The organism is Methanosarcina sp. 2.H.T.1A.6, from assembly GCF_000979455.1.
Lineage (GTDB): Archaea > Halobacteriota > Methanosarcinia > Methanosarcinales > Methanosarcinaceae > Methanosarcina.
Window position 1 is genome coordinate 114,787 of sequence record NZ_JJOY01000049.1, and the last position, 57,671, is coordinate 172,457.

Sequence of the window (57,671 nt, forward strand, 5' to 3'; positions counted from 1 at the left end):
ACCCCTGATATTTCGGGGAAATTATAAGAGAAACTAAAGCTTCGGCATCCAAATGAGGCTTAAGAATCAGAGGCAAGGCAATGTTACCTGAAGAAGACCTGAAGATCATTAAAAAAGAACTTGGGAGAGAGCCTACCCTGGTAGAGCAGGGCTGTTTTTTGAATATGTGGAGTGAACACTGTTCCTACCGCTCAAGCGCCCATCTCCTGAAAACCTTCACAACCACGGGCGAAAACGTTCTTATCGGTCCCGGAGATGATGCTGCAATCATTAAATTCGATGACGGATATGTGCTTGCCATAGGCATGGAAAGCCACAACCATCCTTCATATGTAGATCCATATAACGGGGCAGCTACCGGTGTGGGAGGGATCGTGAGGGATATTATATCCATGGGAGCCCGTCCGATAGCCCTTATGGACCCGCTTTATTTCGGGCCTCTGGACACTCCGAAAAACCTCTTCCTTTTCGAGCAGATCATTAAAGGAATCGCAGGGTACGGGAACTGCATAGGAGTGCCCGTTATCAATGGCGAGACGTTTTTTGACCGAAGATACAGCGGAAACCCGCTGGTAAATGTTGTTGCAGTCGGGCTCTGTAAGGAAGAAGAAGTAATGACCGCCCGCTCCCAGAAAGCCGGAAACAAGCTCGTGCTTGCAGGTTCTGGCACTGGAAAAGATGGACTTGGTGGAGCTTCCTTTGCTTCCAGAGACCTTTCCGAATCAGCTGAAGCCGACGACCGCCCGAGCGTTCAGGTCGGGGACCCATACACCGAAAAGCTTGTCATGGAAATGACCCTGGAAGCCATAAGAAAAGGATATGTAAAATCCTGCAAAGACCTTGGTGCTGCCGGTCTTGGGGGAGCAAGCTCGGAACTGGCTGTAAAGGGCGGACTGGGAGCACGCATTATTGCAGATGCGGTTCCGCAGCGCGAACCTAACATGAATGCATATGAAATCCTGCTTGCCGAGTCCCAGGAGCGCATGCTCTTCGAAGTAGCTCCTGAAGATGTCGATGCAATACTTGCCCTGGTCCAGAAATATGACCTGAATGGGGCTGTGATCGGACACCTTACAGAAGAGCCCACATATACAGTTGAGTTCAGAGGGGAAATCGTTGCCGACATTCCAATTGGTTTTCTGACCGGAGGAGCTCCGACCTGCGCGAGTCTCGTAGAAGCCCCCACACGAAGGGAAGAAGGCAAAAAACCGGAAACTCCAGAAGACCTTAAAGCGGTTTTCCTGAAGGTCCTGTCTTCCTACAACATTGCCTCAAAGGAATGGATCTACAGGCAGTATGACCACGAGGTCCAGCTAAGAACCGTTGTCAAGCCCGGAGAAGATTCCGGAGTGCTCAGGATTACCGATACAAAAGGAATTGCACTTTCCTGTGGTTGCCAGCCCAGAGCCACTCTTCTTGACCCCTATACCGGAGGAAAGACTGCAATTCTTGAAAACGCCATGAATCTTGCAGTAAAAGGTGCAGAGGGCCTGGCTATTGTAAACTGCCTTAACTTTGGAAATCCGGAGCGCCCTGAAATCTACTGGCAGTTCAAAAACGCCGTACTCGGGCTTGGAGACGAAGCCAGAAGGTTTTCAATCCCGGTGGTCGGAGGGAACGTTTCTCTCTATAACGAGAGCGATGAGTTCAAAACTGCAATACCTCCTACTCCCTCGATAGGTATGATAGGGAAAGTGGATCTCGAAACGCCTCTCCCTTCAAGTTTCTTTGCGAAGACCGGAGACAGCATTATCCTTGTAGGAGAGACAACCCCTGAAATGGGAGGCTCCGAATACTATGCCTGCATGGGGTCTGAAAATGCCGGAAAGGTCCCTGCAGTCCCGGAGAACGCCCCTGACGTTATAAAAGCCATAATCGAAACTGTTAAAAGCGGAAAACTAAGTTCTGCACATGACCTTTCCCTTGGAGGGATCGGTGCAGGGCTTGCAAAGATGTGCAGAAATCTGGGCGGAAAAGTAGACCTCAGCGAAGCTGCAGGAGAAACGCAGGCGGAAGAATTCCTGTTCTCAGAAGCTCCCGCAAGGGCACTGCTTGCAACGCCTGAACCTGAAGCTGTACAGGAACTTCTTAAAGGCGTGCCCCACGCAGTAATCGGCAAAGTGGGAGGCGAAACCCTTGAAATCAAAGGCAAGAATTTCGAGCTTTCCCTTTCCTTAAATGAAATCGCAGAAGCTTACGGCAGCCTTACCAGATTCATGATGGGATGATTACTTCATCCCCTCTTTCTTTTTAGTCCGGTGCTTTTATTGATTTGTTTTATGCTGTTTTTAGCCTATTGTCTGTATATTGCTACGATCTACGCAGGAATTCCTTCAATATACCATCTCTCTTAATTGCTTTACTGGCTTGTAAGTTGTTTTTTATCTGGTTGGCAGGCAGGCCCTAACCCCCGTACGGCGCAGGAAGAGAAAACTGAGAAATTCCTTCTCCGGGTTCCGGCTTAGATCCCCCAATTAACCAGGAATCAGCTTTTTTGAATCTGATCAATAATTCCGTTATTAGGCAAAAGACTGAAAGAAACAATAGTTTTTAGTAGGTTTCCGCACAAGATTCTTTTGTTATGAAAGCCGTGTGCATGTGTCTGGGAGTACATCTGCCTTACAGTCCCAAATGGTACTGGCCTGTGGAGGGTTTTTCCGGAGTGCCTGAAATGGACAGGTATTTTGACCGAAATCAAATTTTTTCAAGGCTCTTGAAAACAGGGAGAGAATTTCTGCGCCTTAATGATTTTTTTCTAGAATCCATTGAAAGGGGGGGAAGCTATGCCTTTGACCTTTCAGGTCCTTTCCTGGAACAGTGCAGGTGGGACCCTGAACTTCTTGAATCTTTAAGGGAACTTTCGGAGAGTAGAAGGGTAGAGTTTACAGGAAGCTGCAGTTACCATTCCCTGAGTGCCCTTTATCCTGACCTTTCCTGGTTTAAAGAGGAAGTAATGAGTTACAGGGAAATGCTCAGGGAACTGTTAGGAGTAAACCCCAGGACTTTCGTGAACACAGAACTTCTGTACACGGAAAGAGTAGGAAGTATACTTGCAGATATGGGTTTCAGGTGCCTTATTGCCGAAGGGTCGAGAAACATTCTGGATGGATGTGATCCTGTCCGTGTTTTTGAAAAACACCTTCCGACTCTTCTCAGGCATATAAACCTCAGTGAAGACCTTGAACTGCGCTTTTCTGAACAAAACTGGGAAGGTTATCCTCTGATCCCGGAAAAGTTCGCAGACTGGATTGCAGGCATGGAAGGGGATGTCCTTACCCTTTATTTAAATTACACAAGCCTCTGCCTTCACCACAGGAGCAAGAGCATGATAGCCGATTTTATACGGGCTTTTCCGGAAGCTCTGAAGAGCCGGGGCATTGAAATGATTACACCTTCGGAAGCAGTAAGCAGGTTCAGTCCTTTGAGACTTTCTACTCTTGGGACCGAACAGACAATCCGTTACGGAATGCACAATGCTGTCGGAAACCATGCGCAGCAACTCTACCTGAGAGAACTGGTAAGGGTAGGGGAAGAACTTGCAGAAATTAAAGAAAAACCGAATTATCAAAAGCTGAAGCATCTTTTCGGCTACCTCCAGCAGAGTGAAATCCTTTTTTCAATGAATGCGGGAAACGCCCGGGAAGGGTCTGAAAGGGCTGTGAACTATTTTTCCATTCTCTCGGATTTAAGAAGAGCCGTTCTGGAGGAAGGGGCATGACCTCTCTCTGCATGTACTTTCAGGTGCATCAGCCTTTCAGGCTGCGCAGGTTCTGGCCTGATGACAGGTCTGGCTTTTTCCGCTACTTTGATGAAAGAAGCAACAGGGAGATTTTTGAAAGAGTGGCCCATAAATGCTACATCCCTACAAACAGGGCTCTTCTGGATTCTCTCGACGAGCATAAAGGGGAGTTCAGGTTTTCCCTTTCGATTACTGGCACACTGCTCGAACAATGCGAACTCTGGGGAAAGGAGGTGCTTGAGAGTTTCCGGCAAATGGCAGAAACAGGGGCTGTGGAGTTTCTGGATGAGACCTGTTATCATTCTCTCTCAAGCCTTTTTGATGACAAAACCGAATTTATTGAAGAAGTGAAGGAACACCGAAAAATGGTTTTCGACCTCCTTGGGGTTAAACCTCAGGTATTCCGCAACACAGAACTTCTTTACAATAACACCATAGCAAAGGTAGCTTCCGAGCTGGGTTATAAGGCAATTCTTACGGAAGGTGCGGACCATATGCTTGAGGGGAGGTCTCCTAACGTACTTTATAAGGCAAAAGACTCAGGGTTACCCATTCTCTTCAGGAACTACAAGCTGAGTGACGATATAGGGTACCGTTTTTCGGCAAGGTGGTGGGAAGGATATCCACTTACTGCGGAGAAATGGGCATCGTGGGCTTCAGGGGTTAAGGAGGATTGTATCAATGTTTTTATGGACTACGAGACGTTCGGAGAACACCAGTGGGAAGAAACCGGAATTTTTAATTTCCTGGAAAAACTGCCTGCAGAAGTCCTCAAAAACGGTCTGGAATTCAGCACTCCTGTAGAGGTTGCCAGAAAATATTCCCCTGTAGCCGAGATCGATATTGGAGACTTTTCGACGATTTCCTGGGCTGATATGGAACGCGATACCAGCGCATGGCTTGGAAACGATATGCAAAGGCGTTGTTTTGAAGAGATGAAACTGCTTGAGCCTTTTGTGAAAAAAACAGGAGACCCCGAAATCCTGCGTATATGGAAGCACCTGTTGACTTCGGATCACTATTACTATATGTGCACCAAGTGGTTAGGGGATGGAGACGTGCATTCTTATTTCAGTGTTCACTCCACACCTTTCGAGGCAGCAGTAAACTTTATGGCAGTACTTATGGACTTTAAGGCTCGTGTATTCAGGAGCTTAACGCAATAACTTAATGAAATGTATACATATAGGTTCATGGGAGTTTGAGTCACATGGTTAGGGACTTATGCATGTTTGCAGGATTTAATGAAGATTCGCAGATTGTATGGTTCAAGGTTACTTATTCGAAAGAGCCTGGTTCTTTATCTATAATAACTGATTTTTTTGAAAAAGAGAATGCCTTCATTATGTTCGGGCATATTGACAATATTACACAGACGACCGGAGAATACTCCATATTTACAGAGCTTAAGAAAGATGTGGATATGGCGAATCTTGCTCAAAAAATAGGAGAATTGGAGGTTGTAAATGCAGTTGAATTTGGGATTTCAGAATTTGGGATGATTTACTCTGTTGATTTCCCCCTGAATGTCATAGGTGTCAGGGGAGTTATGGCAAGGGCACTCACAATTGTTGATATCATCAAAACTCTTAATCAGAGTGTGCCACATGCAGAAGGGCTTCTTACCCTATCCGGACTGCGGGGAGGAAGTCATGCTGCAAAATATTTCAAGAGTATAATGCCTATTAATAACAGCAATTTCGCAAGCATGCTTGCAGAGTTGTACAGAGCTGTGGGCTGGGGAATCCTGGAAATTGACTGTAACCCCGAAACCTACGAAGGAAAAATCATTGTAAAAGACTCGTTTATAGCCGATGTTTACGGAGCTTCGGACCAGCCGGTATGTGCCTTCATGAGCGGCTACTTTGCGGGTTACCTGACCGAGTATTTTGGGAAGAACATAAGTGTGAGGGAAGTCAGCTGTAAAGCCACAGGCAAGAATTTCTGCGAACATGTAATCTCACTGGCTCCCTCCAGCGCAAGCCAGGAATACCAGCTCAGAGGGGACACACGGTGATCAGACAACCGAATGTCATTCTCGGAAATGACGAACTGCTTGTGACAATGGGCAGAAAGGGAGATATTTTAGGCTTATTTTATCCCCGCAGAGACCATGCCCAGCACGTAGAAGAATCCCTTGCCTGTATCCATACAGGAGAAAGGCTTCTCTGGACAAACGATAACGACTGGCATTCTATTCAGAACTATATCGAGGACACCAATATCGTATCCACGAAACTCTATCACGACTCAGGGATAAGGATCTCGATTCTTGATCTTGTGCATCCTGAAGTGCCTGTCCTTATCCGCAGGTTTAAGGTTCAGTCCCAGCAAAAGATGTCTGGAAAATTCTTTTACTATTCTAATTTTAACGTAGGGGAAACCTCCAAGAAAAACTCCGCATTTTGCGATACGGAAGCTCGCCTGCTTGCACAGTACTGGCAAAATTACTATATAGGAATCTACGCCCTGCCGGAGTTTACGGAATGGCAGATCGGAAAGGCAATGGATACCATATGGTGGACAAATTCCAAATACGATATGGAAGACGGAAAGCTGCAGCGTAACAAGGAAGATATAGGGAATATCAACAACGCTGTTGGCTGGGACCTTGAACTGGAAGCTGACGGGGCAAATGAGTTTGTAATCTTTATTGGAGCTGCATCTTCCCGGAGCCTCCTGTATAAGAGGATGCATGAGTTATCCAAAATGCCCCTGGAACACATCTTTGAAAAGACGCGGGAACACTGGGTGATGTGGCTATCAAAAAAACACGTGCTCAAGATGCCAGGACTTGAAGGGCATAATAACCTGCGCCAGGAGTTATTCAATGCATATAACCGGGCTCTTCTCATGCTTTATCTCCTGAACGACCGTGAATATGGGTCTTTCGTGGCTGCTCCGGAGTTTGACTCCAATTTCGAGAAATGCGGAGGATACGGGTTTTGCTGGAACAGGGATACCTCGGAGGTTGTGCTTGCTCTCAAGCATTCCGGATATCCCGAGTATTGTGATAGATTTTTCAAGTGGTGTATCCGGGCCCAGCTCCCCGATGGTTCATGGTTCCAGCGTTACTGGCTCAACGGAGACATAGCTCCTTCCTGGGGTAATTTTGACTATTCAACCCAGATAGACGAGACCGGGTCCACACTTCATGCCATGGATGTGTATTACAGGATTCTCGAAGGCCTCAAAAAGGTTGAATTTCTGGAAGAGGTCTGGGTCTCCGTGCTCAGGGCTGCCGAATACCTGATGAAGAGGACCAAGTCCGGGCTGCATGAAAGCTGTATGGACCTGTGGGAGACTTATTACGGAGTTTTCACCTATACCAATGCCTCGATCTATGCAGGGCTCATGGGCGCCTCTCACCTTGCGGAAGAAAACGGTGAGTCTGGCATGGCAAGACGCTGGAAGAAAAGGGCGGAGTTCATCAAGCAGGCTACAATTGACCGGTTCTGGCTTCAGGAAGGCTATTTTGCAAAAGGAATCATTAATGAAAAACTGGATAAAACGATTGATGCAAGCGTCCTTGGAGCTTATATGCCCTTTGGAATGCTCTCCCCGAAAGACCCTGTGGAAAGGGATATGATTCTTTTCCTGATAGAAAATATCCAGAAAAAGCTCTCAATTCCTATCAATGCGGGTAATGGAATCAAACGTTACGAAAATGACAGTTACATCGACGGAAATCCCTGGATAATAACCACTCTCTGGCTTTCGGAGGCTATGTTTGCCTTTGTCCTCGATCTCCCCAATGGAAAAGAGGGACCTTATGCCGAAGATGTGAAAAAATTGACCGATGAAGGGGTTAAATGCCTGAGATGGGCTCTGGCCGGAGCAACAAGCACAGGGCTTCTCCCTGAACAGGTGGACAAGTCTACAGGAAAACCAGCATGGGCAATTCCTCTTGGCTGGAGCGGTTCTCTCATGCTTGACAATATCCTTCTCCTTGATAAGATTTGCAGAAGAAACGCAGGAAATCATGAATAAGGCTGAATATATGAAAAAATAAGTACTGGAAAAAAAGAAAGTAAGGGAGCCCGTTAATTACTTTATACAGGCAAGGATTTGCTCATAAGAGCGTTCCTCAAAGTAATTGACGAGCTGCCGGCTTTCTCATCGAATTCCGGATTATATGGTTTTTTAAAAGTAATCCACAAGTTCAAACTTTGCTGATTTCTTCGGCCCCTCTCATGTACGGCCTGAGGACTTCCGGAATCTCTACGCTGCCGTCCTCACGCTGGTAGTTCTCCAGTATCGCAACGACGGTCCTGCCGACAGCAAGGCCTGAACCGTTAAGCGTGTGGACGAACTGAGGACCTTCAGGGGTTCTGAAACGGATATTGGCTCTTCTGGCCTGGAAGTTCTCAAAATTCGAGCACGAGGAGATCTCCCGGTACTTTTTCTGTGCGGGTACCCATACCTCTATGTCGTAAGTCCTGGCCGCCGAGAACCCTATGTCGCCAGTGCAAAGGCTTATGACACGATATGGTATCTTCAGGAGTTTGAGAATCTCCTCAGCATCGAGGGTGAGTTTTTCGAGTTCTTCATAGGATGTTTCCGGCTTCACGAATTTGACAAGCTCAACCTTGTTGAACTGGTGCTGGCGGATGATGCCTCTTGTGTCCTGACCATGTTTCCCCGCCTCACGCCTGAAGCAGGCGGTATATGCTGTAAGTAATACCGGCAGATTTTCCACATACTCGTCCATGAAGAGGTTGGTCACCGGGACTTCCGCGGTCGGTGCAAGATAATAGCCGTCAGCGCTGCATACATACATGTCATCTTTGAACTTTGGCAGCTGCCCTGTGCCGGTCATGGCTTTTTCATTGATAAGCACAGGCGGCAGAACTTCGAGATAACCCTGATCGGTGTGTACATCAAGCATGAAGTTTATGAGAGCTCTTTCAAGTTTCGCGCCCATGCCTTTATAGACTGTAAAGCCCTGGCCTGCTATCTTTGTTCCTCTCTCAAAGTCGAGTATATCCAGCGCCTCCCCTATCTCCCAGTGAGGCTTTGGAGTGAACGTAAATTCTCTTGGCTCTCCAACTACCCTTACAACCGGATTGTCATTTTCATCCTTGCCTATAGGCGTCATGTCAGAAGGGATATTGGGGATACTGAGCATTATTTCATTTATTTTTAACTTATAGTCGCGTATCTTATCATCTATTTCTTTAATACGATCATTGATGCCCTGCATTTCGTTTATTTTTGATAAAGCATCTTTATTTTCCTTCTTAAATTGCGCTATCTCGCGGGTGACCACATTGCGTTTATGCTTCAGGCTATCACCCTCGGTGATACAGTCCCTCCAGGCCGCGTCATATTCAAGAAGGCTATCTATAAGCTCGGTGCCCATATTCCTGTTAATAAGAGCACGCCCAACTATGTCGGGGTTATTACGTACAAATTTGAGTTCCAGCATGTTAAGCCCGAGATATCCTGCATGTTAGCTAATATATATTTTGCTATTTTCAGGGTGTAAACCTGTCTAAAAAACAGAAAACTGAATTAATTAAGAAAAATGAATAACGGAAAAAAAGGAAATAGAGGGAATCCGATAATTAACTTGTACAGGCAAGAATCTTCCCATAAGGGCTTTTCTCAAAGTAATTGACAAGTTGCCTGGTTTCCTCATTGGAATCCCTGGACTCCGAACCGAGAAGTAACCTTGAAATGCTTGCCCTGTTCATATATACAACTCTTGGTTCACCCTGAATGCCTCCAAGTTCCGCAGCTTTATCAATTGCGTCATAGAGGTTTCCAAAGTCGTCCACAAGCCCAAGTTCCTTTGCTCTGGATCCGGTATATACGCGTCCGTCGGCAAGGTCTTTTACTTCACCCCGGCTCATATTACGCCCTTCCGCGACCTGAGTTACAAAGTTTTCATAACTCTCCATGACAACGGTATCAGCGTATTCTTTTTCGTCGTCCGTAAGCCCTCTCCAGGACCCTCCCATATCTTTGAACTCTCCGGACTTTGAAATGTAATAATCTATACCTTCCTTTTCGTTGAAAGAAGACATATTCTCAAAGACCCAGATAACTCCTATGGATCCCGTACTTGTGGAGGGATTTGCAAATATGTAATCTGCAGGCGCAGAGATATAATATGCAGCGCTGGCCGCAAGATCTCCCATGGAAACAATAACAGGGATGCCCTGTTCCTGAGCTTTCTCAATCTCTATTGCAATCTCCTGGGCGGCTGCAGGAGACCCTCCAGGACTGTTTATCCTGAGCACGATTGCCCTGACGTTTTCATCTGCTACAGCGGTGTGGATGTTTTCAGAAATCTCTTCTGAGGTTGCATAGCCGAACCCTGAGGGAACGTTTCCAGTGAGCATGGAGCCCTGTACATAAATTACCGCTATCTTCTCGGAGGTCCCTAAATTTCCTCCGAAACCGAGGCCGTAGAATATAGCAGCCATACTGACTGCAATAACAGTAATCAGAGCCAGTAAGACCACAACATAGGACGTACCGCTGCGTTTCTTTTTATGTACGGAAGGAGAAGAGCCTGAATTCATGCTTAAACTCTCATTTTTAATTATTTTTTTCTCAGGAATTTTCTTCTCAGGGTCCCGGGGAGGAAGTCCCTGATCATCCGTTTTTGCCGATCCCTGTTTTTCAGGAGCAGAATCGGAATCTGAGGAATTTTCCTTGATGGTAATATCTGAAATATCCTCCTCAGGGATAATAGTCTCTTTTTTATTGAATGTACTACTTCCCGAAAGGTCGTCTCCGGATGCCTCTTCCGGATTCATGCTTTCTGAATCCGTACCTTCTGAGTTTACATTTTCATCATTCATATCTGACAGGACCGCACTTCCTGGATTTGTTTCTTTAATTTCCGGTCTATGTTTATTTTCTGCTGAAAACTCCAGTTAAGGGGACAGGCAAATTCTCCTGGTAGGGGGAACTGCCAGAAACATCTTTTTCAAAAGCCCGCAAATAAAAGGGTCAATTCAACAGGTCTGAATTGTCAGAGCAACTATTTATGTTTCTCTGCGTTCCACCCCTCTTTTATATATGATTATCAACTATCCCTCAAATAAGTTCCCTTGTAAATACAATAAGCGAAATATATTTCAGAATTGCAGTCATCCAGAAGAGATACACTTATAAAAATATATGGAGATAAGAATGTCAAAATCATCCAGTAAACCCGTACTTGTCACCTGTGGCTTACCTTATGCCAACGGCAAGGCACATGTCGGGCATCTCCGGACCTATGTGCCCGCTGATATTTTTGCCCGCTCCTTGCGGAAGGAAGGAAGGGAGGTTACCTTTGTTTGTGGTTCGGATACCCACGGTACCCCAATTGTCGTAAACGCCGAGGAGCTCGGAATCACCCCTAAAGAACTTGTAGAGGTCTATCATAAACACTTTGATGAAACTTTCAAGCAGCTTGGTGTTTACTTTGATGCTTTTGGGACAACCGATGACCCTGAAAATCATAACCGGACCCTTAATATTGTAACCAGGCTGATTGAAAAGGGCTATGTGTACCCGAAAATCATAGAAATCGCTTACTGCCCAAAGTGCAATCGCTTCCTTCCTGACCGTTATGTGGAAGGAGCCTGCCCTCACTGTGGAGAAACAGCCAGAGGTGATGAATGTGATCAGGGCTGCGGAAAACACCTTGAGCCCGGGGAGCTTCAGGACCCTGTATGTACTATCTGCGGAGGGCCTGCAGAGTACCGTCAGCAGGAACACTTCTTTTTCAAACTTTCCGAGTTTAGCGACTACCTGCTGAATTACCTCTCAAATGACCTGGGAGGCACCACCAATGCTATCAATTACGCACTTGGCTGGGTAAAGCAGGGGCTTACGGACTGGTGTATCACAAGAAACCTTGAATGGGGAGTTAAATTCCCGGGGCATGAAGATCTTGTGGTTTACGTCTGGGTGGATGCCCCCATAGGATACATGGCTTTCACCGAGGAATGGGCCGCAAAGACAGGGGATTCCTGGGAAAAATTCTGGAAAGAGGACGGGGAGATAGTCCACTTCATTGGAGGGGACATTACCTACCACCACTGCATTTTCTGGCCTGCCATGCTTAAAGGTGCAGACTATTCCGTGCCTACAGCTGTTGTAGCATCAGGCATGGTCAAAATAGAAGATAAAAAGTTTTCCAAGACCAGAGGTTATGTGGTCTGGGTAGGGGAAGATTATCTTGACCACGGCTTCCATCCAGACCTCCTCAGGTATTACCTTGCAAGCTACACTTCCCATACTAAGGAACTGAACTTCTCCTGGCGCGTGCTTCAGGAAAAGATCAATACCGAACTGGTGGCTGTATTAGGAAACTTCCTGTACAGGACCATGCTCTTTGCTTTCAAGAACTATGGAGAAGTCCCTGAAGGGAAACTCGAACCTGAAGTAAGCGCAGAAATAGAAAAGGCTCTAAAAGAAATAAAAGCTGCAATGGCTGAGTACGAGTTCAAAAAAGCTGTCGATTCTGCCATGACTCTTGCGTCTTTCGGGAACATTTACTTCCAGTCCCACGAGCCCTGGAAACTTCTTAAAGAAGATCGGGCCGCTTGCGGACAGGTCCTCTACAACTGCCTCCACCTGGCAAAAGCCCTGAGCATTATATTTGAACCCGTGCTCCCGCTGACCATGGAAACAGCCTGGAAAGGACTCGGACAGGAAAGCGATATACATGCCGTGCAGTATGAAGAAGCCCTCGTGCCCCTGAAGGCAGGCACAAAACTTGCAAAGCCTGAGCTCCTCTTTACCAAGCTCGAAGATGACAGGATAGTAGAGATGGACGAGATTGCAAACCAGAGGGTAAAAGCTGCAGATGCAAAGAAAAACGCGGCAAAGGGGGGTGAAAAGGAGCCTGCCAAATCTGATGGAATGGGCCCTGTAGAAGAGGCAAAACCAGCCGAAAAAGCCGGAGATGCAGCAAAAACAGAAGAAACAGAGCAAATAGAAACCCTTCCCCAGATAGATTACGAGGACTTTGCAAAACTTGACATCAGGGTAGGAAAAGTTATCTTTGCTGAACCTGTAAAGAAGTCAAAAAAGCTCCTGCGGGTTGAAGTGGATATAGGAGAGGAAAAGCCAAGACAGCTTGTAGCAGGCCTATCTTCATATTATACTCCTGAAGAACTCACAGGTAAATCCGTAATTGTACTCGCCAACCTGAAACCCGCCAAACTCTGCGGAGTTGAGTCAAACGGCATGATACTTGCAGCCGATGACGGCGGAGCGATTGTATCAGCCCTTATGCCGGATAAAGATCTAAAGCCCGGCTCCAGAATAAGGTAAAAATAGAGTAAATTAAAATCGAAATTAAATCTAAATTAAATCAAAATTTGACAGTTGTTTTCATGTCCGTGCATGATGCGGGCATGAACAACTTATTGAGCCAATCCCAGGGCTCATTTTAGTATCAATAAAAAATAGTCGGGAAAATTATTGAAATTGAACCGGTAAATTAATCATTGCTTTTATCCAGTACCATTTCAAGGTAAGAAGTCCGAATAGAGTCTTTTTCCTCGGCGCCAAACTGTTTTAGCAACTCAAATAATTTTTTCCTTGAAATTTCAAGATCTTTTTCATCTCCAGCTACGATTTCGACTTCCAGGAATTCTCCGAGCCCTTCGACTGCGTCAAGACAGACAGTTATCTCTCCTGCCCTGAAGACTTCCCTTTTTTTGCGGACGATTCCGGCTTCCGAGAATCCAAGGGCACGTAGTATTCCTGTGGTAGTGGCCTCATCCACAGAAGTTTCGAGCTCTTCTCTGGTTTTGGATACTTTATCGAGTTTGGGACCTTTATAGGTCAGCACGGCTTGACCGTCCAGGGAACGAATCCTGAGCGCCTCGTCAGTTTTTGTAAAATCCCTATAAGGAGCTGCAAAATAGGTATCTGACTGATTCTCAACCCCGATTCTACTTGCCCCGATTTTCTCAAGGATAGGGCGGACCTTTGAATGATCCGCTCTGACCTTTACTTCCACTTCAATCATAGTTTAAAGACATCTCCAATTTGATCCGGGAGGCCCCGGAAAATCCTCACTTTAGAATCATTAACGGAATCCGGAAGAATCCGGATCCGATCATGTATCTGCAGGGACGAATTTGGTACCGTAGTAGATCATACCGTGCTCGCCGTCTTCCCCGAGCTTCCTGAACACGGATTTAACCCGTGTTCCAATCTGGATTTTTTCAGGGTCTCCAATCACCTGGGAGGTTAGACGGGGCCCTTCATCCAGTTTAATAATTGCAAGGGTATAGGGAGTCTGGTTTTCAAAACCTTCCGCAGGCGTGTGAATCAATGTATAGCTTACGATTTCGCCGGTGCCTTTGAATTTGAATGATTCGAGCTCACCCATGCGCCTGCAGTTTACGCAAACATTGCGCGGGGGATAGAAATATTCCCCACATTCCTTGCAGCGGGTCCCTTCAAGGTTATACCTGCTGCCCAGGTTTCTCCAGAATCTTGGTACAGAAGACATCGAATATCACCTCTCCCTCGAGAAAATGTGTATTACTGCGGTCGCTCCTGACCCTCCTACGTTGTGGGTCATTCCATACTCGGCTCCTGCTACCTGACGCTTTCCTGCATCCCCGCGAAGCTGGGTTACAATTTCCACAGCCTGTTTTATGCCTGTTGCTCCAACTGGATGTCCGCAGGCTTTCAGGCCGCCGGAGGTGTTGACAGGGATCCTTCCGCCTATCGCAGTTTCCCCATTTGCTGTGACAATTCCGCCTTTCCCTTTTTCTGCAAATCCCAGGTCTTCAATTGCGCAGATCTCAGCAATGGTAAAGCAGTCATGTACCTCGACAAGGTCGATATCTTCAGGTTTCAATTTTGCCATGGAATATGCTCTCTTTGCAGCCATCACGGTTGCGTCCAGGGTTGTGATATCCCTTCTGTCATGCAGGGCAATTGTGTCACTTGCCTGGGCTGTTGCCTTAATGTAAATGGGCGTATCAGTATATTTGTGGGCAACGTCCGCAGGAGCCAGAACAAGTGCAGATGCCCCGTCTGTTATGGGGGAGCAGTCAAAGATATGTAACGGGTCGGCTACCATTATTGAATTCAGTACGTCGTCCACGCTAATTTCATTCTTGTACTGGGCAATGGGGTTAAAACACCCGTTTTTGTGGTTTTTTACGGCTACTTCTGCAAGCTGTTCGCTTGTAGTTCCGTACCTGTGCATGTGCAGCTTTGCAATCATTGCATAAAGCCCGGGGAAGGTTGCTCCTGCCATGCCTTCCCATTCCCGGTCAGCAGCTGCTGCAAGAGCGGAAGATGCCTCTTCAGACCCGACATCAGTCATCTTTTCTGCTCCTGCTGCTACTACGATGTCGCTGTAGCCTGAAGCCACAGACATTATAGCCTGGCGCAGGGCAAGCCCTCCGGATGCACAGGCAGCTTCTACTCTGGTAGCCGGGACATGAAGGTTTCTCGAAAGACCGGAATAGTCTGCGATAAGGGCACCTATGTGCTCCTGATCAATAAAGCGGCCTCCACTCATGTTTCCTATATACAGAGCGTCAATCTCTTTTCCACTTACGCCTGCGTCCTGGATTGCTCCGATCCCGGCTTCTACGACGATGTCTCTCAGGGAACGCTCCCAGAGTTCCCCGAATTTTGTATTCTTTATTCCGATAATTGCTACGTCTCTCATGTATTCACCCCGTTTTCAGGCCAGACGGATTTTACCTTTATGTCTGGCATACTTTGCGTAGTCGATGTATATAGGATCCTTGATAAGTTCGGAAACCGTCGGAGCCAGGTTTCTGATTTCCTCAATCCTGTCAGTAACTGTTATGCTGAATGAATCGGACCCTGCTCCGGACCCGAAAGCGGTTGCAAAAATCCGGTCCCCGGGTTTTGCCTGGTCAAGGGTTGCGGCGATTCCCATAAGGCAGGACCCTGAATATGTATTCCCTATTTTTGGAACTACAAGTCCCGGAGTTATCTGGGCTTTTGTGAACCCCAGCATCTTTGCAGCTTTGGTAGGGAACTTCCCATTTGGCTGGTGGAAGACTGCATAATCATAATCTTCAGGCTTTGTCCCGAGTTTTTTAAGCAGACCTTTTGCGCCGTTTGTCACATGTTTGAAGTACCCCGGCTCTCCTGTAAAGCGGCCACCATGTTCGGGGTAAGGCATCCCTTCCCTTCTCCAGAAGTCAGGAGTATCTGTTGTAAAAGAGTAAGTATCTTCAATGATTGCTGCAAGTTCGGATTCTTTTCTCCCGATGAGGCAGGCGACTCCTCCTGCTGCGGCAGTGTACTCAAGGGCATCACTGGGGGCTCCCTGGGAAACGTCTGCTCCTATAGCCATGCCAAGGTCAATCATTCCGGAACCCACCAGTCCCATACATGCCTGAACTGCAGCTGTTCCTGCCTTACATGCAAACTCAAAGTCTGCTGCAGTCATTTCAGGGGTTGCGCTGATAGCCTGAGCTACGATAGTGCTTGTTGGTTTTACAGCATAGGGATGACTTTCTGAACCTGTATATACCGCCCCAATTCTTGAGGGATCGACGCCGCTTCTTGCTATTGCGTATCTTGCCGCTTCAACTGCAATCGTTGCTGCGTCTTCATCTACATCAGGTACGGATTTTTCGTACACCATGAGGCCATTTTTGAGAGCCTCTGCGTCATCACCCCAGAGCCGGGCGATTTCTTCAATTTTTATACGGTATCTCGGAACATAAGCACCGTATGATACAATTCCAATAGTCATGTGTTCACCTGTTTTTGAGTGTTTAGGGCATCTTCCAGGGGGTCATTCCCTTGCATAGTATTGACTGTATTTTTTCAGTAACTGCACAATCTGGTCGAGGTCCATTGTAGTTGCGACCAGGGGTACACGGTCTACTTCCGCCATCTTGACTGCAACAGGTTCGACCTCTTCTTTACAGAGCCCGTGAAGCACAACGGCTCCGGGTTTCAGGTTGGTGACTCGGATAGCTACCATGGGGGATTTCCCGGTACTGACCTTTGTAAAGATCATGGCTCTGTCCGTACTCCAGCCGTAGAGCTTCTGGAATTCGTGGGAGGAAAGTTCCAGAACTGCCCGCTGGCTGTCGATGACAGAAAAACCATATAGAGGTCTTTCAGCTCCTTTGTAGACAATCTCGCCTTCAATAAGGTTTACCAGTTTAGCAAGCTGTATCGGGATAGTATACTCGTATGTTGAGTAGATTGATTTTGAGCCACATTCGGCGTTAAGTATCGATTCGTAAGTGTGAATCTTTTTGCCTCCCCGCTCTATATCAACTTCAAGCAGGGATTCTACGATCTTCCGGACGATCATTGTCCCTGGAGACTTTCGCCTCCCGCTTTCATAATCACTGATAACAGAGGGAGAAACCTTCAGGTAATTTGCAATATCGGTCTGGGATATCTCAAAGTTTAACCTCCACTTTTTCAGTGACTCTCCGGGTTTTTCTGAGAGTGTGATATCTCCAGCCATTTTTTCTGCAAGGCGGTTGCGCAGATTTTCTGAGGAATCGTTGGATGTCATGACTTACTTAATCTAAGAGGAAACGTTCCCTTATATATTTAACGAATGCGAGTTCGGCAATCGTCGCAGAAGCTTAACTATCGTGTAAGGGCGAGATCTTATACAAAAAATTTATATCAATTGTAAGAGAAATTGTAATGTGATGCCTGCAGATTCCCGGAATCCTGAGATAAGCGTTTCTGATCTTCTCCTATATATCAACTGCCCGCGGCGCGTATACTTTGTCAGCCGGGGTTTTGAACTGTTCCCGGAAATAAACGCTTCAAGGCTTGAAAGAATGCTCCTGAAAGAGTTTTCTCTGACTTTTCCTGAAATTGTGAGGGAATGTTCGTTAAACGCCGATAACTTGTGCAAAGAACTTGAAACTGCTTTTCTCCAGGCATGTGAAGATCTTCCTCTTATGTTTCCAACAGAATTCGCATGCATTGAAAAGGAAGTCCTTGAAGAAGGGCAGGCGCGGGCAAGAGCTAAAATTCCGGAAATTGCCGCTAATCTTCTAAAAGGACTTGAAGAATTCGGAAAAGACCCTATGCTTGCGGCACTTACTCCTGTTAAAACCGAGCCATTTCTTTCATCGGAAAAACTTAACCTGAAGGGTGTTCCGTCCAAGCTTGTCTGTTTCGAGGGCATGAATGTCCCCTCTATTCTAAAACCGGGAAACTGCCCTCTACAGGGCGTGTGGGCATCTGACCGGATGCACGCCGCATCACTTGCCCTTCTCCTTGAAGCCGAATCAGGAAAAGAGATCCCCTTTGCTTTTGTTGAATACGTAAGTTTTGGCCTGATTCGGAAAGTGGTTATCCGAAGCTCGGACCGCAGGGAGGTATTAAAAATCTGCAGGCGTGTGGAGAAAATAAAAGCTGGATTCATGCCCGAGAAAACGGAAGAAAAGTTCTGTCCGGAATGCACTTTTTCAGAGCACTGTGTTTCAAATTCGTCCCTGATGTCAAAGTTTTTTTGAATCGGGAATGGACGGAAAAAGATTACAGCGCAATGAAAAAAGCAAGTTCGTACATTTCTTAAAAACAACGTCTCTCATTTATTAAGTTTAAGAAAGGACTTGCGTTGAGTATGAATATATAAGCGTTCTATCCAGAGTCTCTAACAATCCGTCTATTAAGTAATAATTCTGAAAAACAGAATCATAAATCAAATGTTCTTTCTGATTGTTTGATACTCTGGACAGAAAAGTTATAAGGGGATAATTAAAAGGAGTTTGTGGAGTTCAAACGTACTTTCCAGATCACTCGAACTCCATAAAACATGCCCTAAGAGGCACGAGTTATCTCACTTTCCGCAGTAAATTTTCGCATATTCACAATTTTCTCTGCTATCGATTTTCAATAAAACGTGGATTTATTGGAATTTTATGCAGGAGGTAAAGTAACTATATGGCGTATCATAGAGACCAAAAAACGATATTATTCAATTTTCTCCAAGTTCCATTAAAAATCCAAATTAATTTGATTTGTTATAAAAACGCTATCCGGAAAAAGATATATCTTTGACAAAATACTGATAATGTAGGGTATATTGGATTGATTTTAATTAAGGGGTTAAAATGCCAAGAAGAAAATTTCTTATCATATTTGTAGGTATATGCCTTTTGTTAGTAGGCATTGTCGTTTTACCTTATGTTATTAGGCATAACTCTCTCCCTGACAAAAAAGAAAATAATACTTTGTTAATCATACATAATCAGGGAAATACAAGTCATGAAGTTACTGTGAAATTATTTGACTCAAAAAACAACTCTATATTTAATGAATCATATATTTTAGCTCCTGGGGAAGATATAAGAAGTCAATATCCAGTTGGATTGGTAACGGGGACATACATTGAAGTTACATTAAATAACAATATTACAAAGACCGAAACTGTTTCTCAAAATTTGAGCGATATAGCTATCTTATATATTAATATAGATGCGCATCCCGATGATCCATTGGATCTAAGCATTGCTGTTCCATGAATTTGATGGTATTAAACTGAACTAGGTTCTCTTAAATTCACTATTAAACTTGCCCAAATTTTTAAGATTTATTTTTATCTTATTTGATTTTGGTATAAAAAGATGAAAATCCTTAACAAAAAATCATCTTTTAATTTTTATTAGAAGAGACGATTTGTAGCACATGCAGCTATATAAGTTTTCTAGCCAACTCATTAAACTATTCGTCCTATTAAGTAATACTTCTGTAAAACGTAATCCTAAACTCAACATCCTTTCTGATTATTTGATAACCTGGCCGGAAAACTTATAAGGAGTTGACAATGAGGAGTTTATGGAGTTCAAAAGTATTTCCCGTACCACACGAACTCCATAACATACGCCCTAAGAGGCAATAATTATGTTAGCTTTGTGTATATTTAAGCTTGCCTGATTTTGCCTCCTAGGGAAAAATAACTAGGAGTGAAACAAATGATTTAGTACTGTTTACATTAAGGAGCTATACCAATGAACCGGATATCAATAAGTCAGACAAAACTGTCACTATTTCTAATATCACTCACTTTTTTTGCTTGGTGGATAGAAGCCTTCGTTTGTATGTTTATTACATGGAATATGCCTAATCCTCCTCTTATTAATCTCCTATCTTTATATCTCTTCTCACTGCTTCTTCCCGCAGTTGGACTTTTGATTTTTATGAAAAATACAAAAAAGACCTCATCCAGATGGTATTGGGGAATTCCATTTCTTATCGGACTTATATTATATACATTTATCAGGGACTTTTCATTTATGAGACCGTTGGAGCCAGGTGCTCTATTTCAATTCACTTATGGTCAGTCATTCATTGCCTCCTTTGACAAGTGGCATCTGTTAGAGGGCCGCTCTATAGCGACTGACCCTTTCATAAATTCCATTTCTATCTTCTTTTCTCTAGCTTCTGCACTATTCTGTCTTTCTGTCCCGGAAGAAAAACGGAAGAAAATGATGTTACCATTAGGACTCTCTCTTGTCGCAGCACTTTCTAATATGATACTTTTTGTAGAATACTCGATGAAAAATCCCGGAGACGTTCCCATTTTTTTCTATATATATTCAATAGCTATTCTCATCCTTGGTTTATCATTCATAAGAGTAGCTGTCATCTATGACAAGTAATAAGTCCATATTTTTGAAAAAAATAGGATTTTCATATTCCAATAGTAGTAATAAATTCTCGATGATTAACTTACCAGTTTTGTGTGTGAAATTTCGTTCTAGAAGAAAACATTGATGATAGCCTTATGATTGTTGATATCGGCAATCCTTCCTCTCTAATTTTAAAAGGGATTTGTGATGTTTGTGCTAGTGATGTTGAAGTTTCCGGGAATTATATCTATGCAATTAATGGTGTTAATGGTCTTGTTATTCTGAAAGCAAACCCAGAACAATCAGCGTTTATTGTTGCAGACTTCAGCAGCAATTCTACATCCGGTTACGCCCCTCTTTCGATCCAGTTTAATGACAGTTCTCAGAATGAAACCGTATGGAACTGGGACTTTGGAGACGGATTAAATTCAACGAATCAAAACCCGATCCATACTTACTCCTCAGCAGGAACTTATAATGTTGAACTGACAGTAATAAATGGAAACAGAACAGCCTCAAAAGAGGCTACGATATTTGTGCTGGATGCAACTAGTTTCAGTGAAAAAAACAGCATCGGGGGCGAAGGAGAAGATAGTGCTGGCGTAATCATAACAAAAGATACAAGCATTCCTGCAAAAGGAAGCAAAAGAACTCCTGGATTTGAGATAGTTTACGGAATCATGAGCCTGATAGCTGCATTCTGGATAAAGGAGATTAATAAAAAGTAAGTAGAAAATTTTCCTGAAATTATTTAGTCTCGGGATTCGTTTCAATTTTTTCATACATTCATAATCCAAAAATCTTATTCGATTATGTAGTAAGTCCAAATTTCTCGATGATGGTACTAGCATGAAAGAAAAATGCCAGTTGAGGGATAAAAGATGAAAAGTAACACTATATCAACAACGCCAACTGTCACTTTTTCGATTTCACTTCCATCTGTGGCAATGTCTAATGAAGCACACATAGGATACGCCCTCACAAGAGCTTTGGGGATAACAGCACTTGCGATTTTAATATTGGTGAGTTTAGCAGGTGCCGCTCCTTTTGCATATGTGACGAGTATAGGTATCGACACCGGCACTGTTTTTGTAATTGACACAGCAACTAACAATCTTACAGCCGTGGTGCCTATAGAAGGCTGGGCTGGAGAAGCCGCAATCAACCCTGCAGGAACAAAGGTATATGTGACAGACTCATCAGGATTCAGCACCAATGTTTTTGTAATTGACACCGCGACAAACACTGTTGATGCAGTAGTGGATGTGGGAATTTATCCCCGGAAAGTTGCAGTTAATCCCAAAGGGTCCAGGGTTTATGTGACGAATCGTTACAGTAGAGTGGACGATAACAGCAACAATGTCTCTGTAATTAACACAGTAATTGGCACATCCACAAACACTGTAATGGACCCGGTTAATATGGGGCTAAGTACTTCTGACGTTGCATTCTCCCTGGATGGGAAAAAAATCTATGCTACCAACAGTCGCAACAACACTACCTCTGTAATTGATGCGGCTACAAACAAAGTTACAGCTATTGTTCCTGTAGGAGATTATCCTACTGATATTGCGGTCAGTCCTGATGGAAATGAAGTGTATGTGATTAATTCAGGGAGCAACAATGTTTCTGTAATTGACACGGTTACAAACAATGTTACAGGAACTGTATCTGTAGGAGACAGCCCCGGTGATATCGCAGTCACTCCTGATGGTAAAAAGGCATATGTGACAAACTCCGGTTCCTACAAAGATCCCGGCAACACTGTTTCTGTAATTGATACATCAACAAACACCGTTACAGCTACAGTGTATGTAGGAACTGCTCCGAGGGGGATTGCAGTCACTCCAGATGGAAAAAAGGCATATGTAGTGATCTCTGATAGCTACTCCAGCGACTACAATAATAATGTCTCTGTAATTGACACAACCACAAACACTGTTACAGCGACTGTGAATACAGGAAAATATACTATGAACGGTCCTGCTGGAGTTGTCATTGGACCTTTTAGAAGTTCTGATATGACTGATCAAAGCATAAAGGCAACCTACAATGAAACTGGCCAGAGTACAATGGCGAATTTAAACGCAACTGAAGATATAGGAGTTGAAGAAACTAACTTATCATCGTCTGAAGACAAAAGTGCTGTTGAACTCAATAATTCAAACAATAGTAATGATACAAATAATTCTGAATCTGATAACGGTAGTGTCTCAGGTGGAAATGAACCGAGCAAAAATAATTCTACTCCGGGTTTCGAATTATTGGGGAGCTTGACCTGTATTTATGGAGGATGGATACTTCGGAAAAAGTAATACAAGGTTTGGATTGAACATGTATTGCTGACGACTGATGATTCGTTCCTGTTGGATCTGGTAATAGAAAGCATAGAAATGTGATGATCGAAGCTTCACGCATACTGTGAGGGATTAAAACCTTTAATCTTTTTGCGGTGTTGGTATGGGTAAAATCAATACGGAGATCGCTATTTTTATTGTATTTCTTATTCTCTTAGCTTTTTGGGGGCTATTTATTAGAGTTCCAGTTGAGGACACGCAAACGACAGCTGATGAGCTGAAGGTAAGTGGTATGTATGTCCAGTTTGAAAACGGAACTTCCGATCATGAAGTTGCAACTATTCTTAAAAACTGCAACATGACTATGGACTACAGCATAAAGTACAATATTGATTCTATGGCGAATGAGTACTACATTATGTTAGACAAAGATGAAAGGGATGTGAGACGCGAACTGAGCGAAGGGATGAAGGAAGATAATAAAGATTGGACGGTGTCTTCTCCGTCACATGTTATCAGGAGAGAAGATTATTACGTAATTATGGTATCTGAACAAGCTACCAATGATGAAACTTTTCTTGCGATACTGGATAAATATGATATTCAGATGAAAAAATCTGTTTGGTGCTATATTCGCTTTGAAAAGCCGGATGGATCCAGGTATTGGATTCCAGAGGAAAATGCAATCAGAATAAAAAATGAACTTGAAAGTAATGAAAGTATTTTTTCTGTACATATTGACTACATTTATGATCAATAATTTATTCACGTTTTTGAGAAGATGTTCGAAGATTGTTATGTATACACAAACATACAGATAACTATGGATTGACTTTATAGAATAATTTTATCACAATCCTGATTCTAATATTAATAAATCGTGACAGCAGACCGTCTTAAAATAACGTTAATTTGTCATTTGACTCCAGGAGTCTGAAAGGGCAGAAATTTTACTTATTAGTATGCTGGGATTGTTTTTCTCTCGGCTAATTAAGTAAGGTGCGTTTGTTTGGTGCATTATGGAATAAACCAGCGTTTTTGGAATTAACATGAATGCAAAATCAGCTAACATAATATCACGTATATTAGCACTGATAGCTCTTATTATAGCACTATATAATGCATATCTTGGATGGTTAGACAAATCAAAAGACTCTTACTTATCAATTCTTATATTGATATTTGTTTTATTGTCATTACTTACCGCAGAATATTCAAAAAAACAAAACCGCTAGGGATTATGTTATCAAAATCTATACAGAGTTATTCATTGCAGGTGCTTTTAATGTTTCTATTATAGCAACGTCTATGGTATGCTATTTTCCTTCTTATCAGTCTTTTTAGTATAATTTCTTGCAGGCTCTTTGTATGGAACTAAGGTTCTTACTGTCGGGAGTATGACAAATTTGTGCAGGCATTGCTAGAGCCTATCGTTTAATGATTACGAAATGAGGTACATGGAAAAGAAGCTTACTAAATGGGGATTCTGAAAAGATAATTTCTCATTCATTTTCTGTGGAGTGATTCAGAGGCTCTTGGCTGGATGAGGGGATAGAATCACGGGGCAGACAAGATCTCTTTGCAATGAGGCTGCACGTAGCTAGAAAAGCTTATAATAGCACACAAGTCTACAATTAATTATGCATGACAGCACATAGAATTAGATTGCTCCACGTTGTGATACTTTTTCTTTGAAATGAATGCCTGAATATGAGTTATGACAATGTCCTCATATATGTATCTTCTCTCCATACCATCAAACACTCAAAGGTTAAGGAAAGAATTCAGATTCAAAACGAGCACGAAAAACAGATTGTTTGATACTGTGGACAGAAAACTTATATAGAGATAATTAAAAGGAGTTTATGGAGTTCAAATAAACTTTCCAGATTCAGACGAACTCCATAACATACGCCCTAAGAGGCAATAATTAGGTTAGCTTTGCGTATATTTAAGCTTGCCTGATTTTGCCTCCTGGGTATAAGATACACAGGAGATAAAATAATGAACCGTAATAAAATTGGAGCAGGTATACTTCTTTTGGCAGTACTACTTACTGGAGTAGTATTCGTAGCTTCCGCGTCTGACGACAATAGTCAAAATACACTACCAAAAGGCGAGATATTTGAATTTAACGAGTCAAATTCACAACGTGTAGAACTACCGGATTTCGGCCCTCATATTATGATTATCTGAGAAAAGACCTCAATGTTTTAGCAACAAAAGGTAAAATCCCACAGTATGATACTCAAGTAGAAAGGCAAAACTGGCTTGCTAAGCTTAATGATATTAGAGTTATCGCACGAAATGAATTAAGTCCTTATGCGTATCCAAAAGGGCCAGTTTTAGCACATGGTTTTGACATAAATGGCACAATGAAAGTTTTTCTTTATGAGGGTATGAATGTTACGGACACTCAAATCAATGAAATATACAATGTAATAAATGCAATAGGAAATAAAAAGAATATACAGGACATTCCTGTTATATTCAAAAAAAGCGATTTCGTCAAAGATGCTGTTGCGAGTGGTTATGATACTAAGTATCGTAATCCATTAATTGGTGCAATACAGCTCACTGGTCAAACCGGCGCTAGGGGAACACTGGGTTTTTGTGCTAAAACGGGTAGTGGAACTGGATATGTTACTGCACAACATCTTGGAACTCATGTAGGTTATCAGATGTATCAGCCAACGAAAACATCACAAAATTCGTTAGGTACTGTTTCAATGATTAGCGGTCATCATGCAGATGCATGTTTCGTTCCATATGGTGATGTGTCTGCAAAAATTCATATCGGTAACGGAAACACTTTACCAGTAGTTACTTATATGTCGGCACAACCAAGCGATGAATGGTCTGGCCTGACAGTGTATAAGTCTGGGAAAGTATTATGATTTAATTGAAACAGATGTTCATATTGAGAGTGGAGATAGTGGAGGTCCATTGTATACCATGCCAACAAGTGCCAATAAGTGTAATATTATAGGAATTGCAAAGGGTGTTATGGCTGGTAACTCTCTCTTCTCGTCAGTTTATGGAATTAAGTACGATTTAGCGGGTGTTGTTGTACCAATCACAACTTAAATAGTATATATAAAATAACCTTTATACTTAAGCTCATCCCATTACCAATTTTATTTTCACATCTTATGAGAGTTTTGTTTTATAGCCTGAATTCGACAGATTCATTTAGTTTGTGTAGTATGTACTTACAAAAAACGCATTGCTTCGGCACAACGAGTTTATAATATCTGAATTATGGCAAAAATCAATAAAAACACGATAAACTTTGAATAGTATGAATAAAACAGATGCAGAAAGCTAATTTGTTTATTAGAAAAGGTATGCTTCTGTCAAATTAAGGTTACAAATGTTTTCATGCTCATAGGTTTGATTGATTATTCTAAACTCAAGACAAAGGAAAGGTGGTTTTGGGATTGGCTCTTTTATAAATGCTTTGAGGAACTTGCATGGAAATACGAAAACTTCTCTTCATATTTTCAATAGATATTCTTTTGATATTTGGTTTCACTACATGTGCGGTTTTCGGAATAAGTTCAAACGGTAATAAATCAGCTCAATCAGGTGATTACTTGAGCTATGAAGTCAGCAACGTAAATTTCGACAACTACAACTACTTTTTTGGTCTTAACTCATACGGGAATACTGTAATTACTATATACGGCAAACCCCCTGCACGGGATACTGAAGAACAAAAAGACCGATGGAATTCTACTCTTGAAGAGCTCAGTAGTAAAACAAAAGCTACTCTTGCTTCCAAATATATGTATCCTCATGGAGAAGTAGTAACATGTGGGGCTAATACCAAGGGGTACTTTGTGATTTTATTTAAGTATGGCAATGTTGATGAATCGTTGATGAATGAAATATATGCTCAAATAGACAACTCTGCAAGAGAAATGAGCATATACGACATTCCAGTAGAATTCGGATATGGTACATATTATCGGCAGAAAATTCCACTGAGTGATGGACTCAGAGAATATGAATTTGGAAGAAGCATAGAAAACCTTTCTGAATCTGATATACAGATTATCGAAGAGTATATGATGCAAAAACATGAATCAGTTTACAAAGGTGGAGATATTGCAAATTATGGAACTATTCCCTTACTGAAAGATAAGAACGAGCATGACGCATGGGTACATAAAATGATGTTGATTTTTCACCACATTAGAGGAAAATTAGATTCGTATATGGATAAAGGTCAAATTAGCTCATATGCATACGGATCCACTAGATTGGAAGTCGGGATTCCCCAAAATTTGTCCTATGAAGAAAAGACAGCTATTGCTAAAGAAAGTTATCAAGTAATTGATGGAGAAGCAAGAAAAGAAAATGTAACTGATGTTCCTGTTGCTTTTAAAAGTGTGGGGAACCTTTATAATGCAACCGAAACTGATGATTTAAGACCAATTGAAGAAACTAACTTATCATCGTCTGAAGACAAAAGTGCTGTTGAACTCAATAATTCAAACAATAATACTGATACTAATAATTCTGAATCTGATAATGGTAGTAGCTCAGGTGAAAATGAATCGAGCAAAAATAACGCTACTCCGGGCTTCGGATTATTGGGAAGCCTAGCTTGCCTATATGGAGGGTGGAAACTCAGGAAAAAGTAATGATGGATCTGGATAACCGGATCGCTGGCAATTGGTAATCTGTAGCCTGTTGGATCTGATATACAAACGGTTGAAGCCTCTGGTTCTTAAATTAAATGCATATAATGAGGAGTTAAAACTCCTCCTTTTTTTCGGTGATTTATATGAGTAAAATTAGCAAAGCAGTAGTTGTTTTTATTGTTTTTCTGATTTTCTTAGTACTGATGATGCAATCTCAAGAAGTTAAAGTAGCTGGTTTACTTATTCAATTTGAAAATGAAACTACTGAGCCGGAAGTTAAAGCCATTCTTGAAAATTACAACATACCTGTGAATTATACCATAGACTACAATTCTAATATTGGGCGAGGAATGTATTACATAAAAGTAGATGAAGATAAAATAAATGAATTGAGGAAATATGAAAATTGGACTTCTTTAATTGAAATCAAAAAAGGAAGTTATAACATAATTATGTTATCTGAAGAATTTGTTCCAAATGAGAATTTTCTTACAATGCTGGAAAAAAATAATCTTCAGCTGAAAAAGGCCGTCGTGTGTTATATCCATTTTGGAGATGGACCACATAATTGGGTCGTGGGGAAGAATTGTGTTCTGGAAAAGGATGCAATCAGGATAAAAAATGAGCTTGAAACAAATGAGAAAGTTTTGATTGTAGGCCTGGATGATATTGAAGGGTAAAAACACTGCACTGAACTATCACTGCATAAATTATGATACATGAATCAAGAAAAGCCAAAGCCTTTTAAAGGTGAACCTCGCTCAATCTGCATGACATGTCCAAACCAGTATACCTTGGCAAAATGCTCCTGCACTGGTGCGATGCCTGCAATGTGCCTGTGCTCGGAAAACAGTGTGGTTGCGGCAATAGAGCAAAAAAAGTTGAGGTCACTCCTCCCGGCGATATTCGTCCGGCTTTTGATTATGATATAAAACGCATAAATTCCGTTTCTGAAAAACAGTTCAATACCTCCCTTATCCCCGAAGGTCACCTTGTGGTGCTTAACAAAGCCCCTTATGAAGACCGGATGGATGAAATTATAGTGGACGGGGAAGTCCTTGCATCTATCAGGTTTGAAATCGAAAACTGCACATGGGTCCTGCTCCCCAGGCTTGAGGGAGCACGGCGGCTTTTTCAGGGCAGGGATAGGAAAGAGCTTAAAAAATGGGTTGTTATCGAGCCGGAAATTATGCCCTTTATCCTGAAAAAAGGGGCAAGTATTCTTGCTCCCGGAGTCCTTGATGCAGACCCGGAAATCGAAAAAGAGGACGAGGTTGTTGTTCTCCTTCCTTCAGGAGAGGTAGTTTGCTGCGGGAGAGCCCGGCTGACAGGCAGGGAAATGATTGAAGAGAAGCGCGGGAATGCGGTAAAGCCGCGCTGGAGTGCAGAACCCGTGGCTGCAAAAATCCTCCCCCCGGAAAAGAGCTGGGATGATGCCGTAAAAGCTAATGAGAAAATTCTTGACTCAATGATAGAGACTGCTCATTCTTTCATAAGAAACGTTTCCGGAAGTATGGACCTGAAAGTCAGCGTATCCTATTCCGGGGGCAAGGACAGCCTTGCAGTGCTGCAGCTTGTGGATGAAACTCTGGAAGATTATGAATTGATGTTTGCAGATACAGGGATTGAGTTTCCGGAAACCCTTGAAAACGTCCGAAAGGTTTCAGAATATTATGGAAAAACCCTCCGGACAGCGAATTCAGGAGATTCTTTCTGGGAGTCTATCGGAGTTTTCGGGCCTCCTACAATGGATACGCGCTGGTGCTGCAAGATCTGCAAACTGGGGCCCATTACCAGGGTTATTGACGAAAACTATGAGGGGGGCTGCTTGAGTTTCATAGGCCAGCGCCAGTACGAATCCCATGCTCGCTCCATCAGTAATAAGGTCTGGAAAAATCCCTGGGTTGGAAATCAGGTCGGAGCGTCTCCCATACAGGAATGGACAGCTCTGCATGTCTGGCTTTATCTCTTCAGGACAAAAGCTCCCTATAATCCGGCTTATGAGAAAGGGTATGACCGAATGGGATGCTGGCTCTGCCCTTCCTCCTCACTATCCGACTTTTTCCAGCTTAAGGAAAGCCATCCCGAACTTGCACAAAAACTCAACTCCCACCTCCTGGCCTACGCTGAACGGATGGGGCTTTCCTCCGAATGGGTAAAATACGGCTTATGGCGCTACAAACGCTACCCAAAAGTCCTGCAGACACTTGCGGATAAAAAGGGAATTTCCCTGCTCCCTACTCAGGAAGCTCCCGGAGAGCTCCATTTTGAAGTTGCCACAGGATACAGGCCCTGCAAAGCAGGAGGGATTTCTGCGGATGGAAGTTTCGGACAGGCGATAGACATCGAAACTCTTAAAGAAAGCGGAATGCTTAACCCTGTAGGGAAAGTTTCCTTCATAGAAGGGGCTGCCTCTGTTGTTCTGGGGGAATCCAGAGCTCAGGTCTTTGCTTCTGGAAATGTAAACGGAAGAAGTGAAACCGAAAAAACACTGAAAAAGCTCATGCGAATGGTCGAGTTCTCGGTAAGAAGGGCTATTCTCTGCCAGGGCTGTGGAGTCTGTGTAGGACACTGTGAGCACAGCGCAATTGAAATGAAAGAAAAGAGAGCCTGGATCAAGGAGGGCTGCACTCACTGCGGAGCCTGTATAGAGGTCTGCCCGCTTGTGAAATTCATGTAAGTATTCTCCAGCGTTAAATGGTCAGGTTGTCCATAGTTAATCTCTTGACATTATTCCGGGCAGCCTGGCCGACATCTCCTATTTTTTCCTGTCCTGTACCTGTGCGGCTGGTTTCGTTTTTCTCTTCTGCATTGTGCAGAGCCGTAGCTGGCTCGCCATCCAGAGAACAAACGATCATGAGAGGGCCTGCACTGTTGTTAAAAGAGGCCTGATCTCAAAATTCCTTCGCTAACCTCAACTAAGAGATGAACCATGGAAAACACGACTGAAGGACAAGGAAAATCTATCAGTATTTTTTTTAATTAGTCCTCCTGAGCAAAACTAACTGCTAAAACCCATAAATTAGACATGTTGGTCCTCTTGAGAGAAGCGAAAAGGACTGCGGGCTGTTGCGATTACATCGCAACTCCCTGGAAATCTCCGATTTCCTGTGATCCCGACTCGCAATTCGGGTGGCACAACCAGGGGAAAAAGCAGAAAAAAAGTAAAGTGAGCCCACGGCAAGGCAGGGCGGATGGACTTAAACCAGAGAAGGTGACCTTGCCAGGGCTCCAGGTCCCGTGACCTGTAAGAAGTATTATTCGGCATCAATATTGATCTCAAAGCAACTTGCTATCTGGTTACCCCTCCGGTATGTGCCTGTTATCTTTTGACTTCCCTGGCAAGTTACCTGAATGTCCCATACACGGTATCCCCCGCTGCCAGTCTCTTCTTCATCTTCAGGGACAAACCTGTCCCTCATTATCTGTAGGCCGTTACTGGTTGCGATATCCCAGCTGAAGCCGCTGACTGGATTTTCCGGAAACTGGATTGTAAACGGTTTTTTAATCATATTGTCCCTCTCCTAACCGTCCTTATGCAGCCGTCCTTCCTTTCCCACTTTTAATATTTTTCGCCATTTTTTGTGAATTTCAGATAAAGTGCCGTTTTGAAGAAACCTACATGCAGAGGTGATCTTCATAAAAAATAGCCTCTTTCAAAAAATGGGGTAGGAATTCAGGTTATGGAAGCAATTTCAAAATGTTATCCTTATTATTATTGCATTTCTTGTTTGATAAATTTTATGAAAAAATTCTCTCCCGGGTTAACAATAAAGTGGTAATCACAATAAAATAATTCCAACTAAGGCAATGGTCATTTATATACTGGTGATGTATATAAATTATGTAGGTAGCTAGAATCCTGTACATCTATAATAGAGTAAACATAACTTTCATAGAGTAAACATAACTCTCGTAGAGTAAACATAAATCTCCTAACCTGTATAAACGACCAGGCAAACATAAAATCTAAACATACACAAACAGTAAGGTAGACATACTCCCAAACACCTGCACAACACAGGAGTCAATAATCAAAAAGGCTTTTCTGACCCTTTCTTTTCTGGAGCCCTTCTACTTTTATCCCCACGCGCCGGAGTTCAGTCCTGTTTTCCGAAAGGAACCCGCCCAGGATTTCCCGGGATACTTCAAGAAGTATTTCCTTTGAAGAGACCGCATGGTTGAGTGTGTGGCTCCGGGTGTACATCCTGAAATTTGAGTTTATGACCGTGACGGTTACAACCCTGAAGGAGAGTTCCCTTGAGTCCAGTTTTTCAATAACGTCTCCTGCTAGCCTATCCAGCAGCGGAAATATCAGTTCCGGGTCCAGAGTATCCTCTGGCAGGGTTGCAATCCTCCCGATCTGCTCTGAGCCGTCCCTTTCCTTAAGGGGGGAATCATCAATTCCTGCAGCAGCTTGTTTAAGCCACGTACCCCGGGATTTTCCAAAGGTGGAAATAAGTTTGATAACATCATACTCTGCAAGGTCCTTTACTGTAACTATGCCCATTTCCTGCAATTTTCTTGCAGTTATATCTCCGATTCCCCAGAGTTTGGACACCTTCAGTGGCCAGAGAAAAGCTTCCAGATCTTGCGGACTCGCGACCGTAATTCCATCAGGTTTTTTTGCGGAGGAAGCCATCTTGGCAATAAGCTTATTTGGTCCGATTCCTATAGAGCAGGTCAGGTTCTCCTTTTCTTTGATTTCCTTTTTAATCTGCATCCCGATCTCAAAAGCAAGGTTAAAGTCTCCCCCCGTCCTGTCGGTAATATCAAGGAAAGCCTCATCAATACTTATCTGTTCAAAGGAATCCCCGTTTTCTCCGGGGTCTGCATAGTTGCGGAGAATTTCCATGATCCTGTCTGAAACTGAAGTGTAAAACTCCTTCCTGACAGGCAGGAAAACGGCTTCAGGATTGAGTTTCTTAGCCCTTGAACAGGGCATCCCTGATCGGACTCCAAACTCTCGTGCAATGTAATTACATGTGCTTACAGATCCGCTGAGTTCGCTTCGCCCGGAGAGCATGCAGACTACAACTGCTTTTACGCGGAGTTCCGGCTTTTCCCGCTCCTCAATGGCTGCATAAAAATAGTCCATGTCTATGTGAAGAATGACCCGCTGCATTACAATAAAAGATGCGGGGAAGATTTGTATAATTATCTCTCAATCTTTGGGACCGGAAATATGACAATGGAGCACAAACTTAGAAAAAATCACAAAAATAAAGCACAAGCAACAAAATGAAATCAGGACTAATTTACATAAAATCGAAAAAATATAAAATAAAAACCATAACACATAAAATAGATAACTTCATTTGATGTAACACGATTTTTGAAAAAATTATTTTTCAGCAGTTAAACACGATCTTCATACAGGACGTTTTCAAGTATGAGTATATCGAATCTCCCACACATCTCAGAAGAATCAACATCTATTCCGAAAGAAATCGCAGGCAGGAGGAATCTTAATACAGGGGTCAGCTTTGAAAAAGCAGACCGGGCCTCTGAAAGAAGCGGTATTCCTATCCTTGAAGTCAAAGACCTCTGCCATAGATACCCTCACCTTGATTCAAACGCCCTGGATAATATCAACCTGAAAGTATTCAAAGGGGAAAGGGTTGCAGTGCTTGGGGCTAATGGGGCAGGAAAATCAACTCTTTTTAAGCACCTCAATGGGATCCTTCGTCCTCTTTCCGGAGAAGTTCTGGTAAAAGGAGAAACTGTTACTAAAAAAAATGTCCGTATGTGCAGGGAGGCAGTGGGGATAGTTTTTCAGGACCCTGATGACCAGGTGCTTGCTCCAAGTGTTGAAGAAGATATAGCTTTTGGGCCGATCAATATGGGCCTGTCCAGAGAAGAGGTCGAAACCAGAGTTAAAGAAGCCCTTGAAATGGTGGGCCTTACAGGTTTTGAAGATAGAGCGCCGCACCATCTGAGCGGAGGGCAGAAGAAACTTGTGGCAATTGCAGGCATCCTTGCCATGCGTCCGGAAGTTATTGTGCTTGACGAACCCACAGCAGGGCTTGACCCTTTGAGTTCAGCTCGCATCCTGGAACTCATCATGAAAATGAACCGGGAGCTTGGAATTACCCTGCTTCTTTCAACCCATGATGTGGATGTTGTCCCTTATTTTGCTGAAAGGGTTTTTGTCCTCCATCACGGGAGACTTGAGGCTGACGGAAGTCCGGAGGGGATATTCAATGACCCCGAACTCCTGAAGAAAGCTCACCTTAGACTTCCGAGAGTAGCTGAAGTATTCGAAATGCTCCGGCAAGAAGGACTCGATGTAAACATACAGATTACAGCCGAAGCGGCCAGAGATGAAATACTGCGGCTCATAAACTCTGGACAGCAAAACTCGGGGAATGAGTGAAAGCCGGAAAGAAGGCTCCTTACAGGAGATTATATTATGGTAACTCTCACGGATATCGAACGCGAATCCTATAAAAACAGTCCCATACACAGGCTTGACCCCCGGGTCAAATTACTCTTTGCGCTCGCGATAATCATTTATGTAGTTAGCCTGCCCCGGATTCACGAAAAAAACATGATTCACCTTTTTGCCATAGAAGTTTATTTGCTGCTTCTTGTGCTTGTTTCCGGGCTGGATTTAAGATATTTTTTCCTTCGCATTGTTGCGATTTTACCTTTCGGACTCGGAATTGCCCTTATCCAGCCTTTCCTGAGACCTTCCTTCATTGAAAATTATACTCTTTACCCATTTGACCTGCCTTTAGGGCTAAGTATAACATACGAGGGACTTGCTTTTGGGAGTACATTGCTTGCGAAATTTCTGGTCTGTATAACAGCCATCGTCCTGCTATCTTCCACTACACGGCTGAGAGACATGGTTTCAGCAGCAGATCGGATGGGCATTCCAAGGGAATTTACTTTGCTCCTGAGCATGATGGTGCGTTATCTCTTTCTGTTCTGGGCCGTCCTCAAAAGGATAAGAATCGCACAGCAGACTAGGCTCTTTGATATCTGGAACAAAGATGTACCGAGGAGATGGGCCATCGAGCAGGTAGGTAACAGTATGAGCGCAATTTTCATACGCTCCTACGAGCAGGGAGAAAGGACCTATATCAGTATGCTTTGCAGAGGCTATGGAAGAGGGTATGAAAAAGCATATTATCGGACAAAAATAAGGATTCCGGATATCTTTTTTTTGCTCCTGAGCGCATGTTGCATATTATATATCCATCTTTATATCTGAAAGATCTGCTGCCTGAAAAGAGGCTAGAGTTGTATCGTTTTTGAAACTCTTTTTCTGCAGATCTCCAGAGGTTTTCATCTTTTTTTCAGAAATACAACCGTATTATTAACTGGAGGTTCCGGCTGAACCCTGAGATATTCTTCAAATCCTGAAGGCAGCTCGAAGAGGGAACTATCGTCCAGAACTCTCCGAAGACCCTTTTCGTAGAGGCGGTAGGAGACTTTGCTCCCCTCTGGAATGACTTTTGCAAGGTGTTCGAATACCTCATTTTTGGGTTCAGCCTGGGCAGCGATCATGTAAAGGTTGCAGCTGATTTTAAGGGGCAGGATGAAGTGGTTTCCTTCTATTATCTTGATGCGTTCGGAAAGACCGAGGCGGGCAATTACCTCTCGGGAGAGGTTTGCCCTTTTTCCATCCTGCTCAATTCCTATTCCGGAAAGGCCGTATTCGCTGCAGAGCACTATTAGACTCAGGGGGAGAGGGCCGCTGCCAAGAAAAAGAACACAGTCTTTGGGTTCCAGGCAGGAACCTGTATATTCGGTCCTGGCAAGTTGCAGGTAGTTCGGGTAAAATGTAAAATTCCGGAGAGTTTTCCACGGATTAGGGCTCTCAAGAAGGCTTTTTGCTTTTTCAATCTCAAGTTTCAGGTTATATAAAAACCGAAATCGAGATATCGCATCCATCAGATCATCAAAATCCGGGCTTTTAAGGATTGCATCAGTAGACTTTTCATTTACATTTAGGGCTGCAAGTTCATCCAGCCTTATAAATATGGAATGCAGTTCTTCAGAGGAGCTTTCCAGAATCTCTTTCTCTCCAAGATCATTTACCATAACCGAAATCTGCCAAAGTTCGGCAATTAAGGGTGCGGCATCGATTTTCGGGATGTTATTCACACTCCATGAAGACCAGGGTGTTGTTTACCTTGCCAGAAGGGTAGATTTCAGTTATTTTTCGAAAACCAGTGGTCTGGTCCGGTTGGACTGGCCAGTAGAGCAACTGCCTCATTCCGCTATAGTTACGGTAGCACACCGAGGTTGGATTTTCAGGTTCTGACTTTCGATTTTTTATAATCGAGTGGAGGTTCCTAAAGATACGCTGTTTGGGTTCAGCGAGCCCTGCTACAAGCACAGAGTCCCAGTCGAGTTCTGCAAGTGTATTTTCATCTCCCTCGACAATACTGATTTCTTTTTCGAGGCCAAAGTGCTTTACACAACTTTTTGCCAGTACCACTGCGTTGGGATCCTTATCTACGCCGATGCAGCGGATGCCGTATAGTTTACTCAAAATTAGCAGGGTAACAGGAAGGGGGCCGCAGCCTATAAAAGCTAGCACTTCAATTTTGGGGGAATTCTGGACATGGGTTTTAATCATATCTTCGTATCTGGAATACAGGGGAAAAGACTTCAGCATTTCCCAGGGTTCTTTGCAGTCCAGAATTTTTCGTGCAAGATGGGTCTCGTGCAGGCTGAAAAAATGGGTGTAACTGGTGTAGACAGCAGGAAGTAAGGATCTGATCAACGGGTCCCTGAGTAAGGCCTGACAGAGATCTTCAGCAACATCCCGATGCCCAAGTTCATCCAGTTCGGAGAAGATTTCATAAAGGTCGGGAAGATTCGCCTCTGCCTTTGTACTTAAATCCAGATCTTTAATATTGCTGTAAAAATGCAATATGTGAGACCTTATGTCGTATAATTGAGGCTCATATTCCTGAAATTGGAATGGAAAATTCCTGTCTTCAGCACTCAGTAAGCTGTTCATGAGATTAGATCCCTCGTTATTTCTCTTCAATGAATTACAAAAAATATTATATGTATCTGTTTTATAGGCAGTTTTTGAGATTCACATATAAAGTTTTCTATAATTTTCGACAAGTAAGTATGATAAATAGTTTTATTGTATTATGTATAAAATATGAGGAAAACTGTAAGAAATCTTAATAAAATCTATTAATATAATATGAAAATAAAAAAAAAGAGATTGTTAATGGGGTGACAATAAAAATGTTGGGGCATTTTAGGGAAATTTTTGACTAAAAAATGCCGGGGCCAGAGAGGCTTAACCTCACGTTTTCTGCCCTGATATCAAAAAAATGGAGTTATCCCCCAGAAGCCTCTGCGAGAATGAGTACCTATTTTTTTGAAACTCCTGAACCTCCCGGAGAGGATTGATTGTAGTGTTCACAAATCCGGTTTCTGAAAAGAGAAGGGAAGCATTTTCCGGACTCATTTTCTCATAGAGGGGAAGGGAATTCCTTATTGGACCGTAACAGTCCTTGAAAATAAGATTGTACTGGTTCTTTTTTGCAAACCTTGCAGCAAACTCGGAAAGCATTCTTTTGATACATTTGTCTGGTCGGGGATCAAACCAGTTGCCATCGATGGCAAAAATCATGCCTTCCGGTTTAAGGACTCTTTTCCATTCGCGAATCGCACAGGAAGGTTCCGGGAGGGTCCAGAGCAGGTATTTACTCACAACCAGGTCGAAATGACCGTCCTCAAAAGGCAGATTTTCTGCATCTCCATGGAATAAATCAATTTCAAGACCCATGTTATCTGAATTACTCCTCGCTTTCTCTAACATGCCTGCGGAAATATCTATGCCTGTTACCTCATGCCCCATCTCGGCAAAAAGGAGTGCGAGAAAACCAGTACCTGTCCCCACATCCAATACTTTTAAACGCTTGCCGGAAACCAGGGAATTTTCAAATATTTGTTTCCAGACAGTGCGTTCTTCTTCATCAAAGCCATTTACCCCATTTTTGTAAGTGGAAGACCTGAAATTCCAGTAATTGGCAATAACTTTCTTGCAGTCTATAAATACTCCTCCATATAATACAAATCTGGCAATATACTAATGTACTTTTTTTTCACAACAATTATTACTAAAGATTTAAATCTGATGAGTATATATTACTTAATACCTTAAAAAAGCTATCCTGCAAGAATCAAAATATGTTGAAAATGGGGGCTATGTAAAATTAACACCAACTTTTCTTCTGCGAATATATATTCGACTTGGTGAGTGATATGGGGGTATTTAATTTGATTAAAAAATAAAAACGCAGGTATTGAAGATGACTTCCATATATAATTATCGAAAAAAATAATACCAAAATGTATATATGTAATACTGAATTATCTAAGATATACGGAAAATCTTTAAAGAATTTATTCCAAAATGAATAACGGCAACAGTAATAATAGATTAATAAACTGATATTTATTCACATTAAATAATTCTACAAATTTTGTTTTATGGGATTTTTATCCTCATCTGAAAAATATTCTTAAAAATATTTTTTGGATGTACGCCGTGAACAAGGAGGAGCCTTTGTAATCTCTTCTGAGTTTTTGATCTATTACGGTCACAAGATACTGAAAACAAATCTAAATTTTGATGATTCCTGAATATTTTATAAAGTCTCTCAAAAGTCTCAAACGGATAAATTAAAATCTAAAATATAGAAAGAGGAAATGAAAAATGCATATACCTGATTCATTTATACCTTTAGGCCAGGCAGTTATTTACTGGGTTATTGCTCTTCCTTTCATTATAATGTCAATGAGATGGGCACGAAAAGAGCTTGACGAGATGAAAGTACCGATTCTCGCTGCCCTTGCAGCAGGAATCTTTGCTATCCAGGCAATGAATATCCCTATAGGAATGGGGACTAGCGGACACATGGTAGGAGCAGCCCTTGTGGCAATTGTTTTCGGAAGCCCCTGGGCAGGAGTTCTCGTACTAACGCTTGTGCTGCTCGTGCAGGGTTTTGCCTTTGGTGACGGTGGGATCACCACAATGGGTGCAAACATCCTGAATATGGGCGTTGTTTCCGGGTTTGTAGGGTATTATACTTATGCTGCCCTTCGCAAGAGTGTGGGCACAAGTATCGCAGCCTTCGGGGGCGCCTGGCTCGGGCTCTTTATCTCGGCAATGGTCTGTGCTGTTCAGATGTGGCTTGCGGGCACCTTCCCCCTGGTTCCGGGACTTATGGCAATGGGTACCTATCACCTGATAATTGGTTTTATTGGTGAGGGACTGATCACTGCAGTTGTAATCACCGCGATTGCAAAATCCCGCCCTGATCTCCTTGAGGATAGTTTCACTGTCAAATCGGATACGTCTAAGAAGGAGGTTCACGCATGAGCGGAAACTCTAACCTGAAATTCTTTTATGCTGGAATTGCAATTGCGCTTTTGCTTTCGGTTCTGGCCCCCTTCCTCGCATCTCCAGATCCCGATGGGCTTGAAAGTGCAGCAGGTGGCGTTATTGAGGAATCAAAGATGTCTCAACTTGAAGAAATGGAACCTGCAGTAAGTTCTCCAATGCCTGACTATTCAATTGAAGGTATGGGAAAAAGTGGAGAAGTTATGGCGATTGCCATAGGGACTATAGCAGTACTGGCAATCAGTTTCGGGTTTGGAAAAGTGTTCAATAGAAAAGCCTGAGCAAAAAATCGTTATCCTTTTTGAAAAGCCGCCCTTCTTTCGGGGAGAGGCGGTTTTCATTGTAGTTTTTCATAAGTCCTGTATTTCAGCAGGCTTCTTTCCATATTCTCTTCAATCAATATATTTTTGTGTCCCATGAACAAAACTTCCACTGGTTACTCATCAATAAATATTATACTGGAAGGACACAGCTCTTTTACAACACAAACATGGCATCTGGGTTTTCTTGCCTGGCACACTTTCCTCCCGTGATAAATAAAGGTCATGGAAATTGAATCAAGATCTTCTTTTCGGGCAAGTGATATAAGGTCCTGTTCAATTTTTACCGGGTCTGAGTGCCTGGTAAAGCCCAGCCTCCCTGATACTCTTTTTACGTGGGTATCGACGGCAATCCCTTCTATTACCCCAAAAGCCCTGGCAAGCACTATATTTGCGGTTTTTCTTCCAACACCGGGAAGGGTTACCAGTTCTTCCATGGTCTCCGGGACTTCTCCACCGTAGCGTTCGACAATCAATTGCGCAGTAGCTTTGATATTTTTTGCTTTGTTTTTGTAAAATCCTGTAGAATAAATGTCAATTTCAAGTTCCCTTATGTCTGCGCTGGCATAGTCTTCGGCAGTTCTGTATTTTTTGAACAATTTTTCAGTTACCCTGTTAATCTGGACATCCGTTGACTGAGCAGAGAGCACGGTTGCTATAAGAAGTTCCAGCGGGTTGCTGTAGTTAAGAGAAGGTTTTGCATCCGGGTACTCTTCCTTTAAATGCGCCCATATCCGGTCAAAATTATGTCTGTTGTCAGGAATATCATATTCCTGCAAGGGCTCATTAGGTGTCAATTTCTTCGGTTTTTTCTCCGGCATCAAAGAACTCCATTACCGTGTTTATTTTCCCGGCCTTAACCACAAGAACAGGTTTCTTAAAGGCATCTGGATCTCTTTTTATTTGACCTTTTCCGGGTCATGACTCTGTACCCCTATCCCCCTATACCACTTATTCTTTCTATTTCCAGGCAATAAGAATTTCATCTGAACTTTTCCTGAAAGAAGTTCCTGATGGTAGAGGGGCAGAAAAGATAGTTCCAAAATACCAACAACTTAAAGAACTAGAACCTCAAGAGATTCATGATTAAATGTTAACCGAAATGTTGTATTTGAGGAATTAAACTCTGATTTTTTTCAATAAAAAAAGTTTCTTATTAATAAAATAATATGTAAACCATAAGTTTTATAGCTAATAATTTTTAAACCAAATATATTGGTGATTTTTTGGTAAAAAGGGCATTGCTCAGCGTTTCAGACAAGACAGGAATTACGGAATTTGCACGCGGGCTTGAAGCACTCGGCGTGAAGATCATCTCAACAGGCGGAACTGCGAAAATTCTTCGTGATTCCGGTATCGAGGTTACTGATGTCGCGGAAGTCACAGGCTATCCGGAGATGATGGGGGGAAGAGTCAAAACTCTCCATCCGAGAATTCATGGTGGGCTCTTATGCCTGCGGGACAGCAAAGAACAGATGGCGGAGGCCGCAAAAGAAGACATTTCCCTCCTCGATCTGGTGGCCGTAAACCTGTACCCCTTTGAAGTAACGGTTTCCAAAGAGGGTGTGGAACTTGAAGAAGCCATCGAAAACATAGACATCGGGGGTCCTACCCTTCTCCGCTCGGCAGCCAAGAACTATCGCTCGGTAACGGTGATATCTGACCCTTCGGACTACGGGCATGTCCTTACGGAACTGCGTTCAAGCGGAATTATCTCCGATAAAACCCGTGCTGATCTTGCGGTTAAAGCTTTCAGGCATACGGCTGATTATGATGCAGCCATTGATACTTACCTGAGCAGGACCCTGCTTGGAGAAGATGTACTGCGCCTGAAATATACCAATGGCGTAAAACTTCGCTATGGGGAGAACTGGCATCAGGAAGCCTCTTTTTATAAAGACCCTAAAATTGAGGGTCCGAGTCTGGCAAAAGCTGTCCAGCTGCACGGGAAAGAACTTTCCTACAACAACTATGTAGACGCCGACAATGCTCTTCAGACGGTCAAAGAACTGGGAAACACTTCTCCTGCTGTGGTAATTGTTAAACACAATAACCCATGCGGACTTGCTACTGGAGGTACACTCTTGCAGGCTCTGCAGGCTGCCTGGGACGGAGACCCGATTTCGGCTTACGGAAGTATAATCTGTACAAACGAGATTTTTGATCTTGAAGCTGCAACTTTTCTGAATGGGAAATTCGTAGAAATCATCCTCGCTCCTGACTTCAAGCCTGATGCCCTGGAATACCTGAAAAATAAAAGTGAAAATCTGAGGCTCCTGAAACTTCCGGAACTCAGAGAGGTTTTCGGGACTGAATACACCTATAAATATGTAATCGGGGGTATGCTTAAGCAGAGCCGTGATATAGGGATCTACGAAAAATGGGAGTATGTTACTGAAATCCCCTATCCTGAGGACAAACGTGCCCTCTCGGAGTTCTGCCTTAAAGCCTGCAAAGCTACAAAATCCAATGCTGTGACCCTTGCTCACGAATATGAACCTGGATACTTCATGGCACTGGGTATGGGAGCAGGGCAGCCTAACAGGGTGGACTCGATCCGCAAACTGGCAGCTACAAAGGCAGTTGAAAATCTAAAGGTGATCTATGAACGTGAGCAGCCTGCTGCACCCTTCGAAGAGTACTGCCAGAAGATTATGTTAGAATGTGTAATGGCATCAGACGCTTTCTTCCCCTTTGATGATAGCGTAGTCTATGCAGCAGAAAATAACATCCGCTATATTGTTTCCCCCGGCGGGTCGATCAGGGACAATGAGGTTATTGCTACTGCAAACCGACTTGGAGTTTCCCTGGTCTTTACAGGCATGCGGCATTTCCTTCATTGAAAAATCAGTACAGACAAAGAAAAACTCAAGGTATACACTTGAGCTCAATGTAAAAACTCGAGTACCCTGCATTTAAGGGCAGGGTACATTCTCATTTTAAGCTTATTTTTCAGAACCGCAGTTTAAGCTTATTTTTCAGAACAGCATGGTTTGAAAGATAATAGCTTTGCCGAAGTTGAAGCTTTTGTCTATTCTTACTTAAGTGTGCTTTATATGAGGGTTTAATTAACCAATTACTTTATTAATTAATTAATACATTTGCGTACGCATTTACTTCACTGCTGGATCTGCGTACTTTCATTAATAATTCCTCGAAAGGCTACATCAAATATCAATTTTTTATCCATGATTTTCAGCCCGCTGGCTGAATATGTAGCTTTAATCCGTATATTCGTAGAATCATTTTATATCATTATCACACGAATATTTTTTGTAAAGTATTAAATATTTCCCAACTGGATATCTTACGTTTTCGAAAGACCGGTACATATAACCTCTAAATACCATAAAAAATTATTAAGAATCAAGTCTACTCTTGAAAAAGATAATATATCTTGAATTCGTATACCATTCTAGCAATATTATATCACCCTGATATAACTGCCACCTTAATTCAATATAAAAGATGATAAAAATTAAAAAAATCAAATTACCTTCGTTTCAAATCAAAGTCGGAGAACTTATTTTTCCATAATAACTCTCCAATTTCTCTAAATACATTATAAAAAATCACGGGCTGATATGTGTGAAATCAACTGGACTTTTAAGCATCCTAACCTTTTCTGAAAAACGAAAAGATATTTTATTTTTACTTCAGGCGAGCCCAAAAACCCTTTCGGAGATCAGGGACTACTTCGATGTAAAATCACCGGAGATTCTACCTCGCCTGAAGGAAATGGAAACCGCGAATTTAATTGTCAGACAGGAAGGACTGTATCAGCTGACTTCTCTGGGGAAAGTTGCAGCTATATATTACAAACCTTTCCTTGACACTCTGACAGCTATAGAAGCAAACGAAGACTTCTGGAGAGAACATGATCTTATAGCAGTTCCTGATATGTTGCTAAATAGAATTCAAGAGCTAAAGGAGTGCAGAGTTATAAAGGACGAACATGAACATATTTATGATTCCCATAAGGGGTTCATGGAAAATGTCCTGACTTCCGGTCGTTTTATGGGGTTTGCATCCATTTTTCTTCCCAGCTTTCCATCGATGTTTCTTGAGATGGCCCGCAGGAACATCCCGATCTCCATAATTGTTACACCAAATGTCTTTTTTAAAATAAAAAGCGAGCATAACGCTGAAATTGAAGAGTTTCTTAAGTACAAACACACAAGTTTCCATGTCTACGACAGCGCAAAGGTAGCTTTTGTCGTAACAGACAGGTTTATGTCGCTCTCACTGTTTTTCAAAAATGGAACCTTTGACCCGAGAAGTGACCTTGTGGGTTTTGACTCTTTATCACTTAAATGGGGAGAAGACCTTTTTAAACATTACAAAGAGAGTGCAGTCGAGATAAAGAGTCTGTAAACTGAAAGGTTGTAATGTCCTGAGGTAACAGATCTTCCGATAGTCTAAAAGGAAAATGCTGAAAAACAGAATTGGAAGTATGGCTGAAGACGCTCGATCTTCAGTCTAACCTGTTTAAAGCCTATTTAAACAGGCTTTCGACAGATCTCTTTTACTAATACTTTTTGTAAAAGTTTTAATATTACATCAGGCTCCAGATGTATTCTCAGATCAAGTCTCAGATCAAGTTTCAGATCAAGTCTCAGATCGAGTATCAGATCAAGTCTCAGATCGAGTATCAGATCAAGTCTCAGATCGAGTCTTTTATCATAGTTTTTTTATTAAAATCTTTTGTACAGTCAGGTCTTATGCAATCAGAGCGCTTGCAATCATCCTGAGTCCAAGAATCGAAGTTGATTCTCCGTCCACAAGAAAAGTCCTTTCAAGTTTTCTGGAAGAAAGTTTCTCATCCTCAGAATTTGTAAAGTTCTGGATGCATATCAGTCCGCAAATGAAACTGTAGAGAATTATAAGGGGTTCGAAAGCAAGGACTCCATGGATAAGGGCAATCCCGAGTGCTAGGTGGGAGAGAAGGTGCATGGCAGTAAGAAGATTGCGGGTTTTCTGTGTTCCGAGGCTCACGGGAAGGGTCTTGATACCTGCAAGAGTGTCTCCTTTAATGTCCTTGAAATCATAGATGGCAGAGTTAATAAAGAGTTTGACTCCGAAGAAAATAAAAACCAGAACAATAGGAACCAGATTTCCACACCCACTGCCTGCAAGTCCTGCAATAAAAATACCCCATGTAAGCCCCACAACAATATTCTTAATTCCAAGTCCTCCTTTGAGTTTCAAAGCGAACTTGCCGATTTTTATGCCTTTACTGTAAAGATAGCCAGTTATGAAGGGTATGAACGCAAGTGTAAGAATTCCTTCTTTTGCCAGTATATAAGTTCCTATAATAAAAGCCAGTAGTGAAACCGCGAGTCCAACTTTTTTATTCGAGCCATTCAGTTCCTTCCGGTTTACAGTGTCTTCCTCGGCTCCCAAAGCTCTGTCAAGTGTGTATACAGTATAAATTATTAGACCACCTGCAATACAGGTTAGTATACTTGATTGAATGTGAAGTAGTAAAAATGCGAGGTGTATTCGTAGTGCACCAGAGAATGCAACTAAAATCGAACTTTTGAGAAGTTCGGCAGTGGCATTTTCCTTTCTACATTCATGGTTATTCGTTCTACAGTGCTTGAAAATCTGTCTTAAACTTCCAGAAAATTCATTGGAGCTCATGAAACTAATACAGTTTGACTTTTAAATATAATTATTTCACTATAATATAGAAAGACCCGTATAATGGATAATTCATTAAACAATTTGTATCTCATTGAACTAACTATTGTGTGGATAAACTATCAATTATATTTATACAGATAAATTATCCTATCAGAACTTTTTAAAAAAAGCAACGGGATACGTTGTTCTAAAAACTTGAACGCGCAAAAAAACGTGTAATTCTACAGGATCAACCCCGTACTCTGAGTATCGACGGCAAATTTAGAACGAATATTTTTTCTTCGTGAAAACAAAAATGACCCAAAATGAGTTTGTCACCGGGTTGACAACTTTCCTAACGACAACATACATAATTTTTGTGAAACATCATATCCTGAGTAGCACGGGAATGGATTTCGGGATCTTTATGGTTGCGCTTTGTATCTCATCTCTTTGAGCAAGCGTCAGAGTTCGGGAAAAAATACAGGCAAAAATATACAAAAACACAAGCAAAAGAGGGCATGATAACTTTGCCCTCCCTTTTTTTATGGAGGGCAAAAAGACCTTGTCTAAACCTTATATGTGGAAGTTTTCACGGAGGGCGCACGTGAAAGACTACTATATCTCAGTTTCGTAAACTATTTCTATCAGTAATATTCACATATATATTTTATACCACAAGGGACATTTGAATTATTGTACTCAAAATCTTTTTCTTTTAAAAGGCAGAGACTTTCCACCACATCTTCACCCTTGTACTCCAGCCCTTCTGTATGAGTGCCCCATTCTCTTCCTCAAGCACTTCCTGAAGGTAAGACCTGAGAATTTCTTCCTGCTCAGACGAAAATGCGGCATATTGAGGCTTAAAGTGTTCAAGAGCTTCTTTGAGGTTTTCAAAGCGGTTTTTGTGCTCAAAAGGAAAGACCTCCACATCTGGATAGATTCCCATATCGTAGAGTACGTTGTAAAGGACGTCTGCCTTTGGGCCCTGCCTGTACTCATACCCGTGCAGGATGGGCCAGAGATTTTGAGAGTGTATGTCCCAGGATGTATCTCCTGCAAACCAGTAAAGGTAAACATATCCCGAAGATACATCAACCATTTTTTGTATTGAGGCCCGGATATCTTTCATGCCCAGAGAGTAAGATGCAAACACGACGTCATAGGGGGGGCAGAGGTCAGACCCTGCATCAACAGTTTCCCAGTCTTTATAGACGCAGTCAATATTCCTGACCTCATAAGTCTCGATATTTTGTTTCAGAATCTCCATCATCCCTTCTGCAGGCTCTACTGCTGTTACATGAGCAACTCTCTCAGCAAGAGGAATTGCCAGGCTTCCGGGTCCGGCTCCAATGTCAAGGACTCTGGATTCCGGAGTAAGAACCATGCCGTCCAGGGTTTTTTCAATCCTGTCCTTGTTTTCCAGAGACATTTCCCAGAAACGTTTTGCGTTCTCTTTCCTTTTCCACATGTTTGTGCAATCGGTATTCCTCTGCGTTTTACTCTGCAACTCCATTCTTTCTTTCCAGAGTTCATTCCAGTCGATTTTTATATCCATCTTGCTTCCTCGTTAATTTGCCTGGTTTTGATACAGGTAATATGAAAACACAGATGCGTATTAATAAATAAGTATTTTTCGAATAAATCATCTAACTATGTGAAACCGAATACTATGTCAAAAAGCGATCCGAACTAAATGACAGCGATAAAAATGGGCAAAAAATATACACAAAAAATAAGCGATAAAACAGCTAATAAATAGATATAGTCAAAAAAATAAGTCCACTAAAAATAGCTGATAAAATAGATAATGGAGAATTAATGAGTATGAAAGTTTAATATAAAAAAAATCCGGGCTTAAGAGCCCGCAAAAATATTCCTTAACCTTCACACGCTTTTTCAGAGAGGAACCATCTTTTTCCCGTACGCCTCGTTCAGTACCTGGCCCATGGCAGTGTAAATGGCTGAAAGTCCTGTAAGGATTCCTTCATAACCGGCGATTTTGAGTATTGCTGCACTGCCAAGGTAGTTTCCTGCGGCCAGCAAGAAGAACAGGATTGTAAGAGTCAGGAAAACAACAGAGAGCGCCCTTGAGCCTTTTAGTGTGCCTATGAACATGAAAAGGGTGAAAACTCCCCACATGAAGAGGTATGCGGCAAATGGGAACGCCTCAGTAGCAAACATTGAATAGCCTTCAGACTTAGGGATTAAAACAAGGCCCACAAGAGAAAGCCAGAAAAGCCCATATGATGTAAAAGCCGTGGCTCCGAACGTATTGCCTTTTTTCCATTCCTCAATCCCTGCAATGACCTGAGCTAATCCACCATAGAAAATGCCCATAGATAGGATCATCGAATTCATCGGATAGAAGCCTGCATTGTGTATATTCAAAAGCACAGTTGTCATTCCGAAACCCATCAAACCCAGAGGAGCAGGGTTTGCGGTTAAATCCGCTATCTTTACATTACTAATATTTGTAATATCTTTGACGCTTTGACTCATAAAATCCAATCCTCCTTCCCGTTAATCGGAGATTTCGCCTGAACTTCCTATAAAAACTACATAGAGACACTCTGCCGTTTTTGATGTCTCTTTTTACCTTTTAATTTAGTATGTAATTATTAATACTTATATTTGCGGACAGTATATAAATTTTTAATACATCATAAATATATAACACATAATTTTATGTGCAGCTATTTGAAAACCTTATAACAGGATATCATGGAGTTTCATAAGCAGCTATTAGATACTCTCATGACCGGATATTATGGAGTTTCATAACAAGCTATTTATGAACATGTGTGGAATTCCCTTCATATGACTCAGGCAAGAAGACCTCTTATGCTTATGATCCTTGATGGCTGGGGCTACAGGGAAGCCGAAGAAGGAAATGCTATTCTGGCAGCCAGAACTCCAAACCTCAACCGCCTGCTGAAAGAATACCCATGGTGCTTTTTAGAATGCTCAGGGGAAGCCGTAGGTCTGCCAGAAGGTCAGATGGGTAACTCTGAAGTCGGCCATCTGAATATAGGGGCAGGAAGAGTTGTTTACCAGGACCTTACAAGAATAAACCTCTCTGTCAGGAACGGAGACTTTTTCAAAAACTCTGTTTTGCTGAATGCAATTTCAAACGCAAAGCGCAATGATTCAAGCCTGCACCTCATGGGGCTTGTCTCTTACGGAGGTGTTCACAGTTATATGACTCACCTTCATGCCCTTATTAAACTTGCACAGGAAAAAGGGCTAAAAAAAGTATACATACATGCTTTTCTGGATGGGAGGGACGTACCCCCTAAAGCTGCTCTTGCAGATATCAGGGAACTTGATGCGTTTTGTAAGAAAAGCGGGAGTGCCAGGATCGCAACAGTATCAGGGCGCTACTACGCAATGGACCGGGATACGCGCTGGGAGAGGACAAAACTTGCTTATGATGCCCTTACTCGTGGGGTAGCCCCGCATACAGCCATTAATGCTGAAACTGCAGTTTCTGAAGCCTATGATCGGGGAGAAACTGACGAATTTGTAAAACCCACTATAGTCACTGACCCTGAAGGGAATCCTGAGGCAGTCATACAGGACAATGATTCAATAATCTTCTTCAATTTCAGGCCTGATCGGGCACGTCAGCTTACCTGGGCTTTTGTAAAAGATGATTTTGAAGGTTTCGTCAGGGAAAAACACCCGAAGGTTCACTATGTCTGCATGGCACAGTATGATGAAACTCTGGATTTGCCTATTGCCTTTCCACCTGAAAAACTGGAAAATGTGCTTGGAGAAGTACTTAGCAAGCAAGGGCTTGTCCAGCTTCGAATTGCAGAAACCGAGAAATACGCCCATGTGACCTTTTTCCTTAACGGTGGACAGGAAAAATGCTATGAGGGGGAAGATCGCTGCCTGATTCCCTCGCCGAAGATTGCCACCTATGACCTCAAGCCCGAGATGAGTGCATATGAAGTTGCGGATGAGGTGATCAGGAGAATTCAGTCAGGAACGTATGATGTAATTATACTCAATTTCGCAAATATGGATATGGTCGGGCACACCGGAATTTTTGAAGCCGCTGTACAGGCAGTAGAAACTGTGGATAACTGCGTGGGCAGGATTACTGAGGCTCTGGAAAAGGTAGGGGGTGTAGCACTTATAACTGCAGACCACGGAAACGCTGAACAGATGGAAAATTCACACACAGGAGAGCCGCATACAGCTCATACGTCAAATAATGTCAGATGCATTTACGCAGGAAACGGCGAAGTAAAAGCCCTTGAGAACGGGAAACTGTCTGACCTTGCTCCCACTCTCCTGGATCTTCTCGGGGTTCCTAAACCCGAAGATATGAAAGGCAAATCGTTAGTTGTAAAAGAGTGACGGTAAAGATAAAGTTAAGGGCAATAGTAAGGAAAGGAAGCAGTAACGAAAAAAACCAGTGCTTTTTATTTTCATTTAATTTTCTTTTTGCTTCTTTTCACTCTCTCTTTTTCTCTTTAGATTTCAGTTCTCATTTTCTTTTCTTCCTGTTTGCACCCTTAAGTTTTTTCTGCGGTTTTTAATATTTGCCTTTTTTCGGTTTAATTCTATTTTTTTCCTGTTGGGGGTGGTTCCTGATTAATTGGTTGATCTATTCCGGAATCCAGGAAGGAATCTTTTAGTTTTCTCTCCCTGTGCCGTAAGGGGCTGGGGCCGGCCTGTCAGCCAGATAGATACTTTCCTTAACCCCGGTGTTTTTCAATTCAGGTTAATATAAGCACCTCCGCCAGAGCTGACGTTGTTTCTTTTGTACTCAAAAACATCAACCAGGTAACAATGGATGACCTGTTGTTTTCTTACCGGTTTTTTCTGTCGCTCTTCGAATTCTTCTCACTCTCTTCCCTAACTCATTATATCTATTCATATTGAGTGGGGTTTCGTTAATACTTTTTATTACTGATTTTATTTCATTTGGGTTTCTGCCCGGTTCTTTTCTCATAAACTCATTTTTTTAAAGAGTTCCCTGCATCGGTTTTTATAATCAATACTGACTTTCCAGGCAGGATTTTTTTAAAAAGATTAAATATCAGCAGCTACAATAGAAAGTAAATATCGTGAACATATTATAAAAACCACAAATGTCCTCTTTGGGGTTGTACTACACATGATCAAAATAACTACTCCCAGTCGGCTTCACATAACCCTTATCGATATGAATGGTGAGATCGGGAGGGTGGATGGGGGAGCAGGGCTGACCCTTTCATCCCCTAACGTAAAAGTTACTGCAGCAGAAGCTGATGAAATCCGGATAGAAGGGTTGCAGGGATTTGCCGACCGCATGAGAAAAGCCGCAGAAGCCCTGCTTCCAGAAGGAAAAGGGGTCAGAATTCATGTAGAAGAACTGATTCCTGCTCATGTGGGCTTTGGATCAGGTACCCAGTCTGCCCTGGCTGCGGCAGCAGCTGTGAATGAACTGTACGGGCTTGGAAAAAGCGTTAGAGAACTTGCATTTGCAGTAAAAAGGGGAGGAACCTCGGGTATAGGAGTAACTGCTTTTGAGAAGGGGGGATTCATAGTTGATGGAGGGCACAGGTTCAAAGACAAAGGAGCTTTTATGCCTTCGGCCGCCAGCAGGGTGCCGCCCGGGCCTGTACTTTTCAGAGAAGATTTCCCTGATTGGGATATAGTTATTGCAGTTCCCAATGAGAAAGGCATGTATGACCAGCAAGAGATCAATGTGTTTCAGGAATTCTGCCCCCTCCCGATAGAGGAGGTCAGGGAGGTTGCACATATGGTACTCATGAAGATGATGCCTGCAGTAATAGAGGGGGACATTGAAAACTTCGGGGCTGCGGTAAACCATGTCCAGACAGTAGGTTTTAACAAAAGGGAGAGCCTTATCTGGCCCGACTTCGTAAAGAACATTGCCTCTTTTATGCGCAGCCGGAGTTACGGAGCCGGAGTAAGCTCTTTTGGACCTGTAGTTTATGCCTTTGTGGATAACAGGGAAGAAGGCAGGCAACTTCAGGCAGAAGTCCAGAAAATGCTTGATGAATCGGTAGGTGGAATCACAATGATGACTCGAGCAAAGAACAGCGGGGCAGAGGTCTCTAAAGTCTGATATTTAAGTCTGATATTTAAAGTCTGAGCTAAATTCCGGGTTAAAGAATTTTGATGTCTTTTAAAGTCCGGAATACTCCAGGTTCAGTGAGAATTAGCAGGTGGAATATCGGGGTCATGTCCCGGAATGTGATGAAAGGCCTCTCCGGACGCTCCCAGAGGATCTACGTGTACAACTGCGTTTGACAGGTAATTCAGACCATGAAGCATCCTGTGCCTCACGTTTACCGCGATTTCATGCCCTTCCTTAACAGAGAGTCCGGATTCTACTGCGATGTTAACTTCAGCATAAAGCCTGTGCCCTAACCAGCGCACTCTTATCTCTGTAATATCCCTCACATCTTTTACCTGGCTGACCACCTGCCGGATATCATCAACAATCCGAGGGTCAACCCCATCCAGCATGCGGGAAAATACGGATTTGCCTGCTTCCCATACTATGCGGAGGATTGCAACTGTGATCAGTAGTCCGATTATAGGGTCTGCGAGAGGATACCCCAGCCAGACGCCCAGGGCTCCGAAAAGCACGGCAAGGCTGGTAAAACCGTCTGCTCGGGCATGATATCCGTCGGCAACAAGGGCAGCGCTTCCAATTTCTTTTCCTACCCTGATCCTGAACTTTGCCACAAGTTCATTTCCCAGAAAACCAATAATTGAAGCTGCAGCCACAGCCCATAGATAATCAACAGGCTGTGGGGAGAGAAGCCGGTGAACCGATTCATAAGCTGCAACTGCAGCACTGAGAAAGACAAGGAAAACAATTAACAGACCTGCGAGGTCTTCTGCCCTGCCGTAGCCGTAAGTAAAACTTTTGTTGGGCTTTTTTCTGGAGAGCAGGAAGGCAAACCCCAGGGGGATTGCAGTTGCGGCATCCCCGAAGTTATGAATGGTATCTGCAAGAAGGGCTACACTTCCCGAAACCCATACTACAAGAATTTGAAAGAGCGCAGTTAGCATCAAGCCGGCAAAGGACCATTTGACAGCAAAGAGCCCCCTATCCGTGGAAAGAAGTTCGGGGTCCACAACTCCGTGGGCATGGGAATATGAGTGTTCTTCTCCTGAATGCTCCGGTTCAGATTTTGTCAATCTCAGACCACCCTGCCTGCATATCTCTGACGACGAGATTTTCTGACGACGAGACTTTCACAAGTAATGGATTCAATGTAATGAAAATGTAAAGAAGGGATCTGTGGGGGTGGGAATACCTCTTGAGCCCTTAAAACTCTTTAGAACCATTGGTCAAGGGTTTTCTGCCTGGCCCCTGAAGCCGCTTTAAGGCGTTCTACAGCTTTTTCTATCCTGTCTACGGAGAAGTCATTATCCTCGCAGAGGAATTTGATGAGTTTTTCGGAATCAGGCTTGCCCCATTTAATTTCATAGTCGTCCGTAACATCAGGATGAGTAAAGAGTTCTTTTATATTGTCCAGCCCTTCGATTTCCACCCCTTTTTCCCGGAGCACGGCGTGGATATCTCCATGCTTTTTAATCAGTTTAAGGGCTGTTTTAGGACCCACTTTTTCCAGTCCTTTGTTATAATCCGTACCCACACAGATTGCAATATCGATAAGCTGGTCCCTGTTGACCCCCAGAGCCTCGAGGGTTTCATCGAGTTCAATCATTTCAAGTCCGACATCAACATATACATTCTTTCCAGGGAGCTTGCGTTTTCCGGTGACAGCCATGTTGCGGACGACGCTCGGTGCTCCGAAAAGGAAGGAATCGTAGTCCTGGGAAGCAACACAATCCGCATCCTTTTTAAGGACCATATAGGCAGCCTGTGCTTCCCCTTCACAGGGGGCCTGTATCCATGGAATGCCCATTATACCGAGGAGGTATTTTGAATCTTCAACGATGTCCTGGTCAACCTTTGAAGAAGCCTGAGCATACTTATAAGCAGCTTCAAGGTCCCCTTCTGCCTTTGCATTTTCCCACTTCTCCCGTGAAGATTCTCTAACTTCTTTCCTTCGGTCCAGGGTCCCGGATTTCAGGTCAGGGGGTTTACCATCAAAAATGAAAATAGGTTTGATACCAGCTTCAACAAGGCTTGCTGTCCTGTAGAGCAGGCCGGAGAGGTGCGAGGTCACTTTCCCGCTTGAATTAACCAGGGGACTTCCGTCTCTCTGGCGGATAATGCTCAAAAACTGGTGAAGGGTGTTAAATGCATCAACTGCAACCACCCGGTTTGAGAGGTCAGAAAGCTCTATTTTTCTTTTCTGAAGCAGATCTCCTATATCCGTGCCCATATTTTTTTCCTCTGGTGTATGAAACTCTTTTTTAGCCTCAGGCTTCTTTACTTTTACTCTTTATCTCTAACTCTTTTACTGCCTCCGGGCAGTTACTATCCTCAGGCGGGTTTAATCCGGTGATACCTGTTGCTTTCGACTTCTCGCTCCCAGTATCTTGCTATCAGTATCTTGCTATCAGTATCTTGTTATCAGTATCTCCATTTACTGGACAATAGGCTTTACGTGTACTGAAGTTTTATGTCTGTTGCCAGATTAACGGCCTTTTAAGATAGAGGAAAATTAAAAAGGGGATTTTCAGGAAATTATTCAAGGGGATGGATTTTCAGGAAATTATTCCCGGATAATCTCCACAGGTTCGCTCATATTGAAGTTCAGGCGGTAATCTTCTGCATAAAGTGCGGTATAATAAGTTCCTGCAGGCAGAAAGTCATAGACAAAAGCCGTATTTTCATCCATCTTAAGCCTGCCAAGTGTTGTCCAGTCCTTAATATCGGATTCTCCGTAGACTGGGGCGTATGTAGTAATAATATCTCCTGGTTCCGGTACAAGCACTTCTTTTGAGAACAGGATGTTTCCGTCATCCAGGGCCTCATAGGGATTCATGTAAGCTCTGACAGTCCCGTTGAGGGTGTCCAGGTAAAGCTGGGCAAGACAGGATCTGAACTCTCCATCTCTTTGAAGCCCCAGTTCGGTAGTAAGTATCCTGTTTCCATTTTCGCTTTCTCCTCCACAGGCTGCATAAATAAGAGAGCTTTTTCCTGTTTTGGAGTCCTCTATAAAGATCCATTCCCCTCCCCAGGCAGGGAGGCTGTAGTTCGTGCCCCCTGAACAGGTGAGGGGCATTCTTCCTATGAGGACCGGGCCTTCCGGAGAGGCTATGAAGTAAACCTGGTCTACCGAAGCCAGCCCGGAATCGTCTTTTACTGAAAAGGAATCTCCGGATTTTGAGATGCCGGGTTCTGTAAAGTCCGCACAGGTTCTCACAGAATAGCCATCAAGAAATTCCGACCATGCTTCGGAAATGGAAACCCTGCCGTAATATTTAGAGTAATTGTCCTGAGTCTGGGGAGAATATACGGAGACTCCATATGCACCAGGCATTGTGCCGTCCTGCCTTGAGTAAATAACAAAATCTTCAAGCGATTTTATGAGAGCTTCAGACCTGCCTGCAAGTTCCGGCATTTCCTCTCCGATTCTCAGGGCAAAACTCTTCAGGTCCATTGAGATTTCAGATCCTTTCTTTGGTTCTACCCCGAACTTCCGGGCTTTCGTAAGAGATGCCCCAAGTCCACAATACCCTTCCGGGTTTGAAACGCTTGTACCCATATCATCTGCAAGCCTATCGATATTCTGCAGTACTTCATCGGTTTTTGAGAGGTCAAGGAGAGAAAGGGTTCTGGGGGGCACATGAGAGGAATTCTCCAGATAGCTGTCAATGATAACCCTTCCTATTTCTTCTGTAGGGGCTCTGGGGTTTTCTGAGACATAACCTATGAAAGCAACATAGTCCCAGCCATGGGTAGGTTCGATTGATTCGGAGGCGAGCATGTAATCTGCAGAAGGCTTAACCGCGCTTGCAAGCTCAAGGCTGGACATGAGGCAGGCATCAAAACCAATAAGGTCAAAATGCATTCCGGAGGCTTTAAGAGTGTCACTCAGTTCAGGAAGTTCCAGCCTGTCATAACCATGATTCTCGTCAAAGCAAACCCCCCTGTAAGCATCTCCGTGGTCCCAGAAAATAAGCAGGGTCCTTTCACTCTCATAGTTTTCTCGAATATATGAAAGAAAGGTTTCAAGCCCTGCGGCATCTCCCATGTTTGCGTGGGGATATGTCTCTCTGTTAATGTCCCCCTTGCCTATGGTCCCGTCCTCTCCGTCCTTTCTGAGATCCTCAAGCTCTGCGATTGTCATGCCCTCCCATCCCTCTGCGGAAGCCCCTCCATAAGCTACAAGAATTTCAGTATCTTCCCCGTTCAGCGTGGAGGCACCATCAATAATTTCGAGGATATCCTTGCTGGCATATTTGTTTGAAGACTCAAGGTCACTTCCAACCATATAGACAGCAACAACAGTAGATAGCTGGTGTTTCTGAATATCTGCCTCAGGTCCTGCAGAATCTCTGCTTTCGATTTCAGCCTCACCGCCGGGCTTTTTAAAATCTGTGCCTTCTTTTAGACAGCCGCTGCTCAGCAGCAAAAAAAGAATTATAATAAAAATAATTACAGTAAACCCTGCTTCCTGGAATTTCCATCCCAAATTCAGCTCTCCATGAATGCCATCCAGGCTATCCCGGAGAAAAGGGAAACGTCCAGGAATCTCTGATTTTTATCGGCATATGTCGAAGTAGAAGGGTGTCAGGCGGTAAGATCAAGTCGGACGTCAATTACGGAATCTTCATTTGCCTCTATTTTGGATATTGTTAACAGATTTCCTTTTCTTTCCAGAAGCGTCGCCTTCGTGACCTGGACCTGGTGACCATCTATTTGTTTTTTGCTATTATTTTTATGGATAACCAGAAGCTTCTGGCCCATTTCGGCTCCTTCTCCTATTTTGGACACTATATTTCGTATGACCTGCTCAAAATCAGAATAAATCAAAATCTCCGACTTATTTGCAACCTTTTTGATAATGCCAATCGGTTCCAGATTGAGGTGCATATTAGCTTTCCTTCTTTACCTGTTTACACAAGTAATCAATATACTAACTCTGAGTAATAATAACTTACGATACACTATATCAATTTGAATATATTTATAACTGTCTGGATTCCAGATATTCCTCTCTACTACAGGACATCCAATATATATACTTTGCTAAATCGTGGGGCTTGCGCCTGAAAATACTGGGCAGGATAACAATTCAGTATCAATAAATAACATAAATTATCATATATGCAAATGCTCGTATTAACAAATCAAATTAATCAAAAATGTAAAGTAGATTCTCTTTTACAAATCCTGTATATTAACTTTTCCTCTTATTTGTATCTGTTTGTGCCGGTATTTACTCCATAGAGCAATTCAATTACACGAATTTTACATATTGTCCAGCCTGAAGAGATATTCAAAAATGAAAATATTTGGAAGTTTTCTAAAAAATCGTTGATTAACGATAAAATCCGTTTAAAAACCGTCCTATAAAATAAAAGGAGTAAATGGAAAGAAAGACAGTTTAAAGGTTAGATTAAGAACGAATTAAGAGTGTCTGAAAAAAGGCAAAGAAAACACTGTGAAAAGAAAAAACAGGATACGAAAATAAAATACATCTAACAGGGGGACGAAAATTGAAGAGAATCTAATTAGAAGAAACCTGGCCGTATTTACTCTTTCAGGAAAAATAAGATTGTGAGCAGAAATCAGTGATATTTTCTGCGGTTGAATTCATATACTGCATTATCAACTTTACTTGAGAGCTCATTCATACTTTCTTCAATTTTTGTTTCCGAACTTTCCATATTAACCCTGAGGGCGCGGTCCTTTGCTTCCATCTTGTCTTCAAAACTCTGAAGCTTGTCATTAATAGAGATAAGCATGAGAGATAATGTTCCGGCCAGAATCATAATCGATAAAATAATTAAAGGGTCAATGAAAGGATTTGTGGGCTTGTATGTAAACCTTCTAAGCCATTCGAAGGATAGAAGGAATGATGACAGAACCATCACAACAAGGAATACTGTATCTCTGGTCTCCATTGTATACCTCTAACGTACTTATGGAATTTCTCCTTATGCAATCATAAACTTCGTGTAAAACCACAAATTCCTCATACCGGGCTGAAAATTATTAGGTGGAGATAATTTCCATTAAAGTATTTACTGTTTTTCTATTTTTTCCGCATTTCCATATTTATTATTTTTCTATCTTTACTTGTTTTTTATACAGTGATTCTATATAATTTTTTGCATAAACTATTTATGTATCTTTTATCCCGAATTTATTTTTTTCCTGATCCCCTCAATAAACCAAACAATATCTTAAAGTGAATTGCCGGGACTTCTATCGAGTAAACTAACAGGAGCGGGAAACTTCTCACAAAATGAAAACGCCTGATAAATTGTGAATCTATACTAATATCGCAGAACAAATACGGGGAAGGCAGATAATTGGCAAAATTGATTATTTATTAAGGGACATAAAAATTAAAGACAGAGGATAGAGTAAATATATAAAGGAATAGAAAAGGCATAGTGTCAAGAAATAAGGAGTTTAGTACTTGAGTTCCAGCGAAAATTCACTTAAAGATTATTTGCCGATTCTTTCCATGGCAGGGTTAATCCTGATAGTGCAGGTTCTCGCCCTTCTTTTATCAACGCCAATGGAAGTTAATGACATGCAGGCTTTTGAAGATCCGACACAGGTTTCCAATTCGATTTATTATATCGTGATGATCCTGGTTTTTACGCTTCTTGTCCTGGTAGCGATAAAGAAAAACATGAAATGGATTATCAGCCTACTCATATACTTCGCCATAGTCAGTACTCTCTACTATGTCTTTTTCGCACTGTTCACCCTGATTCCTTCCTTCGCAGGCTTTGAAAATCTCGCTTCACTCCTGATTTCTACAGGGTTGACAGTATTACTTTACAAATATCCTGAGTGGTATGTAATCGATATTCTGGGGATCTGCATAGCAGGTGGAGTCAGTGCCCTGTTAGGAATCTCCCTTTCCATTATCCCTGTAGTTGTCCTTCTGATATTGCTTGCAGTCTATGATGCCATCTCGGTATATAAGACAAAACA

General features: G+C 42.7%; 49 protein-coding genes (1 of these 49 running past the window's edge). 26 read left to right on the plus strand and 23 right to left on the minus strand.

Features of this window, described 5'->3' with window-relative positions; all coding sequences use genetic code 11:
* Positions 1-80: 80 nt before the first annotated feature.
* The 5 genes from purL (at position 81) to EO98_RS15360 (ending at position 7,729) form a co-directional block, all read left to right on the plus strand.
* Positions 81-2,228 (plus strand): phosphoribosylformylglycinamidine synthase subunit PurL, encoded by a 2,148-nt coding sequence (gene purL, locus EO98_RS15340; RefSeq protein WP_048142132.1) that lies wholly within the window; start codon positions 81-83, stop codon positions 2,226-2,228.
* Between the two features lie 353 nt (positions 2,229-2,581).
* Positions 2,582-3,718 (plus strand): glycoside hydrolase family 57 protein, encoded by a 1,137-nt coding sequence (locus EO98_RS15345; protein ID WP_048142135.1) that lies wholly within the window; start codon positions 2,582-2,584, stop codon positions 3,716-3,718.
* Positions 3,715-4,905: a glycoside hydrolase family 57 protein gene (locus EO98_RS15350; protein WP_048142137.1), complete on the plus strand. Its 1,191-nt coding sequence runs from the start codon at positions 3,715-3,717 to the stop codon at positions 4,903-4,905. Before EO98_RS15345 ends, EO98_RS15350 begins: the two co-directional genes overlap by 4 nt.
* Positions 4,906-4,949: 44 nt before the next feature.
* The gene (locus EO98_RS15355) at positions 4,950-5,756 is read left to right on the plus strand and encodes a V4R domain-containing protein (RefSeq protein WP_048142139.1); all 807 of its coding nucleotides are present in this window, start codon (positions 4,950-4,952) and stop codon (positions 5,754-5,756) included.
* Complete coding sequence (locus EO98_RS15360) at positions 5,753-7,729, plus strand: glycoside hydrolase family 15 protein (protein WP_048142141.1); 1,977 nt, start codon at positions 5,753-5,755, stop codon at positions 7,727-7,729. Before EO98_RS15355 ends, EO98_RS15360 begins: the two co-directional genes overlap by 4 nt.
* Before the next feature lie 172 nt (positions 7,730-7,901).
* On the opposite strand, the gene serS is transcribed toward EO98_RS15360, so the two are convergent.
* Both serS and sppA read right to left on the minus strand, forming a co-directional pair.
* Entirely contained in the window at positions 7,902-9,167 is a 1,266-nt protein-coding gene (gene serS / locus EO98_RS15365) for a serine--tRNA ligase (RefSeq protein ID WP_048142143.1), read from the minus strand.
* 139 nt (positions 9,168-9,306) lie between these two features.
* On the minus strand, positions 9,307-10,551 hold the full coding sequence (gene sppA / locus EO98_RS15370) for a signal peptide peptidase SppA (RefSeq protein ID WP_048142145.1): 1,245 nt from the start codon (positions 10,549-10,551) through the stop codon (positions 9,307-9,309).
* A gap of 334 nt (positions 10,552-10,885) precedes the next feature.
* On the opposite strand from sppA, the gene metG reads away from it, so the two are divergent.
* Entirely contained in the window at positions 10,886-13,021 is a 2,136-nt protein-coding gene (gene metG, locus EO98_RS15375) for a methionine--tRNA ligase (protein ID WP_048142147.1), read from the plus strand.
* Positions 13,022-13,190: 169 nt separating this feature from the next.
* Here metG and cyaB read toward each other — a convergent pair whose 3' ends face one another.
* The 5 genes from cyaB to EO98_RS15400 form a co-directional block, all read right to left on the minus strand.
* Positions 13,191-13,724 carry a class IV adenylate cyclase gene (gene cyaB, locus EO98_RS15380; protein ID WP_048142149.1) on the minus strand — a complete coding sequence of 178 codons (534 nt, stop codon included), beginning with the start codon at positions 13,722-13,724 and terminating at the stop codon, positions 13,191-13,193.
* Between the two features lie 90 nt (positions 13,725-13,814).
* Positions 13,815-14,213, minus strand: coding sequence for a Zn-ribbon domain-containing OB-fold protein (locus EO98_RS15385; RefSeq protein WP_048134130.1), 399 nt, complete (start codon positions 14,211-14,213; stop codon positions 13,815-13,817).
* Positions 14,214-14,219: 6 nt separating this feature from the next.
* On the minus strand, positions 14,220-15,392 hold the full coding sequence (locus EO98_RS15390; protein ID WP_048142151.1) for a thiolase domain-containing protein: 1,173 nt from the start codon (positions 15,390-15,392) through the stop codon (positions 14,220-14,222).
* Between the two features lie 15 nt (positions 15,393-15,407).
* Positions 15,408-16,457 (minus strand): hydroxymethylglutaryl-CoA synthase, encoded by a 1,050-nt coding sequence (locus EO98_RS15395; protein WP_048134126.1) that lies wholly within the window; start codon positions 16,455-16,457, stop codon positions 15,408-15,410.
* Positions 16,458-16,499: 42 nt separating this feature from the next.
* On the minus strand, positions 16,500-17,240 hold the full coding sequence (locus EO98_RS15400; RefSeq protein WP_048134125.1) for a helix-turn-helix domain-containing protein: 741 nt from the start codon (positions 17,238-17,240) through the stop codon (positions 16,500-16,502).
* A 142-nt stretch (positions 17,241-17,382) separates the two neighbouring features.
* Here EO98_RS15400 and EO98_RS15405 point away from each other — a divergent pair, with 142 nt between their 5' ends.
* From EO98_RS15405 to EO98_RS15455, 10 genes are all read left to right on the plus strand, one after another.
* The gene (locus tag EO98_RS15405) at positions 17,383-18,201 is read left to right on the plus strand and encodes a Dna2/Cas4 domain-containing protein (RefSeq protein ID WP_235283766.1); all 819 of its coding nucleotides are present in this window, start codon (positions 17,383-17,385) and stop codon (positions 18,199-18,201) included.
* A gap of 600 nt (positions 18,202-18,801) precedes the next feature.
* On the plus strand, positions 18,802-19,212 hold the full coding sequence (locus EO98_RS15410; protein ID WP_048142154.1) for a hypothetical protein: 411 nt from the start codon (positions 18,802-18,804) through the stop codon (positions 19,210-19,212).
* 594 nt (positions 19,213-19,806) lie between these two features.
* Positions 19,807-20,349, plus strand: a complete 543-nt coding sequence (locus tag EO98_RS15415) for a hypothetical protein (protein WP_156164121.1) — start codon at positions 19,807-19,809, stop codon at positions 20,347-20,349.
* A gap of 110 nt (positions 20,350-20,459) precedes the next feature.
* Complete coding sequence (locus EO98_RS15420) at positions 20,460-21,047, plus strand: PKD domain-containing protein (protein ID WP_255350197.1); 588 nt, start codon at positions 20,460-20,462, stop codon at positions 21,045-21,047.
* A gap of 153 nt (positions 21,048-21,200) precedes the next feature.
* On the plus strand, positions 21,201-22,634 hold the full coding sequence (locus tag EO98_RS15425) for a YncE family protein (RefSeq protein WP_082098644.1): 1,434 nt from the start codon (positions 21,201-21,203) through the stop codon (positions 22,632-22,634).
* 145 nt (positions 22,635-22,779) lie between these two features.
* The gene (locus tag EO98_RS15430; protein ID WP_048142162.1) at positions 22,780-23,376 is read left to right on the plus strand and encodes a UPF0228 family protein; all 597 of its coding nucleotides are present in this window, start codon (positions 22,780-22,782) and stop codon (positions 23,374-23,376) included.
* A 1,639-nt stretch (positions 23,377-25,015) separates the two neighbouring features.
* Positions 25,016-25,513, plus strand: coding sequence for a hypothetical protein (locus EO98_RS15440; RefSeq protein ID WP_156161153.1), 498 nt, complete (start codon positions 25,016-25,018; stop codon positions 25,511-25,513).
* Between the two features lie 576 nt (positions 25,514-26,089).
* Positions 26,090-27,265: a hypothetical protein gene (locus tag EO98_RS15445; RefSeq protein WP_235283769.1), complete on the plus strand. Its 1,176-nt coding sequence runs from the start codon at positions 26,090-26,092 to the stop codon at positions 27,263-27,265.
* Positions 27,266-27,408: 143 nt separating this feature from the next.
* The gene (locus EO98_RS15450; RefSeq protein WP_048142173.1) at positions 27,409-27,945 is read left to right on the plus strand and encodes a UPF0228 family protein; all 537 of its coding nucleotides are present in this window, start codon (positions 27,409-27,411) and stop codon (positions 27,943-27,945) included.
* Between the two features lie 95 nt (positions 27,946-28,040).
* Positions 28,041-29,945: a phosphoadenosine phosphosulfate reductase family protein gene (locus EO98_RS15455; RefSeq protein WP_048142175.1), complete on the plus strand. Its 1,905-nt coding sequence runs from the start codon at positions 28,041-28,043 to the stop codon at positions 29,943-29,945.
* 13 nt (positions 29,946-29,958) lie between these two features.
* Here the strand turns inward: EO98_RS15455 and EO98_RS18585 are convergent, their stop codons facing one another.
* Positions 29,959-30,123 (minus strand): hypothetical protein, encoded by a 165-nt coding sequence (locus tag EO98_RS18585; RefSeq protein ID WP_156161154.1) that lies wholly within the window; start codon positions 30,121-30,123, stop codon positions 29,959-29,961.
* Between the two features lie 182 nt (positions 30,124-30,305).
* Here EO98_RS18585 and EO98_RS18590 point away from each other — a divergent pair, with 182 nt between their 5' ends.
* A complete protein-coding gene (locus EO98_RS18590) occupies positions 30,306-30,509 on the plus strand; it encodes a hypothetical protein (protein WP_156161155.1) in 204 nt (67 codons plus the stop codon).
* Positions 30,510-30,522: 13 nt separating this feature from the next.
* On the opposite strand, the gene EO98_RS15460 is transcribed toward EO98_RS18590, so the two are convergent.
* Positions 30,523-30,777, minus strand: a complete 255-nt coding sequence (locus EO98_RS15460) for a protease inhibitor I42 family protein (protein WP_048134120.1) — start codon at positions 30,775-30,777, stop codon at positions 30,523-30,525.
* 515 nt (positions 30,778-31,292) lie between these two features.
* Entirely contained in the window at positions 31,293-32,390 is a 1,098-nt protein-coding gene (dinB, locus tag EO98_RS15465; RefSeq protein WP_048142177.1) for a DNA polymerase IV, read from the minus strand.
* A 267-nt stretch (positions 32,391-32,657) separates the two neighbouring features.
* Between dinB and EO98_RS15470 the strand changes: the two genes are divergently transcribed.
* The gene (locus EO98_RS15470; protein WP_048142180.1) at positions 32,658-33,641 is read left to right on the plus strand and encodes an energy-coupling factor ABC transporter ATP-binding protein; all 984 of its coding nucleotides are present in this window, start codon (positions 32,658-32,660) and stop codon (positions 33,639-33,641) included.
* A 36-nt stretch (positions 33,642-33,677) separates the two neighbouring features.
* Positions 33,678-34,484, plus strand: coding sequence for a cobalt ECF transporter T component CbiQ (cbiQ, locus tag EO98_RS15475; RefSeq protein ID WP_048142183.1), 807 nt, complete (start codon positions 33,678-33,680; stop codon positions 34,482-34,484).
* 74 nt (positions 34,485-34,558) lie between these two features.
* Here cbiQ and EO98_RS15480 read toward each other — a convergent pair whose 3' ends face one another.
* From EO98_RS15480 to EO98_RS15490, 3 genes are all read right to left on the minus strand, one after another.
* Positions 34,559-35,380 (minus strand): nicotianamine synthase family protein, encoded by an 822-nt coding sequence (locus EO98_RS15480; RefSeq protein WP_048142185.1) that lies wholly within the window; start codon positions 35,378-35,380, stop codon positions 34,559-34,561.
* Positions 35,373-36,245 carry a nicotianamine synthase family protein gene (locus EO98_RS15485; protein WP_048142187.1) on the minus strand — a complete coding sequence of 291 codons (873 nt, stop codon included), beginning with the start codon at positions 36,243-36,245 and terminating at the stop codon, positions 35,373-35,375. The genes EO98_RS15480 and EO98_RS15485 overlap by 8 nt, the downstream gene beginning before the upstream one ends.
* Positions 36,246-36,548: 303 nt before the next feature.
* Positions 36,549-37,154, minus strand: a complete 606-nt coding sequence (locus EO98_RS15490) for a class I SAM-dependent methyltransferase (protein ID WP_235283774.1) — start codon at positions 37,152-37,154, stop codon at positions 36,549-36,551.
* A gap of 813 nt (positions 37,155-37,967) precedes the next feature.
* On the opposite strand from EO98_RS15490, the gene cbiM reads away from it, so the two are divergent.
* Both cbiM and EO98_RS15500 read left to right on the plus strand, forming a co-directional pair.
* Positions 37,968-38,633: a cobalt transporter CbiM gene (gene cbiM, locus EO98_RS15495; RefSeq protein WP_048142190.1), complete on the plus strand. Its 666-nt coding sequence runs from the start codon at positions 37,968-37,970 to the stop codon at positions 38,631-38,633.
* A complete protein-coding gene (locus tag EO98_RS15500; protein WP_048142191.1) occupies positions 38,630-38,935 on the plus strand; it encodes a PDGLE domain-containing protein in 306 nt (101 codons plus the stop codon). The genes cbiM and EO98_RS15500 overlap by 4 nt, the downstream gene beginning before the upstream one ends.
* A 155-nt stretch (positions 38,936-39,090) precedes the next feature.
* On the opposite strand, the gene nth is transcribed toward EO98_RS15500, so the two are convergent.
* Positions 39,091-39,795, minus strand: coding sequence for an endonuclease III (nth, locus tag EO98_RS15505; protein ID WP_048142192.1), 705 nt, complete (start codon positions 39,793-39,795; stop codon positions 39,091-39,093).
* A gap of 405 nt (positions 39,796-40,200) precedes the next feature.
* On the opposite strand from nth, the gene purH reads away from it, so the two are divergent.
* Positions 40,201-41,817 (plus strand): bifunctional phosphoribosylaminoimidazolecarboxamide formyltransferase/IMP cyclohydrolase, encoded by a 1,617-nt coding sequence (gene purH / locus EO98_RS15510; protein WP_048142193.1) that lies wholly within the window; start codon positions 40,201-40,203, stop codon positions 41,815-41,817.
* A 745-nt stretch (positions 41,818-42,562) separates the two neighbouring features.
* Positions 42,563-43,348: a winged helix-turn-helix domain-containing protein gene (locus EO98_RS15515; protein WP_048142194.1), complete on the plus strand. Its 786-nt coding sequence runs from the start codon at positions 42,563-42,565 to the stop codon at positions 43,346-43,348.
* A 345-nt stretch (positions 43,349-43,693) separates the two neighbouring features.
* Here EO98_RS15515 and EO98_RS15520 read toward each other — a convergent pair whose 3' ends face one another.
* The 3 genes from EO98_RS15520 to EO98_RS15530 form a co-directional block, all read right to left on the minus strand.
* Positions 43,694-44,617, minus strand: a complete 924-nt coding sequence (locus tag EO98_RS15520) for a UbiA family prenyltransferase (protein ID WP_048142195.1) — start codon at positions 44,615-44,617, stop codon at positions 43,694-43,696.
* 700 nt (positions 44,618-45,317) lie between these two features.
* Positions 45,318-46,157, minus strand: a complete 840-nt coding sequence (locus EO98_RS15525) for a class I SAM-dependent methyltransferase (protein ID WP_048142196.1) — start codon at positions 46,155-46,157, stop codon at positions 45,318-45,320.
* 341 nt (positions 46,158-46,498) lie between these two features.
* Entirely contained in the window at positions 46,499-47,101 is a 603-nt protein-coding gene (locus EO98_RS15530; protein WP_048142197.1) for an acetate uptake transporter, read from the minus strand.
* A gap of 318 nt (positions 47,102-47,419) precedes the next feature.
* Here EO98_RS15530 and gpmI point away from each other — a divergent pair, with 318 nt between their 5' ends.
* Positions 47,420-48,967 (plus strand): 2,3-bisphosphoglycerate-independent phosphoglycerate mutase, encoded by a 1,548-nt coding sequence (gpmI, locus tag EO98_RS15535; protein WP_048142200.1) that lies wholly within the window; start codon positions 47,420-47,422, stop codon positions 48,965-48,967.
* Between the two features lie 421 nt (positions 48,968-49,388).
* Here the strand turns inward: gpmI and EO98_RS18595 are convergent, their stop codons facing one another.
* Positions 49,389-49,565 carry a hypothetical protein gene (locus EO98_RS18595; RefSeq protein ID WP_156161156.1) on the minus strand — a complete coding sequence of 59 codons (177 nt, stop codon included), beginning with the start codon at positions 49,563-49,565 and terminating at the stop codon, positions 49,389-49,391.
* Positions 49,566-49,730: 165 nt separating this feature from the next.
* On the opposite strand from EO98_RS18595, the gene EO98_RS15545 reads away from it, so the two are divergent.
* Complete coding sequence (locus EO98_RS15545; protein WP_048142205.1) at positions 49,731-50,687, plus strand: beta-ribofuranosylaminobenzene 5'-phosphate synthase; 957 nt, start codon at positions 49,731-49,733, stop codon at positions 50,685-50,687.
* An 83-nt stretch (positions 50,688-50,770) separates the two neighbouring features.
* Here the strand turns inward: EO98_RS15545 and EO98_RS15550 are convergent, their stop codons facing one another.
* From EO98_RS15550 to EO98_RS15570, 5 genes are all read right to left on the minus strand, one after another.
* A complete protein-coding gene (locus EO98_RS15550) occupies positions 50,771-51,778 on the minus strand; it encodes a cation diffusion facilitator family transporter (protein WP_048142207.1) in 1,008 nt (335 codons plus the stop codon).
* Positions 51,779-51,912: 134 nt separating this feature from the next.
* Entirely contained in the window at positions 51,913-52,929 is a 1,017-nt protein-coding gene (gene fen, locus EO98_RS15555; protein WP_048142209.1) for a flap endonuclease-1, read from the minus strand.
* A gap of 333 nt (positions 52,930-53,262) precedes the next feature.
* Positions 53,263-55,188: a clostripain-related cysteine peptidase gene (locus EO98_RS15560; RefSeq protein WP_048142211.1), complete on the minus strand. Its 1,926-nt coding sequence runs from the start codon at positions 55,186-55,188 to the stop codon at positions 53,263-53,265.
* Between the two features lie 98 nt (positions 55,189-55,286).
* Complete coding sequence (locus EO98_RS15565; protein ID WP_011032857.1) at positions 55,287-55,589, minus strand: hypothetical protein; 303 nt, start codon at positions 55,587-55,589, stop codon at positions 55,287-55,289.
* Between the two features lie 698 nt (positions 55,590-56,287).
* A complete protein-coding gene (locus EO98_RS15570; protein ID WP_048134073.1) occupies positions 56,288-56,623 on the minus strand; it encodes a hypothetical protein in 336 nt (111 codons plus the stop codon).
* Positions 56,624-57,144: 521 nt separating this feature from the next.
* Here EO98_RS15570 and EO98_RS15575 point away from each other — a divergent pair.
* Positions 57,145-57,671 carry the 5' portion of a presenilin family intramembrane aspartyl protease PSH gene (locus EO98_RS15575; protein ID WP_048142213.1) on the plus strand. 367 nt of this gene lie beyond the right edge of the window, so 527 of the gene's 894 nt are visible here — the first part of the coding sequence; the start codon lies at positions 57,145-57,147; its stop codon lies beyond the right edge, outside the window.

Excerpts from the sequence above, each read along its gene's own strand:
- purL (WP_048142132.1), top strand. The coding sequence starts at position 81 with ATGTTACCTGAAGAAGACCTGAAGATCATTAAAAAAGAACTTGGGAGA.
- EO98_RS15345 (WP_048142135.1), top strand. The coding sequence starts at position 2,582 with ATGAAAGCCGTGTGCATGTGTCTGGGAGTACATCTGCCTTACAGTCCC.
- EO98_RS15350 (WP_048142137.1), top strand. The coding sequence starts at position 3,715 with ATGACCTCTCTCTGCATGTACTTTCAGGTGCATCAGCCTTTCAGGCTG.
- EO98_RS15355 (WP_048142139.1), top strand. The coding sequence starts at position 4,950 with ATGGTTAGGGACTTATGCATGTTTGCAGGATTTAATGAAGATTCGCAG.
- serS (WP_048142143.1), bottom strand. The coding sequence starts at position 9,167 with ATGCTGGAACTCAAATTTGTACGTAATAACCCCGACATAGTTGGGCGT.
- sppA (WP_048142145.1), bottom strand. The coding sequence starts at position 10,551 with ATGAATGATGAAAATGTAAACTCAGAAGGTACGGATTCAGAAAGCATG.
- metG (WP_048142147.1), top strand. The coding sequence starts at position 10,886 with ATGTCAAAATCATCCAGTAAACCCGTACTTGTCACCTGTGGCTTACCT.
- cyaB (WP_048142149.1), bottom strand. The coding sequence starts at position 13,724 with ATGATTGAAGTGGAAGTAAAGGTCAGAGCGGATCATTCAAAGGTCCGC.
- EO98_RS15385 (WP_048134130.1), bottom strand. The coding sequence starts at position 14,213 with ATGTCTTCTGTACCAAGATTCTGGAGAAACCTGGGCAGCAGGTATAAC.
- EO98_RS15390 (WP_048142151.1), bottom strand. The coding sequence starts at position 15,392 with ATGAGAGACGTAGCAATTATCGGAATAAAGAATACAAAATTCGGGGAA.
- EO98_RS15395 (WP_048134126.1), bottom strand. The coding sequence starts at position 16,457 with ATGACTATTGGAATTGTATCATACGGTGCTTATGTTCCGAGATACCGT.
- EO98_RS15400 (WP_048134125.1), bottom strand. The coding sequence starts at position 17,240 with ATGACATCCAACGATTCCTCAGAAAATCTGCGCAACCGCCTTGCAGAA.
- EO98_RS15405 (WP_235283766.1), top strand. The coding sequence starts at position 17,383 with ATGCCTGCAGATTCCCGGAATCCTGAGATAAGCGTTTCTGATCTTCTC.
- EO98_RS15410 (WP_048142154.1), top strand. The coding sequence starts at position 18,802 with ATGCCAAGAAGAAAATTTCTTATCATATTTGTAGGTATATGCCTTTTG.
- EO98_RS15415 (WP_156164121.1), top strand. The coding sequence starts at position 19,807 with ATGCCTAATCCTCCTCTTATTAATCTCCTATCTTTATATCTCTTCTCA.
- EO98_RS15425 (WP_082098644.1), top strand. The coding sequence starts at position 21,201 with ATGAAAAGTAACACTATATCAACAACGCCAACTGTCACTTTTTCGATT.
- EO98_RS15430 (WP_048142162.1), top strand. The coding sequence starts at position 22,780 with ATGGGTAAAATCAATACGGAGATCGCTATTTTTATTGTATTTCTTATT.
- EO98_RS15440 (WP_156161153.1), top strand. The coding sequence starts at position 25,016 with ATGAATGTTACGGACACTCAAATCAATGAAATATACAATGTAATAAAT.
- EO98_RS15445 (WP_235283769.1), top strand. The coding sequence starts at position 26,090 with ATGGAAATACGAAAACTTCTCTTCATATTTTCAATAGATATTCTTTTG.
- EO98_RS15450 (WP_048142173.1), top strand. The coding sequence starts at position 27,409 with ATGAGTAAAATTAGCAAAGCAGTAGTTGTTTTTATTGTTTTTCTGATT.
- EO98_RS15455 (WP_048142175.1), top strand. The coding sequence starts at position 28,041 with ATGTCCAAACCAGTATACCTTGGCAAAATGCTCCTGCACTGGTGCGAT.
- EO98_RS18585 (WP_156161154.1), bottom strand. The coding sequence starts at position 30,123 with ATGATCGTTTGTTCTCTGGATGGCGAGCCAGCTACGGCTCTGCACAAT.
- EO98_RS15460 (WP_048134120.1), bottom strand. The coding sequence starts at position 30,777 with ATGATTAAAAAACCGTTTACAATCCAGTTTCCGGAAAATCCAGTCAGC.
- dinB (WP_048142177.1), bottom strand. The coding sequence starts at position 32,390 with ATGCAGCGGGTCATTCTTCACATAGACATGGACTATTTTTATGCAGCC.
- EO98_RS15470 (WP_048142180.1), top strand. The coding sequence starts at position 32,658 with ATGAGTATATCGAATCTCCCACACATCTCAGAAGAATCAACATCTATT.
- cbiQ (WP_048142183.1), top strand. The coding sequence starts at position 33,678 with ATGGTAACTCTCACGGATATCGAACGCGAATCCTATAAAAACAGTCCC.
- EO98_RS15485 (WP_048142187.1), bottom strand. The coding sequence starts at position 36,245 with ATGAACAGCTTACTGAGTGCTGAAGACAGGAATTTTCCATTCCAATTT.
- cbiM (WP_048142190.1), top strand. The coding sequence starts at position 37,968 with ATGCATATACCTGATTCATTTATACCTTTAGGCCAGGCAGTTATTTAC.
- EO98_RS15500 (WP_048142191.1), top strand. The coding sequence starts at position 38,630 with ATGAGCGGAAACTCTAACCTGAAATTCTTTTATGCTGGAATTGCAATT.
- nth (WP_048142192.1), bottom strand. The coding sequence starts at position 39,795 with ATGCCGGAGAAAAAACCGAAGAAATTGACACCTAATGAGCCCTTGCAG.
- EO98_RS15520 (WP_048142195.1), bottom strand. The coding sequence starts at position 44,617 with ATGAGCTCCAATGAATTTTCTGGAAGTTTAAGACAGATTTTCAAGCAC.
- EO98_RS15525 (WP_048142196.1), bottom strand. The coding sequence starts at position 46,157 with ATGGATATAAAAATCGACTGGAATGAACTCTGGAAAGAAAGAATGGAG.
- EO98_RS15530 (WP_048142197.1), bottom strand. The coding sequence starts at position 47,101 with ATGAGTCAAAGCGTCAAAGATATTACAAATATTAGTAATGTAAAGATA.
- gpmI (WP_048142200.1), top strand. The coding sequence starts at position 47,420 with ATGACTCAGGCAAGAAGACCTCTTATGCTTATGATCCTTGATGGCTGG.
- EO98_RS18595 (WP_156161156.1), bottom strand. The coding sequence starts at position 49,565 with ATGAGAAAAGAACCGGGCAGAAACCCAAATGAAATAAAATCAGTAATA.
- EO98_RS15545 (WP_048142205.1), top strand. The coding sequence starts at position 49,731 with ATGATCAAAATAACTACTCCCAGTCGGCTTCACATAACCCTTATCGAT.
- fen (WP_048142209.1), bottom strand. The coding sequence starts at position 52,929 with ATGGGCACGGATATAGGAGATCTGCTTCAGAAAAGAAAAATAGAGCTT.
- EO98_RS15565 (WP_011032857.1), bottom strand. The coding sequence starts at position 55,589 with ATGCACCTCAATCTGGAACCGATTGGCATTATCAAAAAGGTTGCAAAT.
- EO98_RS15570 (WP_048134073.1), bottom strand. The coding sequence starts at position 56,623 with ATGGAGACCAGAGATACAGTATTCCTTGTTGTGATGGTTCTGTCATCA.